45 protein-coding genes (2 of these 45 running past the window's edge) are annotated in these 57,671 nt (G+C 71.7%); 20 read left to right on the forward strand and 25 right to left on the reverse strand.

Going from position 1 to position 57,671, the window contains the following annotated elements; genetic code table 11:
- From POL25_RS42935 to POL25_RS42975, 9 genes are all read left to right on the forward strand, one after another.
- A protein-coding gene (locus tag POL25_RS42935; protein WP_272092265.1) for a Glu/Leu/Phe/Val dehydrogenase dimerization domain-containing protein crosses the window boundary here: on the forward strand, positions 1–815 show its 3' portion. The gene continues 334 nt to the left of window position 1, outside the view; 815 of the gene's 1,149 nt are visible here — the last part of the coding sequence; its start codon lies beyond the left edge, outside the window; it ends in the stop codon at positions 813–815.
- Positions 816–935: 120 nt separating this feature from the next.
- Positions 936–1,829: an aminotransferase class IV gene (locus tag POL25_RS42940; RefSeq protein WP_272092266.1), complete on the forward strand. Its 894-nt coding sequence runs from the start codon at positions 936–938 to the stop codon at positions 1,827–1,829.
- Positions 1,826–2,782: an iron-containing redox enzyme family protein gene (locus tag POL25_RS42945; protein ID WP_272092267.1), complete on the forward strand. Its 957-nt coding sequence runs from the start codon at positions 1,826–1,828 to the stop codon at positions 2,780–2,782. Before POL25_RS42940 ends, POL25_RS42945 begins: the two co-directional genes overlap by 4 nt.
- On the forward strand, positions 2,763–3,809 hold the full coding sequence (locus POL25_RS42950) for a methyltransferase (RefSeq protein ID WP_272092268.1): 1,047 nt from the start codon (positions 2,763–2,765) through the stop codon (positions 3,807–3,809). Before POL25_RS42945 ends, POL25_RS42950 begins: the two co-directional genes overlap by 20 nt.
- A gap of 49 nt (positions 3,810–3,858) precedes the next feature.
- Positions 3,859–4,968, forward strand: coding sequence for a class I SAM-dependent methyltransferase (locus tag POL25_RS42955; RefSeq protein WP_272092269.1), 1,110 nt, complete (start codon positions 3,859–3,861; stop codon positions 4,966–4,968).
- A gap of 111 nt (positions 4,969–5,079) precedes the next feature.
- Positions 5,080–6,897 carry a hypothetical protein gene (locus POL25_RS42960; protein WP_272092270.1) on the forward strand — a complete coding sequence of 606 codons (1,818 nt, stop codon included), beginning with the start codon at positions 5,080–5,082 and terminating at the stop codon, positions 6,895–6,897.
- Between the two features lie 952 nt (positions 6,898–7,849).
- On the forward strand, positions 7,850–8,215 hold the full coding sequence (locus tag POL25_RS42965; protein WP_272092271.1) for a hypothetical protein: 366 nt from the start codon (positions 7,850–7,852) through the stop codon (positions 8,213–8,215).
- 69 nt (positions 8,216–8,284) lie between these two features.
- Positions 8,285–9,418 carry a response regulator gene (locus POL25_RS42970; protein WP_272092272.1) on the forward strand — a complete coding sequence of 378 codons (1,134 nt, stop codon included), beginning with the start codon at positions 8,285–8,287 and terminating at the stop codon, positions 9,416–9,418.
- A gap of 17 nt (positions 9,419–9,435) precedes the next feature.
- The gene (locus POL25_RS42975; protein ID WP_272092273.1) at positions 9,436–12,525 is read left to right on the forward strand and encodes a GTP-binding protein; all 3,090 of its coding nucleotides are present in this window, start codon (positions 9,436–9,438) and stop codon (positions 12,523–12,525) included.
- 40 nt (positions 12,526–12,565) lie between these two features.
- Here the strand turns inward: POL25_RS42975 and POL25_RS42980 are convergent, their stop codons facing one another.
- From POL25_RS42980 to POL25_RS42995, 4 genes are all read right to left on the reverse strand, one after another.
- Positions 12,566–13,633: an ABC transporter substrate-binding protein gene (locus tag POL25_RS42980; RefSeq protein WP_272092274.1), complete on the reverse strand. Its 1,068-nt coding sequence runs from the start codon at positions 13,631–13,633 to the stop codon at positions 12,566–12,568.
- 135 nt (positions 13,634–13,768) lie between these two features.
- Positions 13,769–15,079, reverse strand: a complete 1,311-nt coding sequence (locus tag POL25_RS42985) for a glycosyltransferase (protein WP_272092275.1) — start codon at positions 15,077–15,079, stop codon at positions 13,769–13,771.
- 4 nt (positions 15,080–15,083) lie between these two features.
- A complete protein-coding gene (locus POL25_RS42990; protein ID WP_272092276.1) occupies positions 15,084–16,280 on the reverse strand; it encodes an MFS transporter in 1,197 nt (398 codons plus the stop codon).
- Between the two features lie 224 nt (positions 16,281–16,504).
- On the reverse strand, positions 16,505–16,873 hold the full coding sequence (locus tag POL25_RS42995; protein ID WP_272092277.1) for a hypothetical protein: 369 nt from the start codon (positions 16,871–16,873) through the stop codon (positions 16,505–16,507).
- A gap of 211 nt (positions 16,874–17,084) precedes the next feature.
- Between POL25_RS42995 and POL25_RS43000 the strand changes: the two genes are divergently transcribed.
- Positions 17,085–17,948 carry a peptidylprolyl isomerase gene (locus POL25_RS43000; RefSeq protein ID WP_272092278.1) on the forward strand — a complete coding sequence of 288 codons (864 nt, stop codon included), beginning with the start codon at positions 17,085–17,087 and terminating at the stop codon, positions 17,946–17,948.
- Between the two features lie 81 nt (positions 17,949–18,029).
- On the opposite strand, the gene POL25_RS43005 is transcribed toward POL25_RS43000, so the two are convergent.
- Together POL25_RS43005 and POL25_RS43010 are read right to left on the reverse strand one after the other, a co-directional pair.
- The gene (locus tag POL25_RS43005) at positions 18,030–19,154 is read right to left on the reverse strand and encodes a hypothetical protein (protein ID WP_272092279.1); all 1,125 of its coding nucleotides are present in this window, start codon (positions 19,152–19,154) and stop codon (positions 18,030–18,032) included.
- Positions 19,155–19,429: 275 nt separating this feature from the next.
- Positions 19,430–20,338: a metal-dependent hydrolase gene (locus POL25_RS43010; RefSeq protein ID WP_272092280.1), complete on the reverse strand. Its 909-nt coding sequence runs from the start codon at positions 20,336–20,338 to the stop codon at positions 19,430–19,432.
- A 250-nt stretch (positions 20,339–20,588) separates the two neighbouring features.
- Between POL25_RS43010 and POL25_RS43015 the strand changes: the two genes are divergently transcribed.
- The gene (locus POL25_RS43015) at positions 20,589–21,413 is read left to right on the forward strand and encodes a HEAT repeat domain-containing protein (protein ID WP_272092281.1); all 825 of its coding nucleotides are present in this window, start codon (positions 20,589–20,591) and stop codon (positions 21,411–21,413) included.
- A 424-nt stretch (positions 21,414–21,837) separates the two neighbouring features.
- On the opposite strand, the gene POL25_RS43020 is transcribed toward POL25_RS43015, so the two are convergent.
- The 5 genes from POL25_RS43020 to POL25_RS43040 form a co-directional block, all read right to left on the reverse strand.
- Entirely contained in the window at positions 21,838–22,317 is a 480-nt protein-coding gene (locus POL25_RS43020; protein WP_272092282.1) for an OsmC family protein, read from the reverse strand.
- Between the two features lie 911 nt (positions 22,318–23,228).
- Positions 23,229–24,944, reverse strand: a complete 1,716-nt coding sequence (locus tag POL25_RS43025; RefSeq protein ID WP_272092283.1) for a hypothetical protein — start codon at positions 24,942–24,944, stop codon at positions 23,229–23,231.
- Positions 24,945–24,949: 5 nt separating this feature from the next.
- The gene (locus POL25_RS43030; protein WP_272092284.1) at positions 24,950–25,198 is read right to left on the reverse strand and encodes an acyl carrier protein; all 249 of its coding nucleotides are present in this window, start codon (positions 25,196–25,198) and stop codon (positions 24,950–24,952) included.
- Positions 25,195–27,600 carry an AMP-binding protein gene (locus tag POL25_RS43035; RefSeq protein WP_272092285.1) on the reverse strand — a complete coding sequence of 802 codons (2,406 nt, stop codon included), beginning with the start codon at positions 27,598–27,600 and terminating at the stop codon, positions 25,195–25,197. The genes POL25_RS43030 and POL25_RS43035 overlap by 4 nt, the downstream gene beginning before the upstream one ends.
- On the reverse strand, positions 27,597–28,574 hold the full coding sequence (locus tag POL25_RS43040) for an Ldh family oxidoreductase (RefSeq protein ID WP_272092286.1): 978 nt from the start codon (positions 28,572–28,574) through the stop codon (positions 27,597–27,599). Before POL25_RS43040 ends, POL25_RS43035 begins: the two co-directional genes overlap by 4 nt.
- A 640-nt stretch (positions 28,575–29,214) precedes the next feature.
- Here POL25_RS43040 and POL25_RS43045 point away from each other — a divergent pair.
- Entirely contained in the window at positions 29,215–29,778 is a 564-nt protein-coding gene (locus POL25_RS43045; RefSeq protein ID WP_272092287.1) for a sugar O-acetyltransferase, read from the forward strand.
- 20 nt (positions 29,779–29,798) lie between these two features.
- Here the strand turns inward: POL25_RS43045 and POL25_RS43050 are convergent, their stop codons facing one another.
- Positions 29,799–30,509, reverse strand: a complete 711-nt coding sequence (locus POL25_RS43050; RefSeq protein ID WP_272092288.1) for a hypothetical protein — start codon at positions 30,507–30,509, stop codon at positions 29,799–29,801.
- On the reverse strand, positions 30,506–31,462 hold the full coding sequence (locus POL25_RS43055; RefSeq protein WP_272092289.1) for a hypothetical protein: 957 nt from the start codon (positions 31,460–31,462) through the stop codon (positions 30,506–30,508). The genes POL25_RS43050 and POL25_RS43055 overlap by 4 nt, the downstream gene beginning before the upstream one ends.
- 194 nt (positions 31,463–31,656) lie before the next feature.
- On the opposite strand from POL25_RS43055, the gene POL25_RS43060 reads away from it, so the two are divergent.
- The 5 genes from POL25_RS43060 to POL25_RS43080 all read left to right on the forward strand — a co-directional run bounded on the left by POL25_RS43060 (position 31,657) and on the right by POL25_RS43080 (position 38,490).
- A complete protein-coding gene (locus tag POL25_RS43060) occupies positions 31,657–32,265 on the forward strand; it encodes a LuxR C-terminal-related transcriptional regulator (protein ID WP_272092290.1) in 609 nt (202 codons plus the stop codon).
- Positions 32,266–32,464: 199 nt separating this feature from the next.
- Positions 32,465–33,757, forward strand: coding sequence for a hypothetical protein (locus POL25_RS43065; protein ID WP_272092291.1), 1,293 nt, complete (start codon positions 32,465–32,467; stop codon positions 33,755–33,757).
- A gap of 3 nt (positions 33,758–33,760) precedes the next feature.
- Entirely contained in the window at positions 33,761–36,661 is a 2,901-nt protein-coding gene (locus POL25_RS43070; RefSeq protein WP_272092292.1) for a serine/threonine-protein kinase, read from the forward strand.
- Positions 36,662–36,848: 187 nt separating this feature from the next.
- Positions 36,849–37,370 carry a hypothetical protein gene (locus tag POL25_RS43075; RefSeq protein ID WP_272092293.1) on the forward strand — a complete coding sequence of 174 codons (522 nt, stop codon included), beginning with the start codon at positions 36,849–36,851 and terminating at the stop codon, positions 37,368–37,370.
- 91 nt (positions 37,371–37,461) lie between these two features.
- A complete protein-coding gene (locus POL25_RS43080) occupies positions 37,462–38,490 on the forward strand; it encodes an MBL fold metallo-hydrolase (protein WP_272092294.1) in 1,029 nt (342 codons plus the stop codon).
- Here the strand turns inward: POL25_RS43080 and POL25_RS43085 are convergent.
- The 5 genes from POL25_RS43085 to POL25_RS43105 form a co-directional block, all read right to left on the reverse strand.
- Positions 38,480–39,385, reverse strand: coding sequence for a LysR family transcriptional regulator (locus tag POL25_RS43085; protein ID WP_272092295.1), 906 nt, complete (start codon positions 39,383–39,385; stop codon positions 38,480–38,482). The genes POL25_RS43080 and POL25_RS43085 overlap by 11 nt on opposite strands.
- Positions 39,386–39,444: 59 nt before the next feature.
- Positions 39,445–40,509 (reverse strand): peptidoglycan DD-metalloendopeptidase family protein, encoded by a 1,065-nt coding sequence (locus tag POL25_RS43090; RefSeq protein WP_272092296.1) that lies wholly within the window; start codon positions 40,507–40,509, stop codon positions 39,445–39,447.
- Between the two features lie 152 nt (positions 40,510–40,661).
- Positions 40,662–42,566 (reverse strand): IgGFc-binding protein, encoded by a 1,905-nt coding sequence (locus POL25_RS43095; protein ID WP_272092297.1) that lies wholly within the window; start codon positions 42,564–42,566, stop codon positions 40,662–40,664.
- 267 nt (positions 42,567–42,833) lie between these two features.
- Entirely contained in the window at positions 42,834–43,688 is an 855-nt protein-coding gene (locus POL25_RS43100) for an ATP-grasp domain-containing protein (RefSeq protein ID WP_272092298.1), read from the reverse strand.
- A gap of 198 nt (positions 43,689–43,886) precedes the next feature.
- Complete coding sequence (locus POL25_RS43105; protein WP_272092299.1) at positions 43,887–44,459, reverse strand: hypothetical protein; 573 nt, start codon at positions 44,457–44,459, stop codon at positions 43,887–43,889.
- A gap of 302 nt (positions 44,460–44,761) precedes the next feature.
- Between POL25_RS43105 and POL25_RS43110 the strand changes: the two genes are divergently transcribed.
- Positions 44,762–45,508 (forward strand): SMI1/KNR4 family protein, encoded by a 747-nt coding sequence (locus tag POL25_RS43110; protein ID WP_272092300.1) that lies wholly within the window; start codon positions 44,762–44,764, stop codon positions 45,506–45,508.
- Between the two features lie 28 nt (positions 45,509–45,536).
- On the opposite strand, the gene POL25_RS43115 is transcribed toward POL25_RS43110, so the two are convergent.
- Positions 45,537–47,633, reverse strand: a complete 2,097-nt coding sequence (locus tag POL25_RS43115) for a prolyl oligopeptidase family serine peptidase (RefSeq protein WP_272092301.1) — start codon at positions 47,631–47,633, stop codon at positions 45,537–45,539.
- A gap of 149 nt (positions 47,634–47,782) precedes the next feature.
- Here POL25_RS43115 and POL25_RS43120 point away from each other — a divergent pair, with 149 nt between their 5' ends.
- Positions 47,783–48,166, forward strand: coding sequence for a TfoX/Sxy family protein (locus POL25_RS43120; RefSeq protein WP_272092302.1), 384 nt, complete (start codon positions 47,783–47,785; stop codon positions 48,164–48,166).
- Between the two features lie 314 nt (positions 48,167–48,480).
- Here POL25_RS43120 and POL25_RS43125 read toward each other — a convergent pair whose 3' ends face one another.
- From POL25_RS43125 to POL25_RS43145, 5 genes are all read right to left on the reverse strand, one after another.
- The gene (locus POL25_RS43125; RefSeq protein WP_272092303.1) at positions 48,481–49,710 is read right to left on the reverse strand and encodes a cytochrome P450; all 1,230 of its coding nucleotides are present in this window, start codon (positions 49,708–49,710) and stop codon (positions 48,481–48,483) included.
- Positions 49,711–50,478: 768 nt separating this feature from the next.
- Positions 50,479–51,858: a CotH kinase family protein gene (locus POL25_RS43130; RefSeq protein ID WP_272092304.1), complete on the reverse strand. Its 1,380-nt coding sequence runs from the start codon at positions 51,856–51,858 to the stop codon at positions 50,479–50,481.
- Between the two features lie 164 nt (positions 51,859–52,022).
- A complete protein-coding gene (locus POL25_RS43135) occupies positions 52,023–53,066 on the reverse strand; it encodes a D-alanine--D-alanine ligase family protein (protein ID WP_272092305.1) in 1,044 nt (347 codons plus the stop codon).
- 31 nt (positions 53,067–53,097) lie between these two features.
- Positions 53,098–54,141 carry a D-alanine--D-alanine ligase family protein gene (locus POL25_RS43140; protein ID WP_272092306.1) on the reverse strand — a complete coding sequence of 348 codons (1,044 nt, stop codon included), beginning with the start codon at positions 54,139–54,141 and terminating at the stop codon, positions 53,098–53,100.
- A gap of 428 nt (positions 54,142–54,569) precedes the next feature.
- Positions 54,570–54,935 carry a response regulator gene (locus POL25_RS43145; RefSeq protein ID WP_272092307.1) on the reverse strand — a complete coding sequence of 122 codons (366 nt, stop codon included), beginning with the start codon at positions 54,933–54,935 and terminating at the stop codon, positions 54,570–54,572.
- A gap of 172 nt (positions 54,936–55,107) precedes the next feature.
- On the opposite strand from POL25_RS43145, the gene POL25_RS43150 reads away from it, so the two are divergent.
- Positions 55,108–56,229 carry a DNA topoisomerase IB gene (locus POL25_RS43150; protein ID WP_272092309.1) on the forward strand — a complete coding sequence of 374 codons (1,122 nt, stop codon included), beginning with the start codon at positions 55,108–55,110 and terminating at the stop codon, positions 56,227–56,229.
- 154 nt (positions 56,230–56,383) lie between these two features.
- On the opposite strand, the gene POL25_RS43155 is transcribed toward POL25_RS43150, so the two are convergent.
- On the reverse strand, positions 56,384–57,671 hold the 3' portion of the coding sequence (locus tag POL25_RS43155; RefSeq protein WP_272092310.1) for an AAA family ATPase. The gene runs 3,617 nt beyond the window's last position; the window shows 1,288 of its 4,905 coding nt (coding positions 3,618–4,905); the start codon falls outside the window, past its right edge; it ends in the stop codon at positions 56,384–56,386.

The raw sequence follows: 57,671 nt of genomic DNA on the forward strand, positions 1-57,671 counted from the left end.
GCAGTTGGTCGGTCGGCCCCGACCTCAACACCACCATGGCCGAGCTGCAGCGGGCCGCCGGCGACGTCGGCCTGCCCTGCCTCAAGCTCGCCGTCGGCCGCAGCCGCGGCCTCGCCGATCGCGAGTTCCTGCGCCGCTACGCCATGCTCGACGGCGCGATCGACGGCTGGTCGGTGCACGCCTTACGCGCGCCCGCGGCCGTGCGCGCCGCCACCCTCGCGCTCGCCCGCGCTCTCGGCCGCAGCTCCGGCCTGCGGGTCGCCATCCAGGGCGCCGGCGCCATGGGCGGCGGCGCGGCCTACCTCCTCGATCGCATCGGCTGCCGCGTCGTCGCCTGGGCCGACGATCTCCGCTGCCTCGTCGACGAGGGCGGCCTCGACGTCGCTACCCTGCTGGCCGGCCGGCGCGAAGGTCGGCTGCCCGCCGTCCCCGGCGAAGCTCGCCCCTCCGCGGAGATCCTGCACGTCCCCTGCGACCTCCTGATCCTCGCCGCCGTCTCGCGCGCCGTCGCCGTCGACGCCGTCCCGCGGCTCGGCTGCGCCGGCGTCGTCGAGGCCGCCAACCTCGCCCTCGCCCCCGACGTCGCCGACGCCCTGCACGCCGCCGGCGTCCTCGTCATCCCCGACCTGCTCGCCAGCGCCGGCGGCTCGCTCGCCGTCGAGGCCCTCTACGCCGGCGACCCCAGCGGCCCCGCCGACGTCCTCGCCCACGTCGAGCGCCGCGTCGCCGCCCGCGTCGAACATGTCCTCGCGGACAGCCGCACCACCGGCCGCTCCCCGCGCGCGCTGCTCGAGGAGGCCCTCGATGGCCGCTGATGTGACATGTCCCTCGGGACACATCACGACCGGCCGCGCCCGCCCCGCCGCGGCGCGCACATTCCCCTCGGGACATGTCCCTAAAAACATGTCTGAACGAGCAGCGCGTCGGGGGACCCCGTGACCGCCGACCTCGTCTGGCTCGACGGCCAGCTCGTCCCGGCCGACGCCGCGCGCTTCGGCCTGCTCACTCACTCGCTGCACTACGGCACCGCCGTGTTCGACGGCGGGCGCCACTACCGGCTGGCCGACGGCGGCGTCGGCGTGTTCCGCCTCGACGACCACGTGCGGCGCTTCCTCGCCAGCGCCGCCGCCCTGTGGATGCCGCTGCCCTGGACCGCCCTGCAGCTGCGCGACGCCACCCTCGCCGTCGTGCGCGCCAGCGGTCGCGGCGACGGCTACGTCCGCCAGCTCGCCTTTTACGGCGACGCCCGCATCGGCCTCGGCGCTCGCAACCCCGTCCACGTCGCGGTCATGGCCTGGGACCCGAGCGGCTCGCCCGGCGCCCACGTCCGCGTGCGCATCGCCTCCATCGGCCACGGCGCCGGATGGATCCCCACTGCCAAGCACGCCGGGCACTACGGCCGCGCCTTTTTGGCCCTGCGCGAGGCCGAGGCCTCTGGCCACGACGACGCCCTCTTCCTCGGCGACGACGGCACCGTCGTCGAGGCCACCGGCGCCAACCTCTTCCTCGTCCGCGACGGTCGCCTCGTCACGCCTCCCGATCATCAGCCGCTCTTGCCCGGCTTCACCCGCGCCACCGTGCTCGCCCTCGCCGCCGACCTCGGCATCCCCGTGCTCGAGGCCCCTGTCCCGCGGCATCACCTGTTCGCCGCCGACGAGGTCTTCCTCGCCAACAGCGCCGCCGAGCTGCGCCCCGTCGTGCTCGTCGAGGGCCGGCCCTTGCCCGCGCCCGGCCCCGTCACCGCGCAGCTCGTCGCCCGCTACCACGCCGTCGTGCGCGGCGAGGATCCGCGGCATCGATCGTGGATCGCCCGCGTGGAGGCCCCATGATCGCCATCCTCGCCGCCAACGTGCGCGCCGCGCTCGGCGATCGCTCGCCCAAGATCACCGCTGACGCCGCCCAGGCCCTCGCGCGGCTCGCCGACCGCGCCTTCGCCGGCGACGACTACGCCGCCGGCGTCTATCACGGCCTCGTCTGGGACCTGCACGCCGACCCCGACCCGCGCACCTACGCCGTGCGGCGCTACCTCGTCGAGACCGGCTACGCCGTCGAGGAGGCCCACGTCCCGCGCCTCCCCGAAGCGCCTCTGCTCGCCCCCGATGCCTTGCTCGCGCGCCTGCAGGCCGAGCAGAACCAGCGCACCGGCCTGCGCCACCCGATGTCCGAGCACCTGTTCCACGGCCGGCCCAGCCTCGCCGACCTCAAGATCTACCTGCGGCATCACTGGCACCGCTCGCGCCTCTTCTACCGCGAGCTGACCGAGCTCGCCCTCAGCTGTCCCTTGGGCCATGCCAGCGTCCTGCACCGCAACCTCTACGACGAGACCGGCGGCGAGCACGGCGCCCAGGCTCACCCCGTCCTGCTGCAGCGGCTCCTGCGTCACTTCGATCTCCCGCACGGCTTCGACGATCGCCCCGCGCTGCCCGAGGCCCACGCCTACCTCAACAACCGCATCCGCTGCGCCCGTCACCCCAACCTCGCCTGGGGCCTCGCGGTCCTGTTCTCGCTCGAGGCCGGCACCCCCGCCACCCACGGCAACATCCACGCGCTGCTGCAGCGCTTCGATGTCCCCGAGCATGCCCGCGAGTTCCACCGCGTGCACATGAGCGCCGACGTCGAGCACGCGCGCGAGACCGCCGAGCTGATCGGCGCCGTCATTCAGAGCCCCGCGGATCAGGCGATCCTGTTCGCCTCGCTCCGCTACCACCGCGCTTTGGGCCAGCGCTACTTCGACGCCATCTGGCGCGAGATGCAGGCCACGCATGACGACCGCGACCGGTGAGAAGCTCCTCCTCGAACTGCTCGACGGCTTCCTCGGCAGCAAGCTGCTGATGACCGCCTACAAGCTCGACCTCTTCACCGCCGCCCGGGCCCCGATCGCCCGCGAGGCCCTGCGCGCCGCCAAGGGCCTGCCCGAGCGCTCCTTCAAGATCGTCGTCGACGGCTGCGTCGCCCTCGGCCTGCTGCACGAGGACGAAGACGGCCTCGTCACCCCGCCCGCGCTCGCTCCCTTCCTCGTGCGCGCCCCCGACCGGCCGTTTCAGACCACCACCTACTTGCTCGAGTACTACGACGAGGTCTACCGCGCCCTCGCCGACATGGACGCGCTCGTGCGCAGCGACGGCGCCGCCTCCCCGTTCAAAATGCGCGACTACTTCAAGGACGACGTCGCCGCCGTCGACCCGCAGGTCGCCGCCGAGTATTCGCGCTACATGGACGCCACGATCGCCCGGATCGTCGAGGTCGTGCTCGCCACCTATCCTTTCGGACAGCACCGCAAGCTGCTCGATCTGTGCGGCAACACCGGCAGCTTCTGCGCCGCCATCGTCGCCGCCACCCCCGGGCTTCACGGCGCCTTCCTCGACGTGCCCGCCTGCGTCGACATCGGCCGCCGCCAGCTCGCCGACCGCCCCGAGCTCGCGGGCCGCGTCGAAGCGATCGCCGGCGACGTGTTCCGCACCCCGCTGCCGCCCGACTGCGACGTCATCACCATGTGCCGCTCGGCCATGGACTGGGGCGACGAGCGCATCGGCGCCGTCTACCGCCGCGCCCACGAGGCCTTGCCCGCCGGCGGCCGCTTCCTCGTCATCGAGCGCATGCTGCCCGAGCGCGTCCTGCCCGAGGCCCTGCCGATGTACCTGCGCGGCGTCTACTTCCTCGCCAAATCGGAGAGCACCCGCTACCGCTCGCCGCGCGAGCACCTCGCCCTGCTGCAGGCCGCCGGCTTCACCGCGATCGAAGAGCTCGAGCCCCCGCGCGCTCCCTACGAGTTCTTCCAGTCGATGCGGATCCTCGTCGCCACCAAGTGATTCTTTCACGGGACGCTCGCACGACCTCATCGCTCGCTCGCACGACGTGATGCCTACCCCGCTGCCCAGCCTCGCCGCGATCGCCCGCGTCCCGCACGACCTGCTGGCCGCCGCCGTCGCGCTCTGCCTCGATCCCGTCGCCCTCCCGGTCCTGCTGCAGGCCCTCGACCTCGACCTGCTCTCCCGCCTCGCCCGCGGCCCCGCCACGCTCGGCGAGCTCGCCGATGGCACCGGCGACGTCGCCCTCGAGATGACCCTCGAGCTCGGCCGCGGCTTCGGCCTGTTCACGCTGTGCGACGATCGCCACGGCCTCACCGACCTCGCCACCACTTGCTTCCTCGCCACCTCCCCGCTGCGCCTGCTCGGCCTCGTCGATCGTCACCGCCGCTACGTCGCCGCCATCGCGGCCCTGCCTGACGCCTTACACAGCACCCCGCGTGCCGACCGACGCGTGTGGTCGCAGCAGGCCGACCAGGGCGCCCAGGCCGACTACTTCCGCGCCCGCGCCGGCTTCAACGAGGCCAGCCGCGACTACTTCCGCGACACCGCGGCCCTGCTCGCGCGCGCCCACTGCGAGCGCGACCTCGCGGCGCACCGCGTCGTCTGCGACATCGGGGCCGGGCCCGCGGCCTTCGCCGCCATCCTCAAGTCCGCCGCGCCGCACCTGCAGGTCCACGCCGCCGAGGTCACCTACAAAGATCCCGCCTACCTCGCCACCACCGCCGCCGACCTGCAGGGCCTCGAAGTCGCGCTGCACCCCGTCAACGTCCTGCACGAGCCGCTCCCGCCGGCCATCGATCTGCTGACCGCCAACCGCCTGTTCTCCGGCCTCGGCCGCGACGGCGCCGAGGGCTGGGCCCGCCGCCTGCACGCCGCCCTCGCCCCGGGCGGCACGCTCGCCCTCGTCGATTTTTTCGCCACCGGCGAGCCCGCCCACGATCGCTCCGTCGCCGCCCTCGTGGCCCTGTGGATGGCCTGGAACCGCCACGAGCTGCAGCGCGCCCCGATCGTCGAAGCCCACGACGATCGCCGCGCCTGGGGCTGGAACCCGCCGTGGCGCTGCGACGAGCTCTCCGACCTGCTCGCGCGCGTCGGCTTCCGCGACGTGCGCTCGCGCAGCGTCGTCCCCCCGTTCGCCCTCGTCGAGGCCCGCAAGTGATCTCGCGCGACCCCACGCCCTGATCGCCGTGCTTCCACGGTATCGCAGGCACGCTCCCGGCCGCCTCACGCCTCGCCGCTCCGCCCGCCTCCTTCTGCCTCGAGCTTCGCAGTGACCACCGACCCCACGCCCGTGCGCTGCTGCGACGTCGTCTGCCGCGACCTCGCCCTCGACAACGTGCTCGTGCACGGCGTCCACAGCCGCGAAGCTCGGGTCGTCGCCCGCGACGCCGCCGAGGCCCTGCTGGCCGCGCGCCGCTTCCGCCCGCTCGCCGAGCACATCGACCTCGCCACCCGCGGTCGCCCGGCCGAGGAGGCCGCCAACATCGGGAGCGGCCTGCTCGCGCTCGCCGAAGCCGGCATGTTCGTCTCCTTCGCCGAGCTCCGGCGCGTCTGCGTGCGCGACGACGAGCCCCCGCCGATCGACCTCGTCGCCGTCCCCAGCGCCGAGCGCCCCGCCATGGCCGAGCGCGCCGTCGCCTCGCTGATCGCCGACGGCCAGCGGTTCGCGCGCGACCGCGAGCTCGTCGTCGCCGACGGCTCGCGCGATCCGGCCACCCGCGCCGACTATCGCGCCCGCCTCGGCGCCCTCGCGCGCGCCCACGCGGCCCGGATCACCTACATCGGCGACGACGAGCGCCGCGTCTTCGTCGAGCGCCTGGCCGCGCGCGGTCACGACCCCGACCTCGTCGCCTTCGCCCTCGCCGACCGCGAGCACACCGGCATGGCCTATGGGACAGGTCGCAACGCCCTCCTGCTCCACGCCGTCGGCCGCCGGCTCGTCAGCCTCGACGACGACGTGATCGCCCGCCGCGTCGACCCGCCCGAGCCGCTGCCCGGCCTCGCCGTGTTCACCGGCGAAGGCGAGGGCTACGACAACTACCAGCCGCAGGACATCCGCTTCTACCCCCACCGCGCCGCCGCCCACGCCGACGCGCGCTGGTCGCACGACGAGGCCCTCGGAGGCCACGCCGGCATGCTCGGCCGCTCCCTGCCTGCCCTGCTCGCCGCCGTGCCCGCCGGCCAGCCGATCGACCTCGACGACTGCCTCGACCGCGCCATCCTCCGCCGCCTGCGGGCCGGCCAGGGCCGCGTGCGCGTCACCTTCCAGGGCCTCCTCGGCGACCTCGGCTGGTACGCCCCGACCTGGTGCCTCCTCTTCGAAGGCGACAACCGCCAGCGCCTGCTCGCCAGCGAGGACGACTACCGCCGCGTCCTCGCCTCCACGCGTCAGGCCCTGCGCCTGGTCCGCCGCGCCACCGTCGGCGACGGCCGCTACTGCCAGGGCGCCGTGCTCGGCCTCGACCACCGCGACCTCCTGCCGCCGTTTATCCCCGTCGGCCGCTACGAGGACGGCGTGTTCCGCACCACCCTGCGCGCCCTCGACGACACCGCGCTCTTCGGACATGTCCCTTCGGCCCTGGTCCATGAGCCATGTCAGGAGCGCGCCTGGGCCCCCGGCGACGTCTGGCGCCCCGGCGGCTGGGTCCGCTTCGGCGAGCTCGTCGTCCAGTGCCTGCGGTCCGCCCCGGCGCCGACCACCCCCGCGCGGCTCGGCGAGCACCTCGGCGAGCTCGGGCGGCTCCCGCCCGCCGATTTCCGCGCCTTCGTCTCCGGCCGGCTGTGGCGGCAGAAGGAGCTCTACGCCCGCCACCTGCAGCGCCTGCTCGCCCGCCACGGCGGCGCGCCCGCCTGGTGGGCCGACGACGTGCGGCGCCACCTCGGCGCGGTGGCCGAGCACGCCGCCCACCGCGACTATCCGGCCCCGCGCGACCTCCTCGGTGAAGCCGGCGACCCCGACCGCGCCCTCGCCCGCGCCCAGCAGCTCGTCGCCCGCTTCGGCGCGCTGCTGGCCGCCTGGCCCGACATTCGCGCCACCGCTGCCGAGCTCGCCCGCGCCGGCCACCCGCTCGGCGCCCCGCTCGCGTAATCATCGCTCCTGCGGATTCACCGCGGAGCCCCGGGCGCGCTCCCAGATCCGCCGGAGAACATCGTAAGTCGAGGGAAGGTCCCCGCGGCAGCGACAGCGCCGACGAGGCGCCCCATTCTCCGGGGCATGACCGGACCGCAGCGAATCGCAGCAGCACGCGCGTTCGCCTGCGGACGGCCCACGAACCGCGATTACGCGCCTCTCTTCGTCAGGCCGGCTTGTAAATCGTCGCCGTCGGCCGGTCCCACCGCCATGCCCGCGAGCGGCGATCTCCCGACAATGTCCGCAGTCAATGCCCGCAGCAGCGCGGGCGCCCGATCGCTGCGATCGGCGTCGCGGCCGCCCCGCCGCCTCGTCGCCGATGTAAGCCCAATCGCTACCTCCCGCCGCCTTTCGGCGAAACACCGTCGCAAATGTGGGCAGGACCCGCGAGGCGCCCACATCACCCGCCGCCGCGCCCGGCCGACGGGTGTTCACAACACCACGCGCTCGCCCCATCGCCTCCGGCGTGAACAATCGCCGCACGCGGATCGAAACAATCGAGCCCCGTCGGCGCTCCGCCGGCTCGCCGCCGAATCATCGCTATCGCCGCGAGACCCCGGCTGCGGCCGCCAGGGCCCGCTGCGGGCCGCCGACTGCCACCAGTCCAATGGCGCGGTTCCGCGTCAGAACTCCACTTCGCACGACGCCGCAATGCCACCGCAAGCGCCGGCGGGCCCCTGTGGCCTGCGATCTTCATTGTCGCCTGTCGCCGTCGGATCCGGACAAACCGACTCTGCCGTAAGGTCACCGTGGTCCGCCCAATCGCATGTGTGGCGCCCGCAGCACCGGCGCCTGCTCTCTTTTTGGTTGCCTTCCACCGCGTTCCTCGCGATGATGAAAGCGCGTCGAAACGGCTAGCACTCGCTATCCGGGGGCCGCTCATGGCGAGCGGTCCCGCGAAGGAGTTGTCATGGGTAATACATCGAATCAGATCAAGAAGGCCATGGAAATTGACGGGGCGATCGCCGCGGCGATTGTCGATAGCGAGAGCGGCATGACGCTCGCCACCGCCGGTGGCGGCGCCGCGTTCGACATCGAGGTGGCCGCCGCCGCCAACACGAACGTCGTCCAGGCCAAGCTCAAGGCCATGGCGAGCCTGCGGCTCGCGGACGAGCTGGAGGACATCCTCATCACCCTCGGCAAGCAGTATCACATCATCCGCCCGCTGCGGCGCACCCCGGCGGTCTTCTACTACCTCGCGTGCGAGCGCAGCCGGACCAACCTGGCGATGGCACGCCGGTCCCTGGCCGAGATCGAGCACGCGACGACGCTCTAGGCCGATCCCGGACCGAAGCGTCGGCGTGACGGCCGTGCGCGCCGACGCTGCGCATTGGAGGCGTTTACTTTGGCTTCGCTGTTTATCGTCGACGACGATTCGCAGTTCCGCAGCGCCCTGACGCGCGAACTCGAGGGACGCGGCTTTCAGGTCGCCTCGGCCTCCTCGGTCCACTCTGCTCTGGCGGCTCTGGCGAAGCGCCCGGCCGACGTGGTCCTCACCGACCTGTGGCTGGGCGGTCCCGACGGCCTCGACCTGCTCAAGCTGCTCCCGAGCGTGTCGCGACGGTCGCGCACGATCGTGATGAGCGCCCACGCCAGCGCGCGCGATCATCAAGTCGCCACCGAGCTGGGCGCCGTCGACATCCTCCTCAAGCCGTTCTCCTCGACCGAGCTGCTGCGATCGATCCAGAAGGCGATCGACTGCGAGACCGGCTTTCAGGGCAGCGTCCACGGCCTGTCGCTCATCGACATGGCGCAGATGTTCCACCTCTCGCAGCGCTCGGTCACCATCGTCGTCACCCACGCCGACCAGCCGTCGAGCAAGATCCACATCCGGCGCGGCGAGATCATCGACGCCGCCCACGGGTCCGCCTCCGGCTGCAGCGCCCTGCGGGCCATCCTCGCCAGCTCGTCCGGCACCCTCCACACCACCAGCCTCGAAGAGGACGTGGTCCCGACCATCGCCGCGCCCTTCGACCAGCTGCTGCTCACCAGCCTGACCCAGCTCGACGAGGAGCAGCACGAGGAGCAGCGGGCCGCCGCCGGCGAGACCGTGTTCGAGTTCGAGGGCGTCGACGACGACGAGCCCGCCGCCCCGCGCCCGGCCGCCGCGCCGACCCGCGTGCCTGCGCTCGACGCCGCTTGCCGCCGCCTCGGCGAGTCGGTCGACGGCGCGCTCGTCTGCGCCGTCGTCGACCTCGCCAGCGGCGACCTGCTCGGCTATCACGCGCGCCGCATCGGCGCCGTGCCGCTGACCGAAGCGGCGCTGGCGGCCGCCGGCGTCGCTCTGTTCGGCGGCCGGCTCGCGCTCGGTCGGCTGCAGGAGGTCCAGCTGACCGCCGCCGAGCACTACGTGTTCGCCAGGCGCCTCGCCGGCCGCGATTGGTCGCTCGTCCTCTGCACCGACCGATCGATCAGCATCGGCCTCGGGTGGGCGCAGCTGCGCGCGCAGATCGGCCTGGTCGAGTCGCTGGCGACGTGAAGCAAGAGGAGACGGACATGGCAGTCTTCGAACCAGACCGCGGGAGGATCGTCCTCCGCATCGTGTACGACGGCCCCGGGCGCGCCGGCAAGACCACCAACGTCGAGCAGCTCGCGCGCATCTTCGGCGCCCAGCCCGGCGACGAGCTGCAGGTCCACCCGGCGGCTACCGGTCGCACGATCTTCTTCGACTGGTTCAGCTTCGACGGCGGCATGCTCGACGGCCAGCAGCTGCAGATCCAGGTCGTCACCGTGCCGGGCCACAAGAGCCTCGAGCCGCGCCGCGCCCACATCCTCCACGGCGCCGACGTCGTGGTCCTCGTGTGCGACAGCGCCGTCTCCGGCCAGGACTCCGCGCGCGAGATGCTCGACAGCCTGCGCGAGCACCTCGGCAAGCGCGCCGACCACGTGCCCCTGTTGGTCCAGGCCAACAAGCAGGACCTCCCGAGCGCCATGTCGCCGCCCGAGCTCGCGGCCGCGCTCGGCCTCGGGCCCGACGTGTCGGTGCTCGGCGCCCAGGCCTCGGCCGGCATCGGCGTGCGCGAGACGGCGATCGACGCGATCCGGGCGGCCGTGCGGCAGATGAAGCTGCGCACCACCCACGACGGCCTCGGCGCCGTCGCCGGGCGGGCCGGCACCGCCGAGCAGCTGCGCACCGCCCTGCAGGCCCTCGATAACCACGGCACCCAGCGCGACGACGACGCCGCTCACGCCCGGCCGCGCGCCCCTTCGGACGAGGGTCGCGTCGTCTACATCCGCTCGGCCAAGCTCGTCAGCCAGCTCGGCGGCGAGGCCGACGCCGTCGGCCGCGCGCGCACGCGGGCCCCCGAACCTGTCCCTTCGAGCATGTCCGAACGGCCCGAGCCCGCGCGCCCGGCCAGGCCGCGGATCCCCGTCTCCGCCATGTTCCTCGAGCCGGTCCCCGACCCGCCCGACATCCCCGCCGCCCCGCCCGCGGCCGTGCGCGTCCCGCCGCCGCCCGTGCTCTCGCTCGCCGACCCGCCGGGCCCCGCCGTCGCGCCGCTCGAGCTCGATCCCTCCGACTCGACGGCGCTCGCCAGCGATGCCTCTTCGAGCGACATCTTCGCGACCTCCGAGCGCATCACCGCACCTGTCCCCGAGGACATCCAAGCTCCCGCCTCTTCGCCGAGCGAGCCTGCGCCGAACGTCAGCGCTCCCGCCGACCCGGCCCCCTCCCACGCACCTGTCCCCGAGGACAGCAATGCGGTCGCCGAGGCCGGGCCTCCGGGCGAGCTCCCGCCCGCGGCGCCCCACGCACCTGGCCCCAAAGCCAGCACCATCCCCCCCCCGGCCGGGCCGTCCCCACAACCTGTCCCCCAGGCCAGCCAGACGAGGACCCCGTCACCCGGCCGGCCACCTGCTCTCAAGGACAGCGCCCTCGCCCGATCGGCCAAAGATCTGCGGGAGCGACTCCGCGTCGCCCCGCTGACCCACGAAACTGTCCCCCAGGACAGCCCCTCGATCACGGCCGCCAAGCACGCCCTCGCCGTCCCCGCGGCCCGCGCAGCCGGCAGCTCCCCAGCCGCATCTGGCCCGCAGGACCCGCGTCCTACATCCGCCCGCGCTGCGTCCGAAACTCCTGTCCAGGAGGACAGCAGCGCTCCCTCGTCCGCCGCCTCCCCGCAGCCCACACCTGGCCTCGAAGCCAGCACTTCACAGGCTGTCCCTAAGGACAGCCAAGACTCTGCCGCCGGTCACGCTGCCACGGCCAGCCCGAGTCTCGCTTCCGAACCCGTCGCCGAGGACATCGCCTCCTCCTCGCCTGTCCCCGAAGACAGCCCTGCCCCAGCCTCCGAGCACCCCCCCGCGGCCAACCAGAACCTCGCGTCCGCTCCTGCCCCCGAGGACATCACCCCAACCCCATCTGTCCACGAGGACAGCCCCGGCCCCTCCTCAGTCTCCGAGGACCGCTCGAGCCTTCCGTCCTCCCCTGTCCCCGAGGATATCACCGCATCCTCGCCTGTCCTCGAGGACAACCCAAACCCGGCCTCCGCTCCCGAGAATCAGCCCCCTCCGTCTCCCAAGGATATCACCCCATCATCACCTGTCCTCGAGGACAGCCCACCCGCAACCTCCGCCCCCGAGACTCAGCCCCCTCCGTCCCTCGAGGATATCACCGCATTCTCGCCTGTCCCCGAGGACAGCCCACCCGCAACCTCCGCCCCCGAGACTCCGCCCCCTCCATCCCCCGAGGACATCGCCTCATCCCCGCCTGTCCCCGAGGATAGCCCAAACCCGACCTCCGCCCCCGAGACCCAGCCCCCTCCATCCCCCGAGCACATCGCCTCATCCCCGCCTGTCCCCGAGGACAGCCCACCGCCCGTCCCCGACCCGCAGCCCGCTCCATCCCTCGACCTCCCCCCGCCGCGCCCCGACCTGCCTCCTGGCCACGTCTGGCCGGTCCCTGGCGGCCGTCATGTCCTCGAGCGGATCGCCGACGCCTCGCTCCACCGCGCCAGTCCTTCCGGACATGCCCCCTCGAGCATGCTCTTCGAGACAGGTGATTTCCGCCTCCACACCCGCCCCGAGTGGCGCTTCGCCGACCCCGAGCAGGGGCGCGCCGCGCTCCGCGACCACGTCCGGCGGGCCGCCCGGCTCGGCCCCCTGCTCCCGGCCGACACCGCCATCGCCCTCGCGCCCACCGGCGCCAACGACGAGCACCTCCTCTGGCACATCGTGCCCGCGCTGGATTCGCTCGGCCAGGCCATCGAGCGCGCCCCCGAGAGCGAGCGTCCGCAGCAGCTCGCCCGCCTCGCCGCCGCCTACGCCACCGCCTTGCGCCTGCTCGCCCGCGACGGCCTCGCCCTCGAGCTCGCCCCGCACGCCTTCGCCGAGCAGCACGGTCGCTGGGTCTACCTCGGCGCCCGCCTCGGCGGCCCTGCATCCGCCACCGAGGTCCTGGACGCCCTCCTGCGCCCCTCCCTCGACCTGCCCTCGCGCACGGCCTGGCTCGACGCCCTCGAGCAATCCCTGCCCACCACCCTCACGCGCGACGACGTCGCCGCTCTCGGCCTCGACCCCGAACTCGCCACCGCCAGCGACGAGCCCTCGACCCGCCTCCGCGCCATCCTCGCCCGCTGCAGCTGATCCGTCCGCCCGGGCCCTCGACCTCTCTACAACTCCACAATCATTCCGCCACGTCGACCCACGCCCCTCCCGTCAGCCGCAGCAGCGCCACCTCATCAAAAATCACCGGCCGCCGCGGATCTTTGCGCGGGCTGACCCGCATCAACGGGCTGCGCCAGCGCCCATCCAGGCTGTCGAGCGCGGCCAGCAGCCCCGCGCGCGACGGGCACGGCCCCGCGCGGCGCAGCAGCTCCACCGTCAGCTCGGCCAGCGCTTGCCCGCCGATGCTCGTCCCCGTCACCTCGACCTGCGGCGCGCGGCGGGCCATCAACTCGCGGTGCCCCGCGATCGCCGGAGAACCTGACCCTTCGGCCATGTACAGCCAGTGCGCCCCGACCACCCCCTCGCCCGCCGGCCCGAGCAGCGTCGTCAGCCCGTCGACGAACCCCACCAGCCAGCGCGGCGCGAACCCGCGGCCGCGCCCGTGAACGATCGCCGCCGCCTCCTGCTCCGGCCGCACCACCAGCAGCACCGCCTCCACGCCCGCCGCCTGCATCGCAGCCACTGCTGGCTCGATCGCCTCGCCCGCGCCCAGCCAGCGCGAGCACGTCGGCGCCCGCCCGAGCCCCTCCGCGAACCCGGCCACCCAGTCGCGGCCGAAGTCCGTATCGTACGTGATCGTCCCGACCCGCCCGGGCGCGCGCACGTGCTGCCCGAGCGCGCGCCCGTTGACGTGGTACGGCACGTTGGCCACGAACATGTTCGCCCGCGGCGGCTCGGCCATCGCCGACGCCCCCGTCACCACCGCCAGGTCGGGCATGTTCGCCGCCGTCAGTCGATCGATCACCGTCGCGTGCGGCGGCGTGCCCACGCACATCAAGAACCCGAGCAGCGCCGGCCCGGCCAGCAGCCGCTCGACCACCGCCGGCGTCTCGCCCGGATCGTAGCGATCGTCGCCGACGACCAGCTCGATCGGGTGCCCGTGCACCCCCCCCGCCGCGTTGACCTCGGCGAACAGCGCCTGCGCGGCCCCGGCGATCTCGCCGAACATCGCCATCACCCCGGAGAGCGGCGCGTGACAGCCGAAACGAATCGTCTCACCCGGCCGCAATTTTTCTTCAAATTCCATCCTCGACCCTCCTGTCGCCCTCATCCGCCATGCAAGTGCCATGAATCGAACCCGCGATCTCCGCCCTGCGGACATTCTCCCATTCGCGGCATCTCGCCAGCCTCTTCGAGCACGCCGCCCGCGCTTCCCTGCGTCTCATGCTTCCTCCGCCAGCGACGCGTCTCCGCCCAGCCATCGCTCGACCAGCACAACTCCACGGTCGCCCGCCTCGACCCTCTGCATCTCCGCCTGCATGCGCCCCAGCGCCTCAGTGTAACGGCCAGCAAGCGCCCGATCGACGGCCGCCTCCAGCCCCTCCCCCGAATCATCCGCCGCTGCCAGCACCTCGCCGAGCCCATGATGGGCCGCCCGCGCCGCGTTGCCCTGGGCATCAAAGGGGTTGAACTGCGGCGCCAGCACCAGCGGCACCGCATCTTGGAGGCACTCCTTGATCGTCCCCATCCCGCCGACCGAGATCATCACCGACGCCGCGCCCAGCACCGCCTGTTGTGGCGCCCACGCCAGCACTCGCGCGTTGGCCGGCGCCGCCGCGGCCAGCCGATCCGCCCAAGTCGCGTCGCCTGCGATCACGAAGCTCAGCTCCGGCCGGCGCCGCGCCAATCGCAACACCTGATCCAGCAACGCCGCGTATTGCGGCCGCCAGAGCCCCTGCGAACCCAGCGCGCAGTACACCAGCGGCCGCCGCTGCAAGAACTCCTGCAATTCCGGCCCCACCGTCGCCGCCGCCGGCGACACGCTGGCGACATCGTCGTGGCAGCGCCCCGGCAACATTCGCGGGAACTCGAAAGCCCGCGGTCCCAGGATCAATTGTGGCAGCCGCGGGAAGTCCGGCGCGATCGCCCCCTCCCACGAAAACTCCTCGCGCGGAAATCCATACACCGCCAGCAGCGCCTCCACGTAGCGCGGGTACCAATCGTCGGCTTCGCGCTGGCGCTGCTCGGCCAGCCGCGCCCACTCGGCCTCCGCGGCCGCCCGCGCTGGCGCGTCCGTGCCCCAGCGGACCGCGCTCGACAGCGGCGGCACCCCTGGTTCGCGGCCCTGGAAGCACGTCGGTGACAGCAGCCCCACGCGGATCCCCAGCCGCCGCGCCACGATCGGGATCGACACATCATAGACATCCCCGAGGATCAGGTCCGGCGCCGCCGCTCGATAGACCGCGTCGAGTCCGCCCGCCAGCAACCATTGCACCCGCGCGTCACGGCGCCGCTCCGCGTCCGCCTCACGCGCCGGCTGATCCATCCCCGTCCACGCCGCCTCCGCCGCCGCCGGAAAGATGTGCTCGAGGTATGGCCGCAGCGTGACACCCTGGGCCGCGCAGAAATCATGCCACCACGGCGTCAGCAGATATTCGACCCTGTGCCCCGCCGCCGTCAATCCGCGCGCCAGCTTCAACGTCGGCAGCACGTGCCCGTGTTCACGCAGCATGTGAATCAAGATCCGCGCCATCGCCTCACCTCTTGTGCGCCGGCGCCATCCAGCGCATCAGCGGCAAAGCCAGCACCGCCGCCAGCGCGGCGCAGCCGGCCGCCGTCCAGTACAGCGCCGCGTAGCCGGCCCGCGACGCCACCTCGCCGAGGCCCAGCTCGGCCGCGAATCCGGCCACCGCCAGCGCCGCCCCGAGCGCCGCGCTCACCATCCCGCGCCCGCGGACCTTGTCGTAGAACGTCGAATACAGCGCTGGCCACAATAGCAAGTGTCCCAGCCCCGTCGCCACCCCGAGCGCGATCATCCCCGCCCCCGTGCGCACCTCCGCCAGCCCGCCCCCCACCGCGACCAGCAGCAGCGCGCTGGCCACCACCACCGGCCCGCGGCCCAGCCGATCGACCAGGTGCCCCGCCGCCGCGCGCCCGAGGGCGATCACCGCGAAGTAGGCCGCGAACATCGGCGTCACGCTGCCGAGCGCGCGCCGGGTCGCCAGCGCGGTGATGAACGACTCCTGCGCCACGAAGTGGATCGACAGCAGCGTGAACACCACCATCAACACGACCACCCGCGGCTGCACCATCTCGCGCGCGAACTCGCGGTACGGCGGCGCCACCTCCTCGGCCGCCGGCGCCGGCGCGCGCGCGAACACTCGCACCAGCACATGCACCGCCGCCAGGCCCGCCAGCGCCTGGCACATCGCCGCGAAGCCCCAGCGCCCCAGCAGCCCCTCCGCCAGCCCCGAGCCGATCACGTTGCGCGCCAGGCTGACGAACGCGAAGTAATACGCCAGCACCTGCGGCCTGCGCTCCGCCGGCACCGACGCCACCACCGTCGCCACCACCCCGACGTCGAGGTGCGCCGTGCCGAGGCTCATCAGCGCCACGCTGGCCGCCAGCCCGTTCACGCTGTCCGCCGCCGCCGCCGCGCACGCGAGCCCGAGCGCCTGCACCAGCGCCCCGCCGATCAGCATCGCCCGCAGCCGGTGCTGCGCCAGCCAGCCCGCCAGCGGCAGCGCCAGCAGCCCGCCCAGCGTCGACGCCGCCATCACCTCGCCGATGATCGCCGGCGATTGTCCCGCGCCCTCGAGGTGACCGGGCACGAAGCGCAGCGCCATCGAGGCGATCGGTCCGAGCGCCGCCGCGGCGAAGAAGCCGACGAATCGCGGGTCGCGCCACGGCAGCGCCGGCGTCCTGGCCTCATTCGCGCGTTCCCCCGCTCGCACCCGGCTCGCCCCTCCGCCGCGCCCTCAATCTCGCACGACCGCGACGCCGACGCGAGCCGGGCGAGATCGCCCGCCGAGACGCCGGCGAGGACCACCCTTTCAGGCTCGGGCGCCCGCGGAGTCCCCGGACGCGCAGCCCGGTCCGTCACCGCGCCACCGGGCCGAGCGCGCCCCCAATCACGATACCCCGAGCTGCCACCATTCCCGGCGTCGACACGGTGCCATCATTTCCCCGCATCCCCGCCGAGGATGGTCGCGCCCGTCCACGTGAACACCTCCTGCGTCGGCGGCCCCAGCGGCGCCTGGTTCGGATCGGTGCCCGACAGCGCCAGCACCGTCGATTTGAACCACACCTCGAAATCATCGGTGCTGGCCACGTACGCGTCGATCGGCGCCGCCTCGTCGACGCGCGTCACCACCAGCACCCACGGCCCGAACGGCGTGTTTTGCACGTGCCACGTGTCCAGCAGCACCCCGTAGCGCCGGTACGCCGCCTCGGCCTCGGCGCGCCGGCGCCCGCGGAGGGCCGCCACGAATGCCATCAGCTCGTCGACCGGTCGGCACAACGGGAATGCACGTACCGCGTAGGACATGCTCGCGAACGTAGCACCGGCCCATCAGCCCGCGAGCGCGCCGTCCGCTCGCTGCGATCCACGTCGCAGGCGTCCGTGACACGCGCGGCCGCCCCCGCGCCTCGCCTGTGCGCCCCGTCTCCGCGGCCTCGCGCGAGCGCCCGTCCGCGACCCTCGCGCGCCGCCGCGCCGAGCCTTGTGCCCGGGGCCCGCCGCGGGCATCGTGGCCGCCATGGCTTCCCGCGCCTCGTTCTTCGCCTCGCCGCTCCTCCTCCTCGCCCTCCTGCCCGCCTGCAACGGCGGCGAGAAGACCACCGCCGACGTCACCGCGACGATGGCCACCACCGACGCCGCCACCGACCCGACCACGGACGACGGCACCGCGACCGACTCGGGCTCCACCACTGACGGCTCGACCGCCAGCCCCACCGACCCCGGCACGACCGCGACCACCGACGCCACCGTCACCACCGACGCGACCGTCACCACCGACGCGACGACGACGACCAACACCGCGACGGGCACGACCGACGCGACGACCACCACGACCGACGCGACGACCACCGACACCGGCGACACCTCCACGACCACCGGCGTGATGCCCGGCTCGTGCGAGGGCGACGCGCCGCGGATCCGGCTGGCGACGACGATGGGCGACCTGGTCGTCCAGCTCGACGCCGTCAACGCCCCGGTCACCACCGCCAACTTCATCCACTACGTCGAGGCAGGCTTCTACGCCGGCACCATCTTCCACCGCGTGCTCGACGATTTTGTCATCCAGGGCGGCGGCTTCACCGCGGACCTGCAGAGCAAGCCGACCGAGCCGCCGATCCCGCTCGAGACCAGCCCCGCGCTGACCCACGTCGACGGCGCCATCTCGATGGCCCGCACCAACAACCCCAACAGCGCCACCTCGCAGTTCTACATCTGCGACGGCCCGCAGCACTTCCTCGACGGCGACTACGCCGCCTTCGGCGTGCTGGTCGAGGGCTTCGACGTGCTCGCCGCCATCGCCGCGGTCCCGACCCAGAGCGAGAAGGGCTACGACGACGTCCCCGTCGCCGACGTCATCATCGAGTCCGCCACCTGCGAGTGAGCTGACCTCCAGGACATGCCCGCGAGGGCATGTCCGCCCGGACATGACCGTCGGGTCATGTCCCCGAGGACACCCAGTGCCTCAGCCCGGCGGCTCGAACTGCTCGCAGGCGGTGTCGATCACGCTGACCGCCGCGTCGAAGAACGGCGCGTAGTCGGGCGAGCAGATCGAGCCCCAGCTGCCGTACGTGAACGACTCGGCGAACTGGCGCAGGCGCGGCGAGGCCTCGGCCTGGCCGGTGCACACCGGGTTCGGCTGGTCGGGGTCGCCGATGAGGCCGAGCACGACGATGTTCTTCTCGAGCCCGAACTTGGCGGCCACCAGCGACGCGTTCCAGCCGACCGGGTTGCCGTTCGACTCCTGGTCGTCCTCCTCGTCGGTGATGAAGGTGACGACCAGCAGCGCGTCCTTGCGCACGAACCCGTCGTTGCACCCGGCCGGCTTGGTGAGCGGCCCGACCGCCGCCACCATCGCCTCCATCGGCCGCTCGCTGCCGTCGCCGTTGGTGCCGACCTTGGCCAGGCACTCGAAGGTGCTGGCGAGGTTGGGCTGGCCGTCGACCATATAACGCTGGCCGCCGGCCACCCCGCACTCGCTGTCGCTCGGGTCCTTCGTCAGCCCGACCCCGAGCGTCGCGTCGCAGCCCTCGGGCTGCGGCAGCATGTTGCACGGGTACCCCTCGCACTCGGGGAAGAACGTGCAAAGCACCAGGCACTCCTGCAAGAACGCGTTGCCGGCGTCGGTGTCGACCACCATGATGTGGTAATCCTCCACCTTCACCGTGTTCTGAATCGACGAGATGAAGCCGTCGAAGCTGACCGCCAGCGCCTCCTGCTCCTCGGCCATCGAGCCCGAGTTGTCGACCACGAACAGGAAATCGATCTTCTGACAGCCGCCCTCGGGCCCACCGGTCTCCGGCGGCACGATCGGCCCGGTGTCCTCGCCGACGTCGAACTTGACCCCCTCGGTGTTGCCGCTGCTGGTCGGATTCGCCGTCGAGGCCTCGCTGCCCTCGCTCTCGCCCGCGGTCCCGCTGCCGCCCGGCCCCGTCGTCTCGCCGCCCCCGCTGCCGGGCGCCGTGGTCGAGATGCCCGGCAGGGTCCCGATCGACGAGACCCCCGTCTGTTGCGTATCCCGGCTATCGTCGGTATCGGCGCACGCCGGCAGCAACGCGGTGCAGATGCAAGCAGTAAAGAAGAGGCGCATGGTCCCCCACACCATAGCCACGGGTCACGCCTGCTGTCGAGCACGCTCGCCGGGCCCCGCATCGCCGCCCCGCCGCTCCAGCGCCCCTCCTGCGGCCCTTCGCGTGCGAGCCCCAGCCAAGCTCACGAGCCCGCCGCGCTGTCCAGATCCGAGCGCTTTCGCACGACCCGGGGGCGGCGCCTCGACGCATGCTGAATGCGCATTCGCAGAAGACTGCCCCGCATTCGCCATTCCCGCCGCGGTCGCTCGATTCGGGAATCTCGCGTCTCGCGGGTTCAGCTCGGCTCTGCGGAGTACCAGTGGGCCACGTCGCCCCCGCGCGCGTAGCGGTCGAACCACCCCGCCGCGAACGCCGGCAGCGGCTGGTCCTCGGGGTCGTGGTTCGGCAACTGTGATTGCAAGATCCCCCGCGTCGCCGCCTTGCGCGCGCTGGCTGACACGCAGGCGAACGGATCGGGCAGCGGCGCCGGCCGCTTGCCGAACGGCACCAGCGAGCGCAGCGCGTGGCGGGCCTGGAAGCCCGGCAGCAGCACCCGCGCGTCGATCTGGCGGTCCGCGAGCGGCACGTGCTCGTTGAAGCCGGTCACGATCACGTGCAGCACGCGGTGCATGTGCAGCGCCACCGACGGCAGCATCGCCAGGCGATACGCCTCGCTCCAGCCGAGCGCGCGATACAGGATCAGCGCCGAGCTGCGGTGCTCGACCTCCTCGACGAAATGCCACAAGAACATCGAAGCGACCCGATCGTCGCCCGGCCGGAACAGATCGGCCTCGTGGTCGAGGAACAGCTTGAACGTCGGCGTGAAGGTCGCCTCGAGATCGGCGATGTACGCCAGGTGGTACCGCAGCGACTTGGCCGCCAGCATCTCGTCGAAGCAGCGGATCGCCTCGTCGACGGTGTGCTGCAGGCCCGGCCAGCGGCGGTACAGCGCCTTCAGGTGCTGCCGATGGACCCGCGCGTGCTGGGCCTCCTGGCGCAGAAAAGCGTCCGCCTCCGCCACCACGTCCGGCTCGGTGAACTGCGGCATCGCCTGCCGCACCACCGCGACGATGTATTTCTCAAAGGCGATGGCGAGGATGCTGATCATGTTGGCCATCACCGCGAACGTCGGGTTGCCCGGGTGCCACATGAACGGGACATCGTCGGCGAAATCGAACTGAACTTTCCGAACCTGCAAAGACATGGGGCCGCTACGGTCCTGCGCCGTGAGCCCAGCCTACGCCGGTAGCGCCGACGCGACAACGCGGCCGCGCCCGAGGACGACGGGGTTCCGACGCCGCATCCCCGCGGATCACCGCGACCCCCTGTTTTCGCGCCCGCGCCTCGGGGCGATCCCGCGGGTCGCAGTCATGGCAGCGAGCGCGTGGCGTCGCCTCGAAGCGCCGGTGCGGGCGCGGTTGACAGCCCCCGGGAGCCCCGCCGAAGCTCGCGCGATGGCTCGGCAAGATCCGGCAGTCCTCGCCCTGCTGCCCCTCTTCAAGGATACGTCCGCGCAGGGGCTCACCCGCCTGCTCACCGCCGTCGGCGCTCTCGGCAGCGACGGCCTCCCGGCCCTGCGCCGGGCTGCGCGCGGCAGCAAGGCCCGGGCGCGCCGGCGCGTCGATGCCTTGCTCGCGCTCGGCGACGCCGACCCCGGCGGCCCGCCCGACGATGAAGTCCGCGAGCTCCTGGGCGTGCGCGACGACCTCCGCGACGGGCTGGTGCAGAGCATGCAGACCCGGCCGCGGTTCATCCCCGAGCTCCGCGCGATCGCCCGCGACGCCGACGACCCCGAGTGGGCGTGGGCCGTCGATGCGCTCGGCGAGCTCGGCGACCGCGACGGCGTCGAGATCCTCATGGCGCACACGGCCGGCCAGGACACCCCGTTCGTCCTGCTCGACGCCCTGCGCAAGATCAAGGACCCGATCGCCGCCCTGGTGTTCGAGCCCAACCTGACGCACCCCGAGGCGCGCACGCGGGTCTATGCGCTGTGGGGCCTCGCCGCTCTCGGCCACGAGACCCCGATCGCCGGCCTCGTCGCCCTGCTCGAAGACCCCGAGGTCCACACCGCGACCTCGTACGATCCGGGCGAGTCGCGCCGCGCCGCCCAGGCCCTGTGCGACGTGCTCGGCTGGCCGTTCGAATGGGCCCCCGAAGCCGTGGAAGCCACCCGCGCGCGCGTCCGGGCCCGCTTCAGCGAGACCTACCTCGCCGCCTGCGCCGAGGCCCTGGCGCGCGGCCAATTCGACCTACCGCCCGATCATCCAGCGAGGGCCTGAGCCGCAGGGTCCGCTCCCTCGCTAGGCCGCGGCAGCCAGGTCGATGCGTGCGCCTGTCGCTCGGCAAGATCGAGGGTGGATCGTGTGCGAAGCCGCGGAACATGGCCGATCGCCTGCCCCTTCTTTCACCGGCCCGGGAAGCGCGCACGGAAGCTGCGTGCGGTGCTCGTTCGGCCCGAGGCGAATGCCGCCGAGGAGCTACCTATCGAGGCGGCCCAGGGCGCGTCGCTCGAGCGGAGCTGGAGGATGAATGTTGAAAGAGAGTGATGAAGATCGTGGTGACCAAGGCGCAGTCGCGCTGCAGCCCGAGCCGCCGGTGCGAGAGACGTTCGCGCTGCTGATCCTGAGCGACATGTCGGTCGTGGCAGGCGAGCTCGTTCGGCGGTGCGCTGCGGCTGGACCTCCGACCGATGCGCGGGGGCCGCTAAGTCGGTTGATGCCGCCAACTCCCCTCCACCGCCACCTCACTGCGGATCGAATTGGCGATGAAGCAGGCATCGTGAGCCGCGTGGTGCAGTCGCGCGACGGCGGCGTCGTCTGGCGCCGGGTCGCCCGCGAAAACCACCTCCGGGTGCAGCACAACGCGCGCGATCCAGGCCTTGCCCGCGGCGTTCTTCTCCATCAGACCGCGGGCCGTGTCGGTGTAGCACTCCACAGTGAAGCCCCTGGCAGCGGCCAGGCCAAGAAACCACAGCATGTGGCAGCTCGCTACCGAGGCGACGAAGGCTTCCTCGGGATCGACATGAGCGGGGTTCGAGAGGGGAACCCTGACGACTTCGGGCGAGCTGGAGGCCGGCACCACCGCGCCCCCGTCGAAGCGCCAGAGGTGCTCGCGGCTGTACTTGTTGTCGGTGAACTTGCTGCCCTGCCTGGACCATTCGATGGTTGCGCTGTGCGTGGACATCTTCGCCTCTCGGTCTCCAGGCCGGCATTGTAGACATACGGCGCCGGCATGTCGCCCGGAAAGCGGGTGTGCCAGTCTCGCTCGCCGTTCACGACGACAATGGTGCGCTTCATGGGCGCGGATTGTATCAGGAGTATGAGAGCGGGCGGGACAGGGATGCGAGGCCGCGAGCCTCCGATCCTCGGCACGCGATGTTTCCGCACGCACGCTGTGGCCGCGGTCGAACGGCGACGCTGGAAACCGCCGGGTGTTCGAGGCAGACGGGCCGACGCGGCGTTGCTGTCGACGCCCGTCGTGCCCGGGCCGCCGCCGGTGCCGAGGCAATTTTCGGTGTCGGCAGGTGTGATCGCCGGCGACGGGGCGCCAGCGGGCGCCGCGCTTCTCGACGCCTGAGCTCTCGTGATTCATCGGCATCCCACCTCCGAGGGCCAGGTACCTCTCCGGGAGGTCCACGTCACCACGCGGTCTACCGAACGGTTACCGTCGAACGGCAGCTCAGGCGGGAACGCAGCTCGCCGAACGGATACGAAGTTCTTCAGGTCTATGAGATGCAGATCTCGCTATTCTCTGCGAGATCTGATTCCACGACCGTCTACGCCACCTTTAACTCTAATGCCATTGCGGAACTCAACGTAAGTGACCGATATGGCAAAGAGGCTCGCTTCGAGCCTCTTATCCGAGGTGAAGTGGAGGTCGTCCTGGAACCAGGGTATACATCCTGGAAATCAACATACCAAACTGGTCATTGGATCTGCCGGACCTGAAATCCTAGATCTTAGAACGATTGAAAGATCTTGGGCTTTTGATGATGGATAGAATACACTAACAGCTAGCTCAAACCGCCGAGAAGCCGCCGAAATACGTCAAAGCAGAGGAGGGCACGCCCACGCAAGGGCCGGCCCCCTGGCCCGTCACGGCTCGAGGTGGATCCCCAGCCCACGCAAAAACAGCCGCGTGTACGCCCACAGCGACCCGCCTTCTTGCGGGCGGATGAACACGTGGATCAGCGAGAAGAACTGGAACGTCAGGTACGCACAAACCACGTCGAGCGCGATCCGGCGGTCACGGGTCCATGGCCGGCGGGTCCGGGGTCTTCTCAATAGCACCACCTGCGTGATCGAGATCCCGAGCCCCAGCAGCAAGAAATACGGCCACGTCGAGAGCCCTGCCAGCAGCGTCCCCCACCGCAGGTCGACGAGCGTGCGCGGCGGGATGTGCCCCCAGATCAGGTTGCCGACCACCGTCGCCACCATCGTCGCCACGAAGATCCGCAGCGTCCGCCGGCGCTTGAACCACCGGAAGAACACTGGATAATAAAATACGCGGACCAGGAACTCGCGGAAGTGGAACGCGAAGCGGCTCCACAGCGCCGCCAGGTTGGTCGCCAGCCACGGCCGGTCGTACTGCGTCTCCATGCGATAGCCGAGCACTCGCCACGCCCCCACGCGAAAATGCGTCACTCCGCCGTAGATGAGGAAGATCCGCGCCTGATCGACGATCGTCGAGATCAGCACCGTCGGCGTCGAGAGCCGCTCCCCGGCCAGGTGGGCGCGCACCAGATCGCTCGTGAACTTGAACACCTCGACCCCGAACACCTCGCGCATCAGCACCACGAAGCGCGCCGTCACGTGCTCCGCGAACACCATGTACACCAGCGCCAGGCACCACAGCTTGACCCCCGACAGCACCAGCGCGTTCTTGTCCGCCGCCAGCCGCCGCTCCTGCAAGAACGTGTAGCCCTGGCCGAGGTACGGCGCATACGCCAGGTTGGGGATCGCCGCCGGCGTCAGGAACAGCGCCAGATAGTCGCCGAGCGGCAGATCGCGCGGCACCTCGCCGTCCTTGTAATCGGCGTGGTAGACCATCAACCGCGCCCACTGAAAGCAGAAGAACAGCAGCCCGACCGGCATGACCCACATGCGCCCGGTGAGGCCCTCGCGCACGGTCGCCACGAGCACGACGATCATGCAGGTCTGGATCAGGCACGTGCGCAGGACGCTCAGCCAGCGCCCGCCGCCGGTCAACGCCGCCCGACTGCCATGATAGATCGCCGACGCCAGCGCCCCCGCCCCGACCACCGCGATCGCCTGCGGCCACCCCGCCTGGCCCGCCGTCGCCAGCCAGCCGACCAGCGCCCCCCAGAGCCCCGCCACCCCCACGCTGCGCCCCGCCCCCGGGTGGAACGCCAGCCAGATCGCCAGGTGCGCCGCCAATAGCAGGACCGTCGCCGGCACCCCGTACAGCAGCCCGAACAGCGGCACGAACCAGCCCACGATCGCCAGATTTTTTAAACGCAGCGGCGCGAAGTACACGCTGACGAAGCAGCCGAACAGCCCCGCGAGCATGATCAGCCGCTCGTCGTCATTATTAAAGATCTCCGTCGCCGACGCGTAGAGCTTCGAATCGAAGTTGCCGTCCTCGTCGAGGATCCGCGTGCCGCTGAGGCCCAGCGCGTCGAACACCTCGCGCGGCGTCGGCACCCCGAGCCACGCCGCCAGGTGCGTATAGCACCAGCAATACAGCAGCAGCACCGCGAACACCGGCACGATCACCCACGGCCGGTGGCGGTCGTGGGCCCGCTGCGTCTCCGGCGCGAGCTTGCTGCCGCGGAGGCGCACCCCGGCCATGCGCCTCAGCCCAGCTTGCGGCGCACGTAGGCCGCCAGCGCCCGCACACTGTGGAAGTTGTCGACCTGCACGTCCGCGCGGGCCACATCGATCCCGAACGTATCTTCGAGGAATTGCACCGTTTGCACGATCCCCAGCGAATCGACGAACCACTCGTTCAGCAGGTCCGTGTCGTACTCGAGCGCCCGCCCGAGGTGCGGATAGCTCGCCGTGTAATAGGCGTGGATCGTCGCCGCGATCTCCGCCTCGGTCACGTCGACCCTGCCTGTCCTGGCCCGTGGCGGCGCACCGTCTCGCGCCGGTCCGGCTTGCCCGACGCCGTCAGCGGGATCGCCGGCACGATCACGACGTTGCGCGGCACCATGTGCGCCGGCAGGCGCGCGCGCGCGTGGGCCGTGAACTCGCGCACCGACCACGTCTCGGGGTTGTGCGGCACCACGAAGATCCACGGCACGTCGGTCAGCAGCCGCTGCGGATCTGGCACGCCGGCGACGAGCGCGTCCTTGACCCCCGGCACCGCGCCGAGCAGCAATTCGACCTCCGCCGGGAAGTACGACATGCCGCCGCAATTGATCATATCGTCGCGGCGGCCGCGGTAGGCGACGAAGCCGTCCTCGTCGCGCACCCCGAAATCGCCGGTGAGCAGCCACCCGTCGCGGAAGCGCGAAGCGTTGAGGTCCGGCAGGTTCCAGTAATGATCGGTGCGCTGCGGCGCCCGCAGCAGGATCTCGCCCTCCTGCCCCGGCGGCAGCGTGCGCCCGTCCTCGCCGCAGATCGCCACCTCGACCCCGCGGGTCGGCAGCCCGACCGTGTGCAGCTTGTGCGGGTATTTACGGGCGTCGAGGATCAGCGCCCGCGAGCACTCGGTCAGCCCGTACTGCAAATAGATGTCGATCTTCGGGAACAGCGCCCCGAGCTGCGCCAGCTCGGCCGCCGTCACCGGCGCGCTGGCGATCTCGATCGACCGCAGCGTATCGGGCAGCCCGGCGAACTTGCCCGGATCGGCGCGCAGCAGCGTGCGCAGCACCGGCGGCGTGGTGAAGAAGCCGGAGATCGCAAACTTGGCGATGTCCTCGATCAGCGCCGCCACCGAGAACGTGCCCTCGAAGATCACCGCCGTCCCCCCGCGCAGCAGCGTCGAGGTCACCCGCTGCCAGCCGCCGCTGTGCGTCATCGGGCTCAGGATCAGGTCGCGGTGCTCCGGGCCCATCCCGATCACCTGCGACAGCGAGCGCGCGATCGCCAGGAAATGCCGGTGCCCGAGCACCACCCCTTTCGGCCGCCCCGTCGAGCCGGCCGAGTAAAGCACGCACGCGTCGGCGTTCTCGGCCACCGCCGGCAGCGGGCCCTCCGCGGCCACCCGCGGCAGCTCCGGCTCGAACACCGCGTGCTTGCTCGCGCCGTCGATGTGGACCGCGTGGCACGCCACCTCGCCCGGCCCCGGGTCCCCGGCGTGGACCAGGCACAGCCGCGGCGCCGTATCCTTGACGATCCACTGCGAGCGCTCGCCGCCGGCCCCCGGATCGATCGGCACCACGATCGCCCCGATCGCCGTGATGCCGAGGAACAGCGCCACGTACTCGATCGAGTTGCGCAGGCGCAGCGCCACCCGGTCGCCCGGCCCGACCCCGGCCGCCAGCAGCCGCCGCGCGATGCCCCGCACCGCGTCGAGCAATTCGCCGTAGCTCAATTGCAGCGACGCCGTGCGCAGCGCCGGCCGCTCCGGCCGCGCCTCCGGGTTGGCGACCAGCAATTGGTGAAGCAGGTTCTCGGTGTCGCGCGGCGAATGATCGATGTAGCGGGCGTTGAGGCGGTTGACCTCCTCGTAATCGACCAGCGCGAAGATGTCGGAGAGCGGGCTCACCTCGGCCTCGACCGCCGTCAGCGAGCGCGCCGTCGCCAGCGCGCGGAACGTCTTCTCCATCGCCGCCACCGCCGCGCGCATCCCCTGATTGGCGAACACGATCAGGCGATACCCGGCCGCGAACAGCTCCTCCTCGCTCACCCCCGGGTACGTCGAAGGCACCGCCGCCAGCGGCACCGGCGAGTCCCAGCGGCGCCCGAACTCGAGGATCGGCGCCGGCGTGGTCGCCTTCGAGTGCACCAGCACGACGTCGGCCCCCGCCTCCGCGTAGGCCCGCGCCCGCCGGTACGCCTCCGCCTGCCCGAGCCCGGCCACCAGCGCCTCGGTGCGGGCGATCACCACGAACTCGCGGTCGCGCCGGCTGTCGCACGCCGCCTCGATCTTGCGCGCGAACACCTCGCCATCGACCAGCTTGCGGTCGAGCCCCGCGTAGAGGCTGTTGCGCTTCGGGTGCTGGTTGTCCTCGAGGCACACCGCCGCGACCCCGGCCGCCTCGTACTCGCGGACCGCCCGCACCACGTTGATCGCGTCGCCGAAGCCGTCGTCGATGTCGGCCACCACCGGCACCCGCGTCGCCCCGACGATCGCCGCCGTCGCCATCAGGTGCTCGTGCATGGTGATGAGCCCGACGTCGGGCAAGCACTTGCTGGCGCTGATGGCGAACCCGCTGGCCCACAGCCCCTGAAACCCGGCCCGCTCGGCGATGCGCGCCGACAGCCCGTCCGACACGCCCGCGATCACCAGCGGCCGCGAGCCCGCGAGCAGCCGCCGCAGCTCCGCCCGCGCGCTCACGCGTCCGCCTCCCGCAGCAGCGGCAACAATGCATCGTATGTCTCTCGGGACATGTTAATAAGATCTCCTGCCGCCTCCGCCCGCCGCTCGGAGTCCCAGCCGGGGATCCGCGCACCCGTGGCGGCGAACGCCGCGAGCCTGTCCGAAAGCACAGGTCCCGCCTCCTCGACCAGCTCAGGCCCGAGGAACACCGCGAACACCCCGTGCTCCGCGTGCTTCGGCGAGCCCGGCACCCCGCCGCCGAGGCTCGTCAGCAGCTCGACCGCCAGCCCCAGCGCGAACGTCTTGTGCGAGCCGCCGACGCTCAGCAGCGCCGCCACCTCGTCCGGCACCCGCGTGCGCGCCCCCTCGCGGTCGACCGCCGCGTCGGCCGGCAGCGGCGCCCCGTCCGTCCGCGCCACCAGCAGATCGCCGTGGGTGATCGCGCTGGTCGAAGCGTCGCACACGAACGCGTGCGGCCGCGTCGGCAGCCCGACGCAGATCGGGTTGGTGCCGACCAGCGGCACGCGCCCGCCCGGCGCCACCACCCGCGCCGGCGACCCACTCATGACAATCACCCCGCACCCGCGCGCGCACGCCAGCCGGGCCCAGTCGCCGAGCGCCCCGCTCGGATACACGCCGACGCCCGTGGCCACGCACACCCCGAATTGCTCGGCCTCGGCGCACCCCGCCTCGACCAGCCGCTGCACCACCGGATAGCCGAGGTGCCCGCGCCCGTCGACGTGCAGCCGCCCCGCCCGCACCCGCGTCGGCCCCGGCGCCGGCCGCCCGTCATACGGCCCGAACGCGCCCGACTGCGTCACGTACAGCGCCCGCACCAGCCCGTGACACGGCTTGCCGGCCTGCTCGGTGCGCAGCCAGTGCTCGACGGTGCTCGCCGCGTCGCCCGCGTCGAGCCCGAGGCCGCGCACCAGCCGGCGCACCAACCCACTCCGCAGCTCGCCCGCCGCGACCGCGACCGTCTCCGCGCTCACGAGCCCACCCCGCCCCGGAGGAGCCCCTGCGTGCGTTTCGGAGAGAAATTGAAGTTCAATTTCTGCGACCGGGTTTATCCGGCCCGCAGCCCGATTGTCAACCTGCGCGGCGGAGACGTCGGCGCGCCGCGAGCCGCTGCGCGGCCCGCTCGCTCATCGCCAAGCATCGCCACGCCGCCACTCGAGCGCCGCCATGTGTCGCCAAGCCGCCCGCTCGAGCGCCACCACGCATCGCCACGCCGCCGCTCGAGCGCCGCTACGCCACCCCACTCCGGCCCCCGCGACGCCCGGGGGATCCACCGGTGCCTCACCCGCGGGTACGACGCCCGCGTCGGCGACGCACCGGGCGCTCCCCCCGCCGCCGATCCTTTCACCGCCGTGAGGTTCCCTCCACGACATGCCCTCCACGACATGCCCTCCACGACATGCTCTCCACGACATGTCCATATGCACATGCCCTGTGCGACATGTCCTCATGACCATCCAAGCCCGCCGCCGCGAGCACCTCGCAGCCGGCATCCTCCCCGCGCGTCCTCCGCGGGTCCCCGCAGCCGGCCGGGCCGCGACGGCCCGATCGCGCGCGACGTGCCGACCGCCGGCGCGCTGGCCCACGCCAGACGCCGCGCCTCACACTGCCCGCATGCCGAGCGAACGCGACAAGATGCTGGCCGGCGAGCTCTACCTCGCCGCCGACCCGGAGCTCGTGGGCCTGCGCCGGGCCGCGCGCCGGCTGACGCGCCGCTACAACGAGACCGGCGAGGACGAGACCGACGTGCGCCTCGACATCTTGCGGACGCTGCTCGGCCGCAGCGGCCCGCGCCTCGAGATCGAGCCGCCGTTCCGCTGCGACTACGGCGCCCACATCGAGGTCGGCGACGGCTTCTACATGAACTTCGACGGCGTGATCCTCGACTGCGCCCCGGTCACGATCGGCGACGACGTCCTGTGCGGCCCCGGCGTGCACATCTACGCCGCCACCCACCCGCTGCAGCCCGACGTGCGCATCACCGGCCTCGAGTCCGCCAGGCCCGTCACGATCGGCAATCGCGTGTGGCTCGGCGGCGGCGTCATCGTCTGCCCCGGCGTCACCATCGGCGACGGCACCACGATCGCCGCCGGCAGCGTCGTCACCCGCGACATCCCGGCCGGCGTGCTCGCCGGCGGCAACCCCTGCCGCGTCATCCGCTCGCTCGAATTGCGATAGCTAACAGGGTTTCAGAGCGTTCATGACAGCTTGCTTTGTTCCCCTGCCATCGCGTCGGAAGACTTGGCTTCATCAGCAATCTCACCCTCACGAGGTGAAAGGCTTTCCTTGTTGCCCCTAATGTAGACGCGCGTTAGCAGGAGCATTTGCGCTCCTAAGGCCACATGCCAAGACTCTCGAAGGGTCAAACTAACAGTCGTATAAAAAACGAACTCAACCGCACGATAAGCGGCGGCATCAACATCTGTTGACCAAGTCCTATCAAAAACTTCAAGCCCTGCCAGTCCCCAAAGTACAAGAGATGACAATATTACCAACATCGCAAGCTGAAATGTGTAGGCGTACTCCTCGATCCCTCCGCGCCGACGAGCCATCTCCTCATTCTCCGGGCTTTGGAGCAGTGAATTTGCATTCGCCCCCCATGCGAACGATACACCAACAAAGACTCCAGCCAGCGGTAACAGAACTGTCTTCGCCGCGTCAGCAAGGGGTACATCGACGAAACCCGCCACAATCAGACCGTTCGCGACATGAAGCAAAAGCCACCGATCTACAACACGTTGGTAACCAGGAGGAATACGAAGAACACCAAGCCCAGATGTAGAGGAGCGGCCGTAAAGAAACCACGTCCAAAATGAGACCATCTCGTAACGTTGAGAATGTCTTTGATTTGCAGGAACTGCAGAGCTTGTTCGAGACATGTTTCCCCCGACCGGACTCTCAGGATTCATGATTCACCCTCCCTCTTGCGATTCGCAACCCTTGCGACCGAGGCTCCATTAGTACGTCTGCCCTCTCCTCGAGGCTCTCGATCTCCAGCGAGCGCCTGACGCATATTTGAATACAACGCTCTGATCTGATAGATAATTCCACAGCTCTTAAGTTCCTCATCAAAGGATTCGTCCTGAACCTCAATAATAGCTGGGTTACCTTTGCGCAGTTCCTTTTTCTGAACACGAGCCCCAGCTCGCTCCCTCACAAAGATTTGAGCATCGTCGCCAGTAGAGGCGACCGAGCGAATCGTTTTTTCTACATTTTCGCGCTTAAGATCCTTTCCCTCTAGAACGACAGTTCCACGCTCAGCGGCGAGCCCCTCTGTCATCCTCTGAACAGGCTCAATAAAGTCCCTATCAACATCAAACGCATTTGGTCGCCTAAAGGTGGCTCGAAGCCGAGTAATCTGGTGCGCATTATAGATAATATCAATCAACGACTCCGGGTTAATTATGAGCGTCAGCTCAATATTAAGCGGCACATGCGGGAACTCTCTTTTCGCTGCCGCATTAACAATTCGAGCAAGCGCAAGCGCCACCACTTCCGTCGAGGCCGCCAACTGAATATTACTCGCAATGGCGCACAGCTCCCCAGGCACATCGACCAAAACGTGAGTCCATGGCGCGCTTTCAATATTCTCCGTGCCAAATCCTTTTTCGCCTTGGAGCGGCAGGACCAAACTTTTGTTTCTCCCAATTCGCAAATAGATGCAGCCAGAATCCGCCAGGCCATTAACGTTTCCTATCCTCCAGCCTCGCGACTTGGGTCCCCTTGGATTGGAACTATTAAAGATGGCATTTTCGACTACGCGAGGGCGAAGCTGCATCCATTCGTTCTCCTCCATTGGCATTTCTTCGATATGCAGTTGAGGATCGCGAAATATTTGAATTCGAAAGAGGTAGAAGCGCATGGGGCTGCGTTATCGTACCAAATTACTCGCAAGCAAGCGCAGCTCGAAGTCGCAAGGGCGGCTTCTTGAGCGAAAATGCACGCTCCGAGCCGCTGGTGTCACCACCGACGGGCTCGCCCGGTCGATTCCGCGCTATCCCATGTGCCCGCGACTTGCGGCGCGTCGCGGTTGTATGGGAAACCACAGCCCGGCGCGTGCGCGGCGATCCGACCACCAGACGGCCCAATCCACGCAGTCGAGCGAGCGTCTCGCCGGCGACGCGCTCGGTGCTGGCGGTGTGCTGCGGCAGCCTCGCCGGCGCCGTGTTCGAGCTCGGCGCCGCCACCACGCTGGTCGGCCGCGGGCCAGGCGTCGACCTCGTCATCCCGGATCGCGGCGTGTCGCGCAAGCACCTCAAGCTGCTGCGAGGCATCGACCACGGGTTCATGGCCGTCGATCTCGGATCGACCAATGGCACGCGGGTCAACGACCTCCCGGTCGAGCTGGTCGCGCTGCGCCACGGCGACCGCATCGGCCTCGGCCCCGACGTGGTGCTGTCGTTCGAGGTCGCGGGCTCGCCGGAGCTGCAGCGCGTGATGGAACAGGCGCAGGCGCGGCAGGCCGTCGCGGCGCTCAGCGAGCGCGAGGTCGAGGTCGCCCGGCTGGTCGCCGAGGGTCTCACCAATCAGGCGATCGCCACCCGCCTCGGGATCCGCCCGCGCACCGTCGCCAGCCACCTCGAGCACGTGTACACGCGCCTCGACATCCACTCGCGCGCCGAGCTGGCGCGGCGGATGGCCGAGGCGGGTCTGCTCGATCGCTGAGGCGCGCGCTCGCCCCGGCGAGACGACCGGGATCGGCGTGCGACCCGTGCCCGCAGGCGCGCTTCCATCGGCAGGATGACCGGGTCGCCGTCCCCGAGTCGGCGCCGCCCCTCCGCTGTTCGATCGATGTCGCGGCGATCCGCGACGGCTAGGTTCGCGGCGCCGGACGAGGACCACGGGCCCGGCGGGATACCGGTTCATGCACACCTCTCACGTCGAACTCTTCACGCGGCGCTCGGCCGCCTCCATCCTCTCCAGCCTGCTGCTCGGCGCGGCGCTGATCGCCCAGGGTTGCGGCGGCGGCGGCAAGTCGGGCGCGCCCGAAGCGTCGCCCGCGGACCAGTTCTGCGGCTCGCTGTCCGAGTACATCAACGCCTGCGCGGCCGCGGCGAACCCCTGCGACCAGGCCATGGTCGACGATTGTGCCAGCGTCGTCGGCCTCGTCAGCGACGGCTTCCTGCGCACCGCGAGCGACTGCATCCAGGGCGGCGGCTCGCCGATCACCTGCCTCGCCGGCGCCATCGGCGGGCTGGCGCCGAGCGCCGCGCACGAGGCCTTCGTCGCCCAGTTCTGCGACGAATGTGCGTTCGGCATCGGCGGCTGCGAGGACGTGCTGCTCGGCCGCTCCGAGGGCCCGCCCGAGCTCAAGGCCGCCAGCGCGCTGGTCCTCCCGCTCGGCGACAGCCTCGTCGACGCGCTCAGGGCCGACTGCGCGAGCGGCCTCGGTTGCCTCGCCACCTTCCCTCAATGCGCGCAGAAGGTGCTGGCCCAGCAGGTCATCCCCGAGAACACCCTGCAGTGCCTGCTCGACGGCCTCAGCGGCAAGACGCCGGACGCAGCACCTGTCCCCGAGGACAGCGCGAGCGCGTGCGGCCTGTCCGGCGGCGAGACCATGGGCGGCCCCGGCTGGACCACCCTGGGCACCGGCAGCGCCAGCGCCTCGGAGGCCACGAGCATCAGCGACACCGGCGAGACCGACACCAGTCACAGCACCGACCCTGGCACGACGGAGGGCGAGACCACCGGCACCACCGGCACCACCGGCACCACGGGCACCACCGACGGCGACGTGTCGACCACCGCCAGCCCGAGCACCACCACCGGCGACAACCCCGACATGGGCTCGACCGACACCGACGGCTGGGACCAACTGTGCGCCGGCCCGTTCAGCGAGCACTCCGAGTGCAGCGCCGGCGGCCCGCTGCCCGAACCATGCACCTGGTGCACCGGCCTGGTCTGCAACTACATCGACGCGTTCTGCTGCGACTCGCTGTGGGACGACCAGTGCGTGGCGCACGCGAACGAGCGCTGCTCGATGTCCTGCGGCGCGGGCACGCAGCTGTGCGCCCACAGCCCGTGCGAGGCCGGGGCGGCGCTGACCCGCGCGTGCTCCGATTGCGTGATGGCCGTGTGCGACAGCCGGCCGGCGTGCTGCGACGTCGCGTGGGACGACGAATGCGCGTCGATGGCCTCGGCTTGTGGGATCTGCTGACGCATGGTAGTCGCCTCCACGATGGCGTCCGACGAGCGCTCGCTGGCCGACGACGACGCCACGCCGGTGCTGACGACGCGCGCGTCGCGGGGCAGCGCCGCCGGGTTCGCGTCGCTGCTGCGGGGCGACCTCGTCGGCCGCTACGTGATCCTGGAGCGCGTCGGCGAGGGCGGCATGGGCGTCGTCTATGCCGCCTACGACCCGGAGCTCGACCGCCGGGTCGCGATCAAGCTCGTGCGACCCGACCTGCGCGACGCCGACAGCCGCGCGCGGATGCTGCGTGAGGCCAAGGCGATGGCGCGGCTGCGTCACCCGGCCGTGATCGCGATCCACGACATCGGCGAGATCGACGACCAGGTATTCCTCGCCATGGAATTCATCGACGGCGTCACGCTGGGCGCGTGGCTGCGAGAGTTCCCGCGGCGCTGGCAGGAGGTCCTCGGCGTGTTCCTGCAGGCCGGCCGCGGGCTGGCGGCGGCGCATCAGGCCGCCGTGCTGCACCGCGACTTCAAGCCGGACAACGTGCTCGTGGCCCGCGACGGGCGGGCGATCGTCACCGATTTCGGGCTCGCGCGGCCGACCGCGCCCACGCCCGCCGAGCTCGAGACGCTGCGCAGCGCGCCCGACGTCGGCTGGCAGACCCACGATCTCACCGACGCCCGGCAGCTGCTCGGCACGCCGTCGTACATGGCCCCCGAGCAGCTCGCCGGCGGGCCGGCCGACGAGCGCTCGGAGCAGTTCGCGTTCTGCGTCGCGCTGTTCGAGGGCCTCCACGGCGTGCGGCCGTTCGCCGGCGGCTCCGTCGAGGTCCTCCGGGCCGCGATCGCGGCCGGGCAGCTGGTGCCGCGCCCGCCCGAGCGAGCGGTCCCCGCGTGGCTCGATCGCGCGGTGACCCGCGGCCTCGACGGCGCGCCGTCGCGGCGTTGGCCGTCGATGCAGGCCCTGCTGGCCGCCCTCGAGCGCGGCCCGCCGCATCGTCGCTGGCCGTGGCTGGCCGCGGGGCTGCTCGCGCTCGCCGGCGTGTTCGCGGCCGCGCGCCCGGCGACGAACGAAGCCGAGCGCTGCTCCGGCAGCGAGCTGCGGGTGCGCGACGTGTGGGACGACGCGCGCCGCCACGCGCTGCGCCGCGCGCTCCTGTCCGCAGGGACAGGTGATCGTTCACCGACCGCGGCCGCGGTCGAACGCGAGGTCGATCGCTACACCCAGGCGTGGGCCGGGGCGCGCCGCGACGCGTGCGTCGCCACCCACGCCCGCGGCGAACAGTCCGACGCGCAGCTCGAGCGGCGAATGGACTGCTTCGACCGCCAGCTGCGCGAGCTCGACGGCCTGCTGACGACCCTCGAGCAGGTCGCCGGCGACACGCTCGATCACGCCGCGGGCGCCGTCCGTCGCCTGCCTCCGCCGGGTCGGTGCGCCGTCGGCGAGCTGCGGCTGGAGGCGTCGAGCGCGGGCGACGACCCGCTCGCGCGCCGCCTCGCCGAGCTCGAGACGCTCGCCCGGCTGAAGCAGAGCGCGCGGGTGTTGCCGCTGGCGCAGGCGCTGATTCGCGACGCGAGCGAGGACCCCGATCCCTCCCTCGTCCTCGCGGCCCGCTACCTGCTCGGCGGGGCCCAGCTCGACATGGGCGACCTGCCCGGGGCCCAGCTCACCCTCGAGGAGACCTATTGGGAAGCCGTGCGCGCCGGGCTCGACGAATTGGCGGCCCGCGCGGCCCTCGATCGCACCAGCGTGACGGCCCAGGGCCCCGAGCTCGAGGCGACGCGGACGTGGGCGCGCCACGCCGAGGCCGCGGTGATGCGCGCCGGCGGCGATCCGCAGCTCCTCGGCAAGCTGGCGGGGATCCTCGCGCTCGGCGAGCAGGCGCGCGGAGACCTCGCGGCCGCCCGCGCGCACCACGAGCGGGCCCTCGAGCTGCTGGCCCGCGCCGGCCCGGGGGCTCGCGGCGATCTGGGCAGCGCTCACGCCAACTTCGCCAGCGCCCTGCGCCGCGCGGGCGACGAGCAGGCCGCGCGCGAGCACCACGAGCGCGCGCTGGCGCTGTTCGAGGAGCACTGGGGCAGCGACCACCCCAACACCCACAGCGTGCGCCTCAACCTCGCCACGCTGCTCGCCGCCCACGGCGAGGAGGCCCGCGCGCGCACCTTGCTCGACGAGGCCCGCGTCGGCCTCGAGAGAGCGCTCGGCGCCGATCACCCGTCGCTCGGCGTCGTGTGGGGCACGCTCGGCGGACTCGAATACGCTCACGGTCGCCACGGCGCGGCGCGGGCCGCGTTCGCCCGCGCCTACCGGCTCGCGCTGGCGACCTACGGGTCGGCGGACGAGCGCACGCTGACCCCCCTGTTCAACCTCGGCAACACCGCCCACGCGAGCGGCGACCTGGGCGAGGCGCGGCAATTCTTCGAACGAGTGCTGGCCGCCCGGATCGCCCTGCGCGGCCCCGAACACCCCGAGCTCGTCCGCTGCTGGACCGCGCTGGCCAGCGTGGCCATCGATCAGCGCCGCTTCGACGCCGCCGGCGAAGCCCTCGACCGCGCGCTCGCCATCCAGCAGTCCGCCCTCGGGCGGCAGCACATCGACACTGCGTGGATCCTCGTCCGCCAGGCCGAGCTCGCGGAGGTGACCGGAGCGCTCGATCGGGCCCGCGAGCATTACCTCGAAGCCGTGGCGATCGCCCGGGCCACGACCGACGCGGCCCGGCCGGACACCGGACTCATCCTCCATTCGCTGGCGCGGCTCGAGCGACGCATGCGGCGCGACGCCGACGCGCGAGGCGACGCCGAGGCGGCCCTCGCCATCCTCTCGCGCTTCCACGCCGACACCGAACCCCGCCTCGCCGAGCTGCGGCGACTGCTCGCCGAGCTCCCGCCGAGCTCCGAAGCGGCCGGATCGTCCGCGCCGCCATGAGCCGGCGCTCCAGCCGGCCCGCGAATCATTACCCCATACTCCTATCATTCGCTCGCGTACCCTCGCCCGCGAGCGGCGCACGCATCGTACATCCTCGGCGTCTTGACACGGCCATGCATGATGGCTCGCCGTTGCCACGATTCCCGTCATCGCCATGCATCTCTCTCCTCCGTCAGGACCTCAGCCTATGCGTCATCGCCTGACCTACCTCCGCGCCCTGTGCCTCGGCCTGCTCGCGGCCGCGGCGATCGTCCTCATCCTCGTCGCCGCGAGCGGCAACAACGACGAGCGGCTCGATTGGCTGGTCCTGCTCCCGCTGCTCGCGCTGCTCGGCGTGGCCGTGTTCACCCCGAGCGCCGGCTGGCCGCGCCGACTGGTCCGCGGCGCGCTCGGCTTCGCCGTCGCCGCGGCCGCGGGGTTCGCCACCTTCGCCGGCCTCGACGCGCTGACCGACTGGTTCCACGGCCTGGACCGCGACCTCTTCGTCCTCGCCCTCGTCGTGCTCCACGCGGCCATCCCCGGCGGCATCGCGGCCGCGGCCGACTCGCTGGGCCGCGGCCTCGCGCTCGCCGGCGGCCTCACGCTCGGCCTCGGCCTCGCCTCCAGGCTCGCGGGCAACGCCCACCCCGGCTACATGATCCTCATCGCCGTCGGCACCCTCACCGGCGCGCTCGTCAACGCCCTCGATCGCCGCCAGCGCTCGCAGTGACACGCACCGCGACACTGTGGACTCCCCGGAAACACTGCCTGTCCTCGCACCTGGCTACCCCTGCGCTGCCATCGGCCCCATCGTTCAGGCCATGCAGCGTCGTCGTCCCTCGCCCGCCCTCCTCGCCCTCTTCGTCGCCGGTTGCGGCGGCGCCAGCACTGAGCAGCCGACCCAGACCTTCCGCGCCTGTGACGGCGCCCCCACCTTCGTCGAGCCCAACCCTGCCTACGCCTGGACCCCCAACGCGATCCGCCTCGTCTCCGAGGAGCTCGCGCCTGGCGTGTTCGCCATCTACGACCGCGACGCCGCCGAGCACGGCCCTGCCGGCATCCCCCTGGCCACCAGCGGCGGCTTCGTCATCGGCGACGACGGCGTGCTCATGGTCGAGAGCATGATCAATCGCCAGCTGTTCTGTCAGGCCGTCGCTCTGGTCCAGGCCGAGACCGACACGCCGATCCGCTACGTCGTCAACACCAGCAGCCACGGCGACCACACCTTCGGCAACACATTCCTTCCCGACGATGTCCAGGTCGTCCAGCACACCAAGACCGCCGACGACATCGCCGCCCACTTCGACGCCGACGTCGCGTTCATGGAGGCCAACTTCGGCGAGGACCAGGGCATCGAGGAGATCGAGCCGGTGAGCGCCGACGTCCGCGTCGACGACGGCGGCTGGTCGGTCGACCTCGGCGGCGTCACCGTCGAGGCCCGTCACTACGGCTTCGCTCAGACCCATGGCGACCTGTTCGTCTACGTACCTGACTCCAAGGTCATGTGGACCGGCAACGCCTTTGTCACCGAGGAGCCTGGCATCCCGTGGCTGCTCGCCGGCAACGGCGCCGCCGCCGAGGTCACCCTCGCCGCCGTGCGCGACTCGCTGCCGGCCGACGCCATCGTCGTGCCCGGCCACGGTCGCCCGCTCACGCCCGCGGCCATGAACTTCTCGATCGACTACCTGCGCGCCATGATCGGCGGGGTCGAGACCGCCGTCGCCGACGGCCTCGATCTCGAGGCCACCGTCGCGGCCGTCGCCCTGCCCGACTATCAGGGCTATGCCCTGTGGGACTGGATTCACAAGCAGGTCAACGTGCCCGGCACCTACGCCGAGCTCAACCCGTGAGCCCGGCCCACGGCGGCTCGCGCATGCGCTCGACCAGAAAATCGACGAGCGCCCGCGTCTTCGCCGGCACCCGCGGCGTCGGCGGGTACACGGCGAACACCCCCGTCGGCCAGTGCCACGCCGGCAGCACCCGCTGCAGCCGACCCGCGCGCAGCTCGGCCGCCGCCAGCAGCACCGGCACGAACACCACCCCGAGCCCCTGCGCCGCCGCCTCGACCAGCATCGACCCGTGATTGGCGACCATGTGGCCCGTCACGTCGACCTCGACCACCCCGCGCGGCCCCTGCACCTTCCACCGCCCCGGCGCCGCGTGGTGGGCGTAACGCAGGCACTCGTGCTGCGCCAGCGCCTCCGGCTCGAGCGGCGTCCCGGCCCGCTCGAGGTAGCGCGGACTGGCCAGCACGATCCGGTCGGTGTTCGCCAGTCGGCGCGCGATCAGCCGCGCGTCGCCGAGCTCGCCGATCCGCAGCGCCACGTCGAAGCCCTCGCCGATCAGGTCGACCTGGCGATCGAGGAACACCAGCTCGAGCGACAGCTCGGGGTAGCGCGCCTTGAACTCGGCCAGCACGCCCATCGCTAGCAGCGAGCCGAACGCGTTCGGCACCGTCATTCGCAGCGTCCCTCGCGGCGCGCTCTGCTGCTCGGCCGCCAGCAGCTCGGCCTCCTCGAGCCCGCGGATCGCCTCGGTGCAGCGCTCGTAGTAGGCACGCCCCAGCTCCGTCAGCGTCAGCTTGCGCGTGGTCCGGATCAGCAGCCGCGCCCCCAGCCGCTCCTCGAGCCGCGTCACCAGCTTGCTCGCGTACGAGGTCGTGATCCCCAGCCGCCGCGCCGCCGCCGTGAGGCTGCCGTCCTCGACCACCCGCACGAACACCTCGGCCTCGAAGAGGCGATTCATGCGTGCAGCCTATCAGCGCGCCGAATTCCGCGCGAGCGGCCGCGTCCGCGTGCAGGCCCTCACTTCTTGCCCTTCGCCGGTGCCCCCACCTTGTCGCCCTTGAGGAACGTGTAGTCCTTGCGCGGCGCCGCGGCCCCGTCGCGGGTCACGATCGCCTCGGCGAACACCGCCTCGACGCCCCAGCTCTTCTCGAACCGCGGCCCGTCCTGCAGCTGCACGTGCAGATGCGGCTCGCTCGAGTTACCGCTGTTGCCGCACGCGCCGAGCAGCTGCCCGCGGCGGACCTTGCTGCCCGGCTTGACCTTGATGCTGCCGGGCAGCAAATGCGCATAGGCCGAGTGGACCTCGCCCTCGTGGCGAATCACCACCATGTTACCGGGCGCCATGTACGGGTTGAGCTCGCCGATCGGGCTGTCGGGCACGCCGTCGATCACCGTGACCACCACCCCGTCGGCCATCGCCAGGATGTCCTGGCCGTACGCATAATAATCAGTGAGCGCGCGGCCGTCGCCCTTGTGCGACTTGCCGGCCGCGTCGACGACCACCAGGTCGGCGGCGCGTCGCTGCGACGGGTGATCGATGTGGTGGTTGAGCTCCTTGCGATCGCCGCCCCAGAACACCAGCCATTCGCCGCGGAACGGCAGGCCCAGCGGCGCGCTGCGGACCAGCGGCGGCGCCGAATCCTCGGGCTCGCGCACCAGCATCCCGGCGATCTTGCCCTGCTCGTCGAGGTTCACCTGCAGCTCCCACTCGCCGCGCTCGGCGATCAGGCGAAAGCGACCGCTGCGCTCGCCGGCCTCGATCGGCGCGACCCCGGTGATGCGGCCGCGGGCGGCCACCAGCGAGGCGAACATCGGCTCGACCTGCGCCAGCGGGACCGCCTGCTGCATGTCGCGCGAGAAGCGGGCGAACAAGCCCTCGCCGTCGCCGGCGTTGATCCACTGTACGACCTCGGCCGCGGTCGAGCTCGCTGTCACCGCCGTGGCCGCCGGCTCCACGGGCGCGGGGCCGGGCGCAGGCGCGGCCGCGGCCACGGGCTCCGGGCAGATCGTCGCCGGCGCGGGCGCGCAGCCGATCGTGGTCATCAGGAGCGTGGTGACGAGCAGGCGCGCGAGCGAACCCATGGCCGACATCAAACACCGACGCGCGCGCCCGGGCAAGCGGTTTTACGCGCCCGGCGCACCGACCCGCGGCCTGGCGGTCCGCCCCCGATTCGAGCTGTCCCTCGCACCATGCCCTTCAGGACATGCCCTTCGGGACACCTCACGGCCATGGTTCAGCCCGGCGGGATCACCAGGTCCGTCAGCGCGATCGCGTTGCCGCCGGCCGGGTAAGCGTACGACGAATAGCTGTCGAGGCCCCACACCACCAGGCCGAACTTGCCCTCGCTCTCGGCGGTCTGCTGGCCGTTGGTGCAGCCACCCACCCCGACGTCGGCGCGGATCAGATCGACGGTCGTGACCTCGAAGCGGCCGTCGCCGCCGACCGGCTGCCAGCCGCCGATCGTGCCGAGGCAACCGACCGTGACATCTTTAAAACCGTCGCCGTCGTCGACGCGCGTGACCACCAGGTTCGTGGTCGCGAACGACGGGTCGGTGAAGAAGATGTATTCCTGGAGGAACTGCGCCGGCGGCAGCAAGATCACCCACTCCTCGTCGCCGAGCAATTGCTGGAACCCCATCGCCGTCGCGCCCGGCCGCGTCCCGCCGGGCAGGTTGCAGGTGTCCATGACTTGCGACAACACGAACGGGTGGTCCTCGTCCTGGCTGCGGATCTGGAACGAGCCGGTGGCCGCGAAGTCGACCACCTGCCCCTGCGCCAGGCTGGCCGGGGCGCCTGGCACCGGCGGGTCGTACGTCAGCGTCGTGCCGTCGACCGCCCCGACCACCCGGTACTCGATCTCTTCCGGCGCCAGATCGGCGCGGCGCGTCTCGTAGGCGCCGGCCACGTATTCGTAGCCGAGCGCGGTGACGGCGTGGTTCTGCTGATGCGTCGCCTCGCCGCCCGGGGCCATCATCGGCTGCAGGCGCAGGAACCGGTTGCCGGTGTGCAGCGCCACCGGCTTGTCGCTGAGAATCAGCGTACCCGACGCATCGCCGGCCCCGGCCCCGACCTCCCATTGCACATACTCGCCGGCATTGACCGTGAACGCCTTGACCACGTCCTTCGCCGCGCCCTCGAGGTCCGGCCCCGGCTCGAGGTCGGCCGTCGCGCGGATCTCCACGTTCGTCCCGTCCTCCGCCCCGACCACCTGTAGCCACAGCGGCCCCGGCGGCTCGAACGTGCCCGCGGGCGGCATCACTGCCACGTAGTTGGTGCCCCACGCGCTGGTCGGGAACAGCAATTCGGCGCTCGGGATGTACGAGAAGGCGCCGCCGAACGGGGCGATGTCATAGGCCGTCAGCGGGATGTCCGAGGTCACGTGAAAGTTGAGGCCGCGGCCCGAAGCGTCGACCTGGGTCGCCGCGCCCGCGGCGTCGGGCACCGGGCAATTGAGCGACGCCATGGTCTCGGGGTGGATCGAATTGGGGTGACTCGAGAGGAACAGCACCGCGACCTCGCCGGGCGCGAGGCCGGTCGCCGCCACCGGCGGCCACTGCTCCGGCGCCTGCCCCGGCGTGACCACGCGAGCGAACGTACCGAGGTCGAACGCCGCGCCGTCACGCGACACCTCGATCTTGGCCGGGTGCCCCCAGCTATTGGTCACGAACGCCGCGAAGCACGGCGGCGTCGGCAAGAACGGCGAGGTCGGCGGCGTCGGGATCTGGAAATCGCAGCCGAAGTTGGCCTTGCTCGCGCCCGCGGCCGCACACGCCGGCACGCACGCCGCGTCGGCGCAGCCCTGATCGGTCGCGCACGTCTCGACGACCTGCCCGGCGCCGTCGACGATCGCGTGCAGGTCGGGGCTGCACTGCAGCGTCTTCGGCAAGTCGGGCGCGCCGCCGAGGTCGAAGATCGGGCCCGAGTCGCCGGTGCTCGACGTCGTCGGCGCCGAGTCGCTGCCGCTGCTGGTCGGCCCCGTCGTGCTGCCGTCGCTGCCCTCGCTGGTGGCGGTCGGCATCGTCGCGGTGGCCGTGGTGGTCGCCGAAGCGCCCGTCGTGGCGCTGTCGGCGGGTCGACCGTCGTCCCCGCAGGCGACGAGCAACGGGACCATCACCACGGCAGCGTTCAGGCGATTCATCGCATGCGAGTACATCGCCGCCGCGCAGGTGGTCAAGGGGCCAGCATCGGCGGGCCAGTGAACTTCGCAAGCGCGCGACGAGGGTGCGCGCGACCGCGACGCTCGCACGCGCGCCCGTGTGACTCCCGGTGCGCAACGGGCCGCACATGGCGGGGCGCGAGCACCGGGCCGCGTATGGCTCGCGCATCGAGCAGCGCGCTGCGCCGAATTCACGTTCGCGTCACGCGCTGCATGCAGGCCGAGGCCGCCTCACGTGCCCGGCCACCATCACGCGTCGCGTCGCAGGCGGGCCACGATCGCCGCCACCAGCCGCGCCAGCGCCGGCGGGTGTTCGGCGAGGTACAGCGACGGCTCGATCAACTCCAGCTCCATGACCCGCGGCGCCCCGGCGTCGTCGCGGACCACGTCGACCCGCGCGTAGAGCAGCTGATCGGCGAGCGGCGCCAGCGCGGCCTCGGCGAGCTGGCGCTCGTCGTCGGCGATCGGCAGGGCCTCGGACACGCGCTCGTGGTCGCCGGCGAAGCGGGCGGTCTTGCGGATCGCATGCGTCAGCGCGCCGTCGATCCAGATCAACGCGCGCTCGCCGGGCTCCTCGACCGCGCGCATATACGGCTGCACCATCATGTCGCGCAGGGCGACGTCGGCGGCGAGGCGGTCCTGGCTGGCGGCAGCGGCCGCGCGATCGACCCGCCACGTGCCCAGCGAGGCGGCCGAGATGGCAGGCTTGACGACCGCGCGGTCCCACCCGCGCGCGTCGAGCAGCGCCGCCAGCCCGGGCGCCGCGCCGCGATCGAGGTGAATCGTATCGACCACCGCGACCCCGCGCGCCACCAGCCGCTCCAGATAGCGCTTGTGATAGTTGTCCTCGAGGACAGGCAGCGGATTGAACAATCGCGTGACCGCGGCGACCCGCCGGGCCCACGCCAGGAAGTCGTCCGGGTGGTGCGGGTAATTCCAGGTCGAGCGCAGCACGCACAGCGAGGCCTCGTGCCAGGCGGCCGCGGGGTCGTCCCACGCGAGCACCCGCGCCCCCACGCCGGCCTGCGCCAGGGCTGCCACCAGCAGCGCCTCGTCAGGATCGGGCTCGGGCTTGTGGAGGCAGGTGGCGATGGCGACGTGCATGGTCGGCGCAGGATAGCCGAAATCGCGCGCGAGCGGGCCTGGTCCTGTCCGCCTGCTCAGGCCGCCGCGCACCGGCCTCGCGCGGACCTCGCGGAGCGCCCGGAGGCGAGCACCGTCCCCGTCGCCAATGCTGGCAGATGTCCCAAAGGACACCTTATCTGCGGCCGGCAGGTGCACGCCCCGTCGCAGCGCCCCCGCTCAGCTGCTCGTGCTCGTGCCGCTGCACTCGCCCACGCACTGGCAGGCCTCGGGCGAGGGCGCCTCGCAGGTGCATTCCTGCCAGCCCTCGGGCGGTGGGACCGGGGTGTTGGGGAACACGAACACCCGGCCGGTCTCGACCTCGAAGTAGCCGGAAGGCGCATCCGGTCCGCCGCCCTCCATGAAGTAACAGAAGCCTACCTCGCCGAGCTCGCCAGAAACGCACTCGCCGTCGCGCACGACCGGCTCGTGGCCCGGTATGAACACACAGTCCACGCCGGCCTTGCAGTCGGCCTCATTGAAGGCGAGGTGGCAGGGCGTCGCCGGTGCGCCCGTGGTCGAGTCCGCCGCCGAAGTACCCGAAGTGGGCTCGCTCGTGCCGGTGGTGCCGGTGGAGCCCGTGGAGGTCAGGGTGCCGCTCGTGGGTTCAGCGCCGCTCGACGACGTGGTGGTGCCAGGGTGGCCGGTCGTGGACTCACCGGCGCTCGATGAGCTCGGTTCGGCCGCGGTCGCGCTCGTCTCCCCGGGTGCGCCGGTGTTCTTGCTGCAAGCGACGACGAAGAACACGAACATCGTCGATGTCCACCACACGCGTGATTTGCACATAAGCTCTCCAGGTCAGGGCAAAGACTTCACCGGGAAGGTAGCACGCGCGCGCTCGCGGAGGTAGACGGCATGACCGCGTCGCGGCGCCGCCATGTGCCACCACGTGCGCGCGCGGACAACCCGACGAGAGAGCGCATGGTCGTACCAGCGTCGAACTCGCCACGATCTGGGAGCGCAAGACCGGACCCAGCGATCCACCCACCCTGTTGTTGTGCGCCAAGGTTGCGACCCATTGCGATCATCATTCGACCTGCTCTAAAGTTTGTCACATGCGAGAACCCGAGCTGGAGGCCCTCCTGCTGCGCATCGTTCCGGACCTCGCGCGCGATTGGTCGGGTGCTTCGCCCGAGGACGTCGCGGAGTTGGCCGAGCGCTTCGAGGACCGGGGCTACGATCTCCCTCCGTTCTATCGCTGGTTCCTCTCGCGGCTCGGCGGCAGCGTGGGTGCGCTTCACCCCGTCCTGCGGGGCTTCTCTGCCGCGGACATCCTGGCGGCGTATCGTAGCAACAGCGTCGACCTCGGGCCGACCCAGTTCCTCATCGGTCGCGTACCCGATCCGCTGTTTCCTTGCGACGTCTACTACGACCTGGCCTGCCCGGCGCAGGACGACGCCTGCGTCCTGCGGCCGCGCATGCCGACCGGGCCCGGGCTGCGGAGAAGCGAGACGTTCCGCGAAATGCTCGCAGCGGAGGTCATGCTCTGGTTCCGCGTAAGGACGGCCCCTCACCGGTGCACCGGCAAGCTCGTCAGCGCCGAGCGAGGCGCCGCCGACCTGCTCGACGCGGTCATGCTTCGGCTCGGCTTCACGAACCCGCTCGTGACCGGTCCCAGCTGTCGGCTGTACGAGCGAGACGCCATGACGATGGTCGCCCAAGCTACCTCAGGACCAGATCTATTCGAACTCTTCGAGTTCGAGGTCGGCGGAGCGAACACGACAGGCATTCGCCGCTTGCTGCGAGGCATCTCGACGGGCTCCTCGCTCCACGTCGACGCTGAGCGCTGGGCCTCGCGCTGAGCCTGAGCCCCCACGCGCGTACTTGTCGTCACCTCCCCGCGAGGCCGAGCTGGGCCAGCAGGAACGCTGCCTCGAACGCCCGGCTGTGCAGCCATTCGCGGCGGCTGCTGGGGCCGGCGTGGCCGGCGTGGGCCTCGGTGCGCAGCAGCGTCGGGCCGCTGCCGGTCGACAGGCGGCGCTGGCGGGCGACGTAGCGGGTCTGCTCGTGGTAGGCCACGCGGGCGTCGGCCAGCGATGATTCGACCAGCAGGGCCGGATAGGCGCGCGGGCCCAGGTTCGAATAGGGGCACCAGGCGCGGATGACCTCGTAGTCGGCGCGCACGGCCGGGTCGCCCCACTCCTCGTATTCGGTGGTGGTGAGCGGCGCGGTCGGGTCGGCCATGGTGCCGACGGCGTCGAGGAACGGCACGCGCAGGACCGCGGCGCGGAACAGCTCGGGGCGTTGATTGAGCACCGACGCGACCAGCGCCCCGCCGGCGCTGTCGCCGGCGACTGCCAGCATTTCACGGGTCGTGTAGCCGCGCTCGATCAACTGGGCGGCGACCGCCAGCAGATCACGGCCGGCGTTCAGGCGCGCGCGCCGGCGGCCGGCCTCGTGCCACGGCTCGCCGAGCTCACCGCCGCCGCGCACCCACGCGATCACGAAATCGAAACCGCGGTTCATCAGCGCGCAGCGGGCGGCGTCGAAGTCGGGGTCCCAGGCGGAGCCGTACGAGCCATAGGCCTCGAGCAAGATCGGCCGCGGACCGGTGCGCGGGCCGGCGCCGGCGAAATGCATGTACAGCAGCTCCGTGCCGTCGTCGGCGCGCGTCGCAGCGAACGCGCCGGTGCTGCGGCCGCAGGCCGCCGGTGCGGGGCGGCTGTGGACCAGGGTCTCGCCGCCGTCGGCGAACGCGAGGTCGACGGTGTCGTCGGGCGCGTGCACGGCGGTGAGGTGGACGCGATAATGGCTGGCTGACGGATCGGGGTTGTCGCCGGGGCTGATGTCGACGATCTCGCCTGTCCGCGGGGACAGGCCGCGACGGCGCTCGGCGGCGCCGGCCCGCGCGCTGCGGCCGGTCGCCAGCTCGACGAACACCAGCCGCGGGAAGCCGCGCTCGCGCTGCAGCAGGGCCAGGTGGCCCATGAACGCGTCGAGATGGGTCAGGGCGACGCCGGGCCGCTCGGCGACGACCTCGCGCCAGCGCGCCAGCGCGGGGTCGTCCTCGGCGGCCGCGACCACGCGAAAGTACGGGGCGCCGCGGTTGCTGCGGACATAGAAATCATCGCCGGCGTGATCGACGTCGTAGAGGTGCCCGGGCTCGCGGGGCGCGATCACGGTCCACGGCCCCGCCGGCGTCCGGGCCACCCGCACCTCGGCGGTGGTGGCGGAGGCGCTGCGGGCCAGCAACCACTCGCCGGAGCGGCTGCGCTCGACGTACACGTCGAACCGCGGATCGGTCTCCTCGAAGATCGCTCGATCGTCGCCGCCGATCGCTCGCCCGCGCAGCGCATACGAGCGATAGGTGTCGTCGCGCACGGTGTAGACCAGCTCGCGGCTGTCGCCGCTCCACGCCGCCGAGGTGACACGATCGATCTGCCCGGGCCGCACCGCCCCCGTCTCGAGGTCTTTGATAAAAAGCGTGTAGTTTTCGTCGCCGACGACGTCGAGCGAATAGGCGAGCAGGCGATTGTCGGGGCTGACCTCGAAGACTTCGAGGTCGAGAAAATCGCGGCCACGCGCCAGGCGCGGCAGGTCGAGGATCACCTGCGGGGATTCGTCGGGGCTGGCGTCGGCGCGGCGGCGGAGCCAGGTCGGGTGCTCCTCGTGGCGGCGCTGGCGGGACCAGTAGAGCCATTCGCCGCGGCGCACGGGGGCCGTCTCGTCGTCGACATAGGCGATGGCCTCGATCTCCCGCTCCAGCGCGCGCATGAGGGCGCGATGCGGCCGCAGCACCGCGTCGGCGTGGCGGTTCTCGGCGGCGAGGTGGGCCCGCACCGCCGCGTCCTCGGGCCCGGCGCGCAGCCAGGCGTACTCGTCGCGCAGGGTCTCGCCGTGCAGGGTGAGGACCGCGTCGTCGCCGGTGCGAGCGACCGGCGCCGGGGCGCTTGCGAGGCCGAGGGCGAGCGCGACGGCGCGGAACATGGCCCGACGATGCCTGCGGCGCGGGCCGGCTGTCCAGCGACCTCGGGGCGACGCAAGGAATGGGACCCGCCGCGGCCCTCGCCCCGCTCGCTGCACGTGGCCGTCGCGTCCGGCGATCGCGGTAGACTGGCGGTCCACGGAGGACAGCGATGCCATACGACCAGGGAGCGGCGAAACGGCTGCGCACGGCGGTGATGCGCGCCGGACCGAGAGGACTCATCGAGGAGCGCAAGATGTTCGGCGGCATCGCCCTGCTGGTCGACGGCAGCATCGCCTGGGGCGTGCTCGGCAGCGATCTCGTGATTCGTGTGACCGACACCGCCGCGGCGCTCGCCCGGCCGCACGCGCGCCCGTTCGACTTCACCGGCCGACCGTCGCGCGGGCTGGTGTACGTGGGGCCGCAGGGCTACGCGGAGGAGGGCGAGCTCGACGCGTGGGTCGCGCTGGGGATCGCCGGGGCGCAGGCGGCCGTCCGCACCAGGCGAGCGAAGCCACGAGCGAAGCCGCCAGCGCCGCGGGCCCGCGCGCGCTAGGACGCCCGGACCTCGAAGACATGTCCTTCGGGACATGTCATCATGAGCCACGAGCGAAGTCCCGCGCGCCCGGACTTCGAGAACATGTCCTTCGGGACTGCTAACAGAGAGCCGCGAGCGAAGCCCCGCGCCCAAAGTTCGAGGACATGTCCTTCGAGACATCTCTTCGCTAGCCGCGAGCGAAGCCCGCCCGCGCGCCAGGACGCCCAGCCTTCGATGAGCCGTCCTTCGGGACAGCTCATCGAGAGCCACGAGCGAGCGGCTCGACGCGCGCACCGGGCCGCGCTCACCTGCGCGCGACCCGGTGCCACGACTCAGTCGACCGAGACGCGGACCGGCAGGTCGCGGATGTCGCGGAAGATCGGGTGGTCGCCGTAGACCGGCGGGCCCGCCAGCTCGATCGTCGGATAGCGCGCGAGGAACTGCTGCAGCGCGCTCTCGGCCTCGAGCCGCGCCAGCGAGGCGCCGAGGCAGAAGTGCGGGCCGTGGCCGAACCACGGGCTCGAGCCCGTGCGCCGGCGGATGTCGTAGACGTCCGGGTCGGCCACGAACTCGGGGTCGCGCAGGGCGCTCTGCGTGTTGAGGAACACGGGCTGCCCGCGGTGGAAGTCGACGCCGTTCCAGCTGAACGGCTCCTCGACGAAGCGGGTCAGCCCGCCGCCGCGGCCGAACGCGTTGTAGCGCAGGGTCTCGTCGAGCGCGCTGCGGGCCAGCGACGGGTCCTCGCGCAGGATCGCCATCTGCTCCGGGTTCCGCAGCAGCTCCATGATCGCGTACGTGGTGAGGTGCACCGTCGTGTCGGAGCCGCCGATGATGAGGCCGGCGATCAGCGACTCGAGCTCACCGTCGCTCAGGCGGTCGGCGTCGTCGCAGGCGCTGATGAGGTGCGTCAACAGGTCGTCGGCCAGCGGGTTCTCCCGGCGGTCGGCGATCACGGCGCGCACGATCTGGCGGCCGCGCGAGATGGCCGGCATGTACGACGCGAACACCTCCGGCGACAGGCCGGGGAAGATCGTGGCGATCAGGGCGTCGGCCATGGCGATGAACTCGGCCTCGGCGCCCGGCGGGATGTTGAGCATCGCCGCGATCACGCGCACCGGATAGTTCTGGGCGAAGTCGCGGAACACGTTGATGACGCCGCGCTCCGGCAGCTTCTCGAGCACCTCGCGGACGATCTCCACGACGCGGGGCCGGTGCGCCTCGAGCTGGCGCGGCCCGAACAGCGGGGTCACGAGCTTGCGCACCCGCGCGTGCGACTCGGGCCGCATCACGAACAGGTCGTTCTCTCGCATCGCCACGAAGTCGGGATAGGCCGCGCGCAGCTCGTCCGAGAAGCCGCTGCCGAGCGTCGGATCGGTGACGAGCCGCGGGTCACGGATCAGCGCCATCACGTCGCGATAACGAAAGACGATGTGGCCCTTGGCCTGCTCCCACGCGTAGATCGGCGCCTGTTCGCGGAATCGTTGGAAGGTCGGATAGGGATCCTCGACGAACGCGGGGTCGAACGGATCGAACTTCAACTCGGACGTGACGCTCTCCAGCATCGGGCCGACGTAGCACACTCCCAGGAGAATCGACAGACTCCGGCGACCGCGCGCAGCTCGGGGAACCGCGCCCGCGACACTCGTGGAGCTGCCCATGCGGCGCCGAGCGACCTGCGCGCGCGCGAGCCCCCGCGCGTCGCGATGAAGTCACGCGATGCCGCAGGCGCGCACGCGAAGAGCCGATCGCCGCATTCGTCGCGGCGGCCCGCTGCTGTCATTCGAGCGAGGCGCGCTCCGCGACGCGGCAGAAATCACATGTCCCAAAGGCCATATAGAATTGCGAACATTTCTGCGGCCGCTCGCCCCCAAGCGCCCGTTCGCCACCTGCGCATACCCGGGCCCGCCGCGGCCCATGACCGCCGCCACGCACCTACCGCGACGTGGCGCGAATCTCTCGCCGGCCGGGCCAGAGCTCGTGGCCGCGCCCTGCCCCGGCCACGAACGCGAGCCCGCGCCGACCGCAGATTGCAGCGAGCCGCGCGAGGCCGGCGAATGTGGCGATGATGGGCCGCTCGCGCCATTCGCAGAATGCGAGCACCGGCCGGATGGTGCCGGGCAGCGGCGACGTTCGCCGAGCTTGGTGATCGTCGCAGGCCGGTGACGTTGGACGGTCGCGTGCGGCGCTCGCACACGCCGGCACGCAGGCGTGGCTCCGCGCGCCCGCGCATGCCATGCGGCGCGCAGTCCGGCGCGCAGCGAGTCGTGCGCGCTCGCCGGAGCGCGCCGGTGACCGCCCGCTCGCGCCGCGCCGCGCCGGCGTGGGGGAGCTCATGGGCCATCGCAAAGGCCGTCGTGGTCGCCGTCGACCCCGCCGCTCTGCCAGCAGTGCAGCCAGGCGTCGAGGAACAGCCGCCGCTCGGCCACGAACGCGCGCATGTCCTCGACCTGATCGAGGTGCTGCTCGAGCGTGAAGGGTCGGTTCGGATCGTCGGCCGCGGCCGCGGCGATCTGCGCGGCCCAGGTGTCGAGGCGGTCCTGCAGCACCGCGACGTCGTAGCCGGTCGCCACGGCGAACGCGATCGCCTCGACGTAGCGGGCGAACCATGCCGGATCGGCGGTGGCGATGGCGTAGAACGGGCGTCCGTGGTGATTCTCCTTGATGTACGTGTACGGGTCGGTGTCGGGCTCCAGGCGCGTGAAGGTGTCGTCGAGGTCCCACGGGATGACGACGAAGCCGGAGCTCGGGTCGTTGTAGACGTACTGATTGAGCCCGCCGCCCCAGGCGCCGTCGCGGTCGGGGATCACGGCCTCGGTGGCCCACTCGAGCAGCGCCTGCTCGAGGTTCATCACCGCGAGCAGGTCCGCGACGGTCTCGGCGGCATTCAGCTGCTCGACGTCGGCCTCGCTCGGGTCCTCCTCGTTGGTCTTCTTGTCCCAGCCCGAGCCGCCGCCGCCGCGCTTGTAGAGGTTGCCGCGCGGCGCCGCGAAGTTGCGCTCCAGGAACTCGCTGTCGACCTTCTCGATGTTGGTGAACAGGCCGTAGTAGGCGCCGTTGACGACCACGCGGATGTTGTTGGCGCACGGCGCCGCGAGCCCGACGTCGCGCAAGATCGCCAGGGCCAGGCGGTCGCGCAGGAAGCTGCGGTTGTACTCGGCGGCGTCGAACAGCACGTGCTTGAGGCCCTCGAACCGGCCCGCGTCGTCGTAGGTGTTGAACGAGACCTCGAACTGCATCTTCTTCTGGTCGTGCCAGTGCGAGGCGTTGCCGCGCAGGCGCACGGAGGCGTCGGTGATCACGGTGTCGTCGACCTTGAAGCTCAGCAGCGGGTGCTCCTTCAGGTCGTCGTCGTCGGCGATCGCCCACTCCTGCTCGAGCCCGGCCAGCTCGGGCGGATCGATCTCCAGCTCCACCGTCGGGAGGCGCTCCTGGGCGTAGAACTCGGGGCACCCCTTCGGCTGCCACGCCGGCTCGCCGGTGGTCGTGCCGGGCGGGTCGCCGGTGGTCCCGGCCGGCTCGCCGCTCGCGGTCCCGCCGTCGCTCGCGGGCGATTCGCTCGTGCTGCCGGTCGTCGCCGCCTCGCCGGTCGTGGTCGCGGCGGGCGGGGGGGACGTCGTGCTGGTGCCGCCGTCGCTGTCACCGTCGGCGGCGGGCGGGTCGGGACATCCGGCGAGGATCGAGACTGCGAACACGGCCGATGCGGGGCGCATGACAGAAGGCTGAGACCGCGACCCCGGGCGACAAGGGGAGCCCGTCACGCCCGCGCCGCGCCTGGTCCGAACGCGGGTCCGATCGCACGCGCAGGGACGCGAGCGTTCGACGCTCGTCACGAGCGCGGCGACGAACGCCGCCGGGCTCGATGCGCCTCGCCCTATTATGCCGCGGGGGCCAGCTGCACGGCCGGCAGGCGCGCGGCGATCAGGTCGGCGAGGAAATCGGCGAACGGGACGCCGGCGGCGGCCAGAGCCATGCGGAAGCCGGAGCCGGGGCCGAGGTCGGGGTTGGCGTTGACGTCGATGACTTGCAGCGCGCCTTCGGCGGCCCGCAGATCGAAGCGGCAGTAACCGGTCATCCCGAGCAGCGTGGCCGCGCGCGTGCACACGGCCACGATCTCGGCGTGCACCGCCGGATCAAGGCCCCCGGCGATCTGGCTCTCGCTCGCCTGCGCCTCGGGCGAGGCCGTGTCCCACTTGGCGGTCCAGCCGACCACGCGCCGCTCGGGCGCCAGCGTCGGCGCGAACACGATCTGCCCCGGCGGCAGGACCAGGAGCCCGCGCGGGCCGGCGTGGTAGAGCGCGAGGTTGTACTCGGGGCCGTCGACGAAGGTCTCGATCAGCGCCGGCTGATGGTGCCGGGCCCACACCTGACGCGCGCGGGCCAGCGCCGCCTCGGCGTCGTCGCACACGCTGCCCGCGTCGACGCCGACGCCCCCGCCCTCGCGCGCCGGCTTGACGATGACCCGGCCCGCGGCCGCGCGGGCCAGCAATTCGCGGATGTCCTCGAGGACATGTTCTTCGGAGCAGCCGGGCGCGACGGCGAAGCCGGTCGGGGTCGGCACGCCGGTCTGGCGCAGGAACTGCTTGACGAACGGCTTGTCCTGGCAGAGCGCGAGCGTCACCGGATCGCAGCCGCAGCAGGGGATCCCCAGCATGTCGAGGCCGAGCGCCAGGTGGGCCTCGAATCGCGTGCGGCCGATGGCGCCCTCGCACAGGTTGAACACCACGTCGGGCGCGAGCGCGCGGACGGCCGCCAGCGCCGCGGGCACCGAGTCACCGACCGGCACCAGGGTGCAGGCGTGCAGCGGAGCCAGCGCGGCGTGGACGTCGCGGGCGGTGGCCGCGAGCTCGGGCGCGCCGAGCGGCGCGGCCACCGGCGGATCGGAGAGGGGGGCGTCGTGATACGTGATGGCGATCCGCATGGGGCTCCGGCGAAGTAAGGGACGAAGGCAGCTAATGTTCGGGGGTCGAATGGCGGCGGTCGGGTCCGGCCCAGCGCCGGGTGGCGGCGCCGAGGATCCGGGCGATCAATTGGTCATAGCTCCAGCCGTGGCCGCGAGCGATGATCACGAGGTCGCTGCTGACCGGGTGGAGGCCGGGCAGCGGGTTGACCTCGATGAAGTTGGGGTCGCCGCGGCGGTCGCAGCGGATGTCGATGCGCGACAGGTCGCGGCAGCCGAACACGCGGTGGACGTCGAGCGCGAGCCCGCGGACGGCGTCGAGCCGGGCCGCGTCGAGGCGCCCCGACTGCAGCAGCTCGTCGGTCATGACGTAGCGGACCTGATTGAGGTAGTCGCGCTTGACCTCGAGCGAGTAGACAAAATCCTCGCCGCTGTCGGTCCGCGGGGTCACCTGCATCACGCCGACGACCTCGGCCGCGGCGCCGTTGCCGATCACGCCGACGGTGAACTCGTCGCCGGACAGGAACTCCTCGATCAGCACGGCCTGGCGGTAATCGTGCTGCAGCCCGGCCACGCGCTCGCGCAGGGCCGCCTCGTCGTGGCACACCGAGTTCTTGCGGATGCCCATCGACGAGCCCTCGGCGACCGGCTTGACGAACAGCGGATAGGCGAGGTCGACCGCCCCGAGCGCCTCGTCGGCGCCGACGATCTGGAACGGCGCGGTGCGGATCCCGTGGGCGGCGGCGAAGATCTTGGCGATGCCCTTGTCGAGCGCCAGCGCCAGCGCGAACGGCCCCGAGCCGGTGTTGGGGATCCCCAGCACCTCGAGCACCGCCGGGATCTGCGACTCGCGCCCGCGCCCGCCGACGCCCTCGGCGAAGTTGAACACCCCGTCGACGCGCCGCCCCGGCTCGGCCAGCGCCGCCAGCATCGGCTCGCCCCAGCCCAGCCGGTCGACCTCGTGGCCGAGGCTGCGCAGGGCGCGGTCGATGGCGTCGACGGTCTCGACCGAGTCGAACTCCTCGAAGCGATCGATCGGCTCGCCCGGCGAAGGACCGAGCTCGGGCTTGAGGTTGAAGGTCAGACCCAACCGCATGCGACCTCCGTGGCGGCCGCCGAGACGCGCGGGGCCGGGCTACGAGGGGTCGCTACGCAGCGACCGGCGGCAGGGGGAGGTTTTGCGGACGATGCACCCGGAGGTTCCAATGTGGCTTCTCGGGACGGAACCATAGCCACTTCGTCGCCGGGGGAAAGTAAAAATTTCGCGTCGCCCGCCCGAGGGCGCGAGACCGCGGACCGCGGGCCGGCGCCGCGGCGAGTCCCCGGCCGGTGTGAACTGTTGCGCGCAGGCGCGGACGGACGCGCCGCTCCCGTGGGCGCGGGGGTGAATCCTGGCGTGCTCCGCAGTGCGAGTTCGCGCCGGCTGCCGTCATTGTCCACAGTCGCGAGCGGGCCCGGCGCTGCCGCCATTGCGTACAGCGTACCTTGCGATCGGCACGCCGTTCCGCGGCCGACAGCCAGCCGTCATTCCGGCGAGCGCCCGCAATAGCGATGGACCAGCCCGAGCAGCAGGTCGAGGTCGATCGGCTTGCGCACGAACCCGGCCACCCCGGCGGGCGCGGCCTTGGGGTGCGCCGCGGACATCACCACCACCGGCAGCGCGAGCAATCGGTCGTGGTGGCGCAGGCGGTCGACGACCTGCCAGCCGTCGAGCACCGGCATCATCAGGTCGAGCAAGATGAGGCACGGCTCACGGTCCTCGCCGTGAAGGTAGGCCAGGGCCTCCTCGCCGTTGGCGACCCCGTGGACCAGGTAGCCCTCGCCCCGCAGCAGGTCGGCCACGCCCTCGCGGATGTCGTCGTCGTCCTCCACCAGCAAGATCGGCAGCATCGATCTTACGATGGGAGCAATGAGCGGCCCCGACAAGCGCGGCCGAGGTCGCTGCGCATATTGCGAGCCATCCAGGCCCAGCGGGGCCGCGCAGGCCCACGCGGCGGGTTTTGGCCGGACCACGTCGCCGGGCCGGCGCGCGCCCGGCGATGGCCACACGATCGAAGGCACCATGTCCCTCGATGCCGTGACTTGCGCCGACGACGCCGGACTCGTCTACGTGACCGACGCGAAGCCGGGGCTCCGTCGCCGCCGCGCCGGCACCGGCTTCGCCTACCGCGACGCCAAGGGTCGCCCGATCAAGGACGCCGAGGTGCTCGCGCGCATCCGCCGGCTGGCGATCCCGCCGGCCTGGACCGACGTGTGGATCTGCCCCGACCCGCGCGGCCACATCCAGGCGGTCGGCCGCGACGCTCGCGGGCGCAAGCAATACCGCTACCACCCGCGCTGGCGAGAGGTCCGCGACAGCACCAAGTACGAGCGCATGCTGGCGTTCGCGGCGGCGCTCCCGGCGATCCGCGCCCGCGTCGACCGCGACCTCCGCCGCCCCGCGCTCGACCGCGACAAGGTGCTGGCGACCGTGGTCCGCCTGCTCGACACCACCCACATCCGCATCGGCAACCCCGAATACGCCAGCTCCAACGATTCGTACGGGCTGACGACCATGCGCGACCGCCACGTGAAGATCCACGGCCAGCACATCGAGTTCCGCTTCCGCGGCAAGTCCGGCAAGGAGCACCGGGTCGCCGTCGACGACGCCCGCCTGGCCAAGGTCGTCCGCAGCTGCCGCGACGTGCCGGGCCAGGACCTGTTCCAGTTCTACGACGACGCCGGCACCCACCACGCGATCGGCTCGGCCGACGTCAACGCCTACCTGCGCGCCTGCTCGGGCGACGAGTTCAGCGCCAAGGACTTCCGCACGTTCGCCGGCACGGTGCTGGCGGCCCACGAGCTGTGGCGGGCGCCGCGGCCGGAGCAGAAGGGCCGGCGCAAGCAGGCGGTGACGCGGGCGATCGAGCAGGTCGCCGGCTGCCTCGGCAACACGGTGACGGTGTGCCGCAAGTGTTACGTGCACCCCTCGGTGCTCGAGGCCTACGAGGACGGCGCGTCGCTGCCGACCTCGCTGCGCGGCCCGAAGGCCTACCAGGCGCTGCGGGCCGACGAGCGCCGCGCGGTCGCCCTGCTGCTCGAGCGCCAGCGGACCGCCGGCCAGCGCACGCTGTCGGCCCGCCTGGCGGCGTCGCTGAAGCAGCGCCAGTCGGCCCGCCACGCCGAGGTGCGCCAGGCGGCGTGAGCGATCCGCCCGTGACAAAGTTTGTTCGCATGTGCGATTGGACATGCGCTTGAGAGCATGACCTCCAAGACATGCTCGATGGGGCATGTCCCATCGATCATGTCCTTTCGGACATGCCCGATGCTCTCTGCCGACCCGGACCGCCGCGTCGGCCTCAGCGGGCCTTGCGGCGGACGCCGTCCTGCATGCAGGTCAGCAGCGCCTCGCGCAGGGTCGAGAGCGTGGCGATCCGGCCGAGCTCGACGCCGAGCGAGATGATCGACGAGGCGACGTCCGGGCGCACGCCGACGATGATCCCGCGGGCCCCGAGCAGCTGGACCGCGCGGACCAGGCCGAGGATGTGGTGGGCGGTGCCGGTGTCGACGACCTCGACGCCGGTGAGGTCGATGATGGCGAAGCGGGCGCGCAGGCGGCCGATCGCGTCGAGCAGCAGCTCCTGCATCCGCATCGCCTGCCCGGCGTCGATCGTGCCGAACAGCGGCATCAGCACCACGCCCTCCCACACCTCGATGATCGGCGTCGACAGCTGACGGATCGCCTCCTGCTGGGCGGCGATGATCTCGAGCTTGTCGCGCAGGCTGGCCTCGATGCGCTTGCGGGCGGTGGCGTCGAAGAAGAACCCGCGGCGCAGCGGCGAGTCGGCGCGGGCCTTGTGGGCGGCGCGGATGCTGTGCACCCACAGCTCCTCGCCGTCCTCGGCGCGCACGCGGAACTCGAGCTCGCGCCCTTCGCCGCCGGTGCTCGCCAGGTGCAGCGCCAGCGCCTCGCGGTCGCCCGCGTGGGTGATGCCGGCCAAAAACCCGGGGTCGCCGGTGAAGCGCTCGCTGGCGTGGCCGAGCAGCCCGGCCACCTGCGGGCCCACGTAGGTGAGGCGGCCGGCGGCGACGTCGACCTCCCACGGGATCGCGCCGGCGCTCTCGACCAGCTGGCGCAGGCGGTCCTCGCTCTCGCGCAGGCCCTGCTCGACCAGCTTGCGCTCGCGGTTCTCGCGGGCCAGGTCGCCGTACAGCGACGACACCGCCAGCGAGATGGCCGCCTGCGACAGCAGCAGCTCGAGCACCGCCGTGCGCTGCGGGGTGAAGGCGCCGCTCATCCAGTTGTTCTCGAGGTAGAGCACGCCGACCAGCCCGCCCGAGCGCACGATCGGCACGCACAGCACGCTGCGCACCTGGCCGGCCGCGAGGTGCGGGTCGGCGGCGAACAGCGGGCTGCTGCGGGCGTCGGTCAGCAGCACCTGCTCGCGGGTGCGGCGGACGTACTGCACGATCGACAGCGCCAGCGCGTCGCCGCCGGCCTGCGGGCGCGCGGCCGGCAGCGCGACCTCGACGCCCTGATCGCCGGTGCGGGCGCTGGCGGCGACCACCAGCCGCTCGCGCTCGAGCAGCAGCAGGTGGCCGGTCTGGGCCCCGGCGTGCTCGAGCACGATGTGCATCAAGCTGCTC

Origin of the sequence: Nannocystis bainbridge (assembly GCF_028368995.1) — a bacterium.
In the GTDB taxonomy this organism is placed as follows: Bacteria; Myxococcota_A; Polyangia; order Nannocystales; family Nannocystaceae; genus Nannocystis; species Nannocystis bainbridge.

Excerpts from the sequence above, each read along its gene's own strand:
- POL25_RS43080 (WP_272092294.1), top strand. The coding sequence starts at position 37,462 with ATGCAGCGTCGTCGTCCCTCGCCCGCCCTCCTCGCCCTCTTCGTCGCC.
- POL25_RS43115 (WP_272092301.1), bottom strand. The coding sequence starts at position 47,633 with ATGTTCCGCGCCGTCGCGCTCGCCCTCGGCCTCGCAAGCGCCCCGGCG.
- POL25_RS43135 (WP_272092305.1), bottom strand. The coding sequence starts at position 53,066 with ATGCGGATCGCCATCACGTATCACGACGCCCCCCTCTCCGATCCGCCG.
- POL25_RS43075 (WP_272092293.1), top strand. The coding sequence starts at position 36,849 with ATGCGTCATCGCCTGACCTACCTCCGCGCCCTGTGCCTCGGCCTGCTC.
- POL25_RS43105 (WP_272092299.1), bottom strand. The coding sequence starts at position 44,459 with ATGTTCGTGTTCTTCGTCGTCGCTTGCAGCAAGAACACCGGCGCACCC.
- POL25_RS43140 (WP_272092306.1), bottom strand. The coding sequence starts at position 54,141 with ATGCGGTTGGGTCTGACCTTCAACCTCAAGCCCGAGCTCGGTCCTTCG.
- POL25_RS43000 (WP_272092278.1), top strand. The coding sequence starts at position 17,085 with ATGGCTTCCCGCGCCTCGTTCTTCGCCTCGCCGCTCCTCCTCCTCGCC.
- POL25_RS43090 (WP_272092296.1), bottom strand. The coding sequence starts at position 40,509 with ATGGGTTCGCTCGCGCGCCTGCTCGTCACCACGCTCCTGATGACCACG.
- POL25_RS43050 (WP_272092288.1), bottom strand. The coding sequence starts at position 30,509 with ATGAATCCTGAGAGTCCGGTCGGGGGAAACATGTCTCGAACAAGCTCT.
- POL25_RS42985 (WP_272092275.1), bottom strand. The coding sequence starts at position 15,079 with ATGGCGCGGATCTTGATTCACATGCTGCGTGAACACGGGCACGTGCTG.
- POL25_RS43005 (WP_272092279.1), bottom strand. The coding sequence starts at position 19,154 with ATGCGCCTCTTCTTTACTGCTTGCATCTGCACCGCGTTGCTGCCGGCG.
- POL25_RS43025 (WP_272092283.1), bottom strand. The coding sequence starts at position 24,944 with ATGGCCGGGGTGCGCCTCCGCGGCAGCAAGCTCGCGCCGGAGACGCAG.
- POL25_RS42995 (WP_272092277.1), bottom strand. The coding sequence starts at position 16,873 with ATGTCCTACGCGGTACGTGCATTCCCGTTGTGCCGACCGGTCGACGAG.
- POL25_RS42955 (WP_272092269.1), top strand. The coding sequence starts at position 3,859 with ATGCCTACCCCGCTGCCCAGCCTCGCCGCGATCGCCCGCGTCCCGCAC.
- POL25_RS43065 (WP_272092291.1), top strand. The coding sequence starts at position 32,465 with ATGCACACCTCTCACGTCGAACTCTTCACGCGGCGCTCGGCCGCCTCC.
- POL25_RS43085 (WP_272092295.1), bottom strand. The coding sequence starts at position 39,385 with ATGAATCGCCTCTTCGAGGCCGAGGTGTTCGTGCGGGTGGTCGAGGAC.
- POL25_RS42975 (WP_272092273.1), top strand. The coding sequence starts at position 9,436 with ATGGCAGTCTTCGAACCAGACCGCGGGAGGATCGTCCTCCGCATCGTG.
- POL25_RS43145 (WP_272092307.1), bottom strand. The coding sequence starts at position 54,935 with ATGCTGCCGATCTTGCTGGTGGAGGACGACGACGACATCCGCGAGGGC.
- POL25_RS43015 (WP_272092281.1), top strand. The coding sequence starts at position 20,589 with ATGGCTCGGCAAGATCCGGCAGTCCTCGCCCTGCTGCCCCTCTTCAAG.
- POL25_RS43100 (WP_272092298.1), bottom strand. The coding sequence starts at position 43,688 with ATGCACGTCGCCATCGCCACCTGCCTCCACAAGCCCGAGCCCGATCCT.
- POL25_RS43045 (WP_272092287.1), top strand. The coding sequence starts at position 29,215 with ATGCCGAGCGAACGCGACAAGATGCTGGCCGGCGAGCTCTACCTCGCC.
- POL25_RS43110 (WP_272092300.1), top strand. The coding sequence starts at position 44,762 with ATGCGAGAACCCGAGCTGGAGGCCCTCCTGCTGCGCATCGTTCCGGAC.
- POL25_RS43070 (WP_272092292.1), top strand. The coding sequence starts at position 33,761 with ATGGTAGTCGCCTCCACGATGGCGTCCGACGAGCGCTCGCTGGCCGAC.
- POL25_RS43130 (WP_272092304.1), bottom strand. The coding sequence starts at position 51,858 with ATGCGCCCCGCATCGGCCGTGTTCGCAGTCTCGATCCTCGCCGGATGT.
- POL25_RS43010 (WP_272092280.1), bottom strand. The coding sequence starts at position 20,338 with ATGTCTTTGCAGGTTCGGAAAGTTCAGTTCGATTTCGCCGACGATGTC.
- POL25_RS43120 (WP_272092302.1), top strand. The coding sequence starts at position 47,783 with ATGCCATACGACCAGGGAGCGGCGAAACGGCTGCGCACGGCGGTGATG.
- POL25_RS43020 (WP_272092282.1), bottom strand. The coding sequence starts at position 22,317 with ATGTCCACGCACAGCGCAACCATCGAATGGTCCAGGCAGGGCAGCAAG.
- POL25_RS43055 (WP_272092289.1), bottom strand. The coding sequence starts at position 31,462 with ATGCGCTTCTACCTCTTTCGAATTCAAATATTTCGCGATCCTCAACTG.
- POL25_RS42950 (WP_272092268.1), top strand. The coding sequence starts at position 2,763 with ATGACGACCGCGACCGGTGAGAAGCTCCTCCTCGAACTGCTCGACGGC.
- POL25_RS42965 (WP_272092271.1), top strand. The coding sequence starts at position 7,850 with ATGGGTAATACATCGAATCAGATCAAGAAGGCCATGGAAATTGACGGG.
- POL25_RS43125 (WP_272092303.1), bottom strand. The coding sequence starts at position 49,710 with ATGCTGGAGAGCGTCACGTCCGAGTTGAAGTTCGATCCGTTCGACCCC.
- POL25_RS43150 (WP_272092309.1), top strand. The coding sequence starts at position 55,108 with ATGTCCCTCGATGCCGTGACTTGCGCCGACGACGCCGGACTCGTCTAC.
- POL25_RS42980 (WP_272092274.1), bottom strand. The coding sequence starts at position 13,633 with ATGGAATTTGAAGAAAAATTGCGGCCGGGTGAGACGATTCGTTTCGGC.
- POL25_RS42945 (WP_272092267.1), top strand. The coding sequence starts at position 1,826 with ATGATCGCCATCCTCGCCGCCAACGTGCGCGCCGCGCTCGGCGATCGC.
- POL25_RS43095 (WP_272092297.1), bottom strand. The coding sequence starts at position 42,566 with ATGAATCGCCTGAACGCTGCCGTGGTGATGGTCCCGTTGCTCGTCGCC.